Raw genomic sequence first — 53,701 nt, forward strand, 5'->3', positions numbered from 1 at the left:
CTGAGGAGAACACACATGAAAGCCATTCAGGGAAAGGCTGGCTGGATCCTGCTGCTGGCCGCTGCCATCGCGTTTCCGCTACTCGTGCCGAACAGTTACTTCCTGTCGGTGATGACGCTGGCGTTCATCACTGCCATCGCTACGCTCGGACTCAATCTTCTGACCGGCTATACCGGCCAGCTCAACCTCGCGCACGGCGGCTTCATGGCCATTGGCGCCTATACGCTCGGCATCCTGACGGTCGATCACCAGATGCCCTTCTGGCTGGCCTTCGTGCTCGCGCCCATGATCTGCATGGTGCTGGGTTACGTGGTGGGCGTGGTCTCGTTGCGGCTCAAGGGACACTACTTCTCGATCTTCACGCTCTGCGTGGGCTACATCATCTATCTCCTCATCGAGAAATGGGAAAGCCTGACGCACGGCGCCGTGGGCCTGATCGGCATTCCGGTGCCGGCCGCAGTGGGTCCGCTCGTATTCGATAACGTGCAGAGCCAGTACTACCTCGTGCTGTTCTTCCTGGCCGTCGGCACGTTCGTCATGCATCGCATCGTCAGTTCCCTGCTGGGCCGCAGCTTCCTGGCCGTGCGCAACAGCGATGCGCTGGCCGAAGCGCTCGGCATCAACCTGATGCGCACCAAGGTACTGTCGTTCGTGCTGTCGGTGGGCTATGCCGGCCTGGCCGGTGCGCTCTACGCAGGGCAAGTGCGATTTCTCGGGCCCGATATCGCGCGTACCGACTACACGTTCGACATGGTGATGTCGATGCTGGTGGGCGGCACCGGCACGCTGCTCGGCCCGCTGCTTGGCGCGGTGCTCGTACCGTGGGTCACGCAGACGCTGCAGTTCCTGCAGGACTACCGCATGCTGGTGTTCGGCCCGGTGCTGATCCTGCTGATCATCTTCGTGCCCGACGGTATCGTGGGCACCTTCCTCAAACGCCAGGCGCGCCGCGCCGCCGCGCAACGCCGTGGCCAGATGGCGGCTTCGCGCCCCGCGCAGCCCGCGCCCGTCGCCACCACCCGTCCGGGAGCCGAGAATGCTTGAAGTCCGCAACCTGACCCGGAAGTTCGGCGGCCTCACTGCCGTCAACGATGTCTCCATCACGTTCGAGGCTGGCCATATCAACGCGATCATCGGCCCCAACGGTGCCGGCAAGACCACGTTCTTCAACCTGATTGCGGGCACGCATGCGCCGACATCGGGCCAGATCCTGTTCAAGGGCCAGGACGTGGCCGGCCTGCGCGCCGACCAGATCGCCCGGCTCGGCGTGGCGCGTACGTTCCAGGCCACGGCGCTGTTCGACCGCGCCACGGTGCTCGACAACCTGATCGTCGGTCATCGCCTGCGCACCACGTCGAACCTGGCCGATGTGCTGTTCAATACGCGACGTCTGCGCGAGGAAGAAAGGCTGTGCCGCGAAAAGGCCGAGGAAGCGCTGGACTTCGTGGGCCTCTCGCATCTCGCCCATGAGGTAGCTGCCGATATCACGCAGGAGGCACGCAAACGCGTGGCCTTTGCGCTGGCACTCGCGACCGATCCGGAACTGCTGTTGCTCGACGAACCCGCTGGCGGCGTGAACCCCGAGGAAACCGTGGGCCTGGCCGAACTGATCCGCAAGATGGTGCGCCATGGCAAGACCGTCTGCCTGATCGAACACAAGATGGACATGATCATGCGGCTGGCAGACAAGATCATGGTGCTCAACTACGGCGAGAAGATTGCCGAAGGCACACCCGCGCAAGTGCAGCAGGACCCGCGCGTCATCGAAGCCTATCTGGGAGCCGATCATGTTGCAGCTTGAACGCGTCTCGCTGTCCTATGGCAGCTTCCGCGCCCTCGACAATATTTCGCTGCATGCCAAGGCCGGCGAACTGGTGGTGCTGCTCGGCGCCAACGGTGCGGGCAAGAGTTCGATCTTCCTCGCGATGAGCGGCATCCATCGCACCAGCGGCGGCAGCATGCGCTTTGACGGACGCGAACTGAGCGGCATGAAACCGTCCCAGATCGTGCAGGCGGGACTCGTGCACTGCCCCGAAGGCCGCAAGCTGTTTCCGGCCATGACCGTGGAGAAGAACCTGACGCTGGGCGCCTACGTGCACCGCCGCGACAAGGCTGCCATCCGGAGCACGCTCGAAGAGGTCTACGAGATGTTCCCGATCCTGCAGCAGAAGAAGGACGACCCGGCCGGCTCGCTCTCCGGTGGGCAGCAGCAGATGGTGGCACTGGGCCGCGCACTGATGGGCCGCCCGCGCGCACTGCTGCTCGACGAACCGTCGCTGGGTCTGGCACCGCTGGTGGTCAAGCAGATGTTCGAGGTGATCCAGCGCATCAACCGCGCGGGCACCACGGTACTGCTGGCCGAACAGAACGCCTACGCTGCACTCGGCATCGCGCACCGCGCATACGTGATCGAAAACGGCCGCATCGTGATGGAAGGTGATCGCGATGCGCTGTTGAAGGATGAGGGGGTGAGGAAGGCGTATATCGGGGGGTAGTTGTTTTCCCTCCGCTTGTGTGACTCCCCTCTCCCGCCAAGCGGGAGAGGGGTTGGGGGAGAGGGCCGGAAGTTCTGCTTGCCGACATTGGCAGTTTGAACTGCTTACCCTCTCCCCCGCCCCTCTCCCGCGTGCGGGAGAGGGGAGAAAGCCATCAGCAAAATACAAAACATCGACAGGAGACAGCACATGCAAACCAAACCACTGGGTCGTTTCTTCGCATTGGCCGCGTGCGCCGCGGCAGCATTCATCGCTTCCTCGCCCGCGCTGGCGCAGGAAGTGGTCAAGATCGGCTACACCGGCCCGCTGTCCGGCGGCGCCGCGCTGTACGGCAAGAATGTGCTGTCGGGCATCCAGATGGCCGTTGACGAGATCAACGCTGGTGGGCTGCAGGTGAACGGCAAGAAGGTGAAGCTCGAAGTCGTGGCGCTCGATGACAAGTACGCGCCGGCGGAGGCCGCCATCAATGCGCGCCGTCTGGTGCAGCAGCACAAGACGCCAGCGGTGTTCGTGCCGCACTCGGGCGGCATCTTCGCGCTGCAGGCGTTCAACGAGCAGGAGAAATTCCTGGTCATGGCCTATTCGAGCGTGCCGCGCATCACCGACGCCGGCAACAAGCTCACGATCCGTATCCCGCCGGCCTACACGGGCTACATCGAGCCGTTCGTCAAGGCGCAGATGAAGCGCTATGGCAAGAACGTGGCGCTGGTGCCGGCCGACCACGACTACGCCAAGGCCTGGGTCCAGGCATTCGTGCCGGCGTGGGAAGGTGCGGGCGGCAAGGTCGTGGGCAATAACCCGATGTCGTACACCAAGGCCACCGATTTCTACACCGGCGTGTCGCGCGCCATCGCCGACAAACCCGATGTGATGTTCGTCGGCGGCCCGTCGGAGCCGACCGCGCTCGTCGTGAAGCAGGCGCGTGAGCTGGGCTTCAAGGGTGGCTTCATCATCATGGATCAGGCCAAGATGGACGAGATGTCGCGCGTGACCAATGGTCTGGCGCTGCTCGAAGGATCGATCGGTGTGATGCCGCTGGTCAACGATGCCCGTCCGATGGCGCAAGCCTACAACGCACGCTACAAGAAGCTGCACGATGGCCGCGATGCCACCACGGAGATGTCGCTGAACTACACGATGACATGGGCGCTGGCCAATGCAATGAAGCTCGCTGGCACCACGACCGATTCGGCTGCCATCCGCGCCAAGATGCCCGACGCGATGAAGGCGCTGCCGAAGGAAGTGAATCCGAACGAAGTGGAGGGTATCGACGCCAAGGGCGGTTCGGTAGCCGACACCGTGGTGGGCTGGGTGCAGAAGGGCAAGATCGAGCCGGTGCGCCTGTCTGAACTGGCGAAGTGATTTGCCAGTGATGCACGGCTGAAGAAGAGAGAGGCGGAGGGGGAGATGTACCCTGCTGGCGGGTTAGCCAGTGCAGTAGCAATCGCAACATCAGCAGTGAAAAAATCGTAGTGGAGAGAAACGAAGGGCGTCCGGTACTGATACCGGACGCCCTTTGCCTTTTGTGCCTGCCGATCCGATGCCTGCGGATATCAGCGGCCGTCGTTGTTGCGAGCCTGCTGGTCTCGCCCGCGCTCATGCTGGGCGCGCTGTTGTTGTTGCTGTTGCTGCTGCTGGAACTGGCGTTGCCGGTCCTGCTGCTGGCGCTGCTGTTCCTGGAACTGCCGCTGTTGCTCCTGCGCCTGCCGCTGCTGCTGTTGTTGCTGGTGTTGTTGCTGTTGCTGCTGCTCCTGGAAGCGCCGCTGCTGCTCTTGCGCCTGGCGTTGCTGCTGTTCCATCTGCTGACGCTGAAGCGCATGCTGCCGCTGCTGCTCGAACTGCTGGCGCTGCTGCTCCTGGAACTGCCGCGCCTGCTCCAGTTGCTGGCGTTGCTGTTGTTGCTGCTGCCGCTGCATATCCTGCTGCTGGCGCTCCTGCTGCTGGCGCTGTTGATCGAACTGCTGCTGCCGCTGTTGCGCCTGCCGCTGCATGTCCTGCTGCTGGCGCTCCTGTTGCTGCCGCTGTTGATCGAACTGCTGGCGGTTCATCGCGTCGCGGCGCTGGTCGTCTAGCTGGCGACGCTGCTCCTGCTCCATCCGCTGCTGATCGAACTGCATCCGGCGCTGCTGCTCGTAGCCCTGCCGCTGCTGGTTCTGCAACTCGCGTTGCTGATCGTCGCGCTGACGTTGCATCGCCTGTTGCTGTTGCTGCCGGAAATCCGCCGCCTGGCGCTGTTGATCCTGCAACTGACGCTGCTGTTCGAACTGCTGCCGCTGCATGGCCTGCTGCTGGCGTTGGCCGTCGTCGGGCCGCTGGCCGGAGAAGCGTCGATCCGGCGCGGCCTGGCTCATCCTGACATCGGGCTGCCATCCCTGCACCGGCTGCGGCCCGCGCCGCTGCGACCCCGCGTCCTGTCGCCTGCCATCCGGCACCGGCCCGCGCCACGCCGGACCCGCGCCCGCCGTGCCACCTTCCCGCGCAAAACGGCGCGCCAGTTCGTCTGGTCCCACACGGCCGGGAGGATGCGCGGCAATCGCCTGTCGCTCGAAACCGTCACGGGCCATCGGCGGCAATCCGTGCGGCCGCGCGCCACCGATCAGGCTGTTCTTGACCGGCGCCATCGGCGGCGCGCCCCTTCCCTCGCCTACCGGCAAGTGGCGCCACTCGTCGCGATAGCTTCCGCGCGGCACGGGACGTCCTTCCACAAAATTGCGCGACGGCATGCCGGAGATCGCACCCGGTACTTCGCGATTCGCCCAGCGCCCGCGATCACGATCGCCGCCGCGTATCCATCCGTTGTTCACCGCGTGATAGTTGATGCGGTTGACGTAGCCCGGACTCGCACGATAGACCGGACGATAAGCATCGCGCGGCCCCAGCGGATACCACGCCACGCCAGGCCCGGTGCCGATACGGATGGTGGTGCCAGCGCCGCCGATAAAGCCGACCACTGCCGGCGCGTAGCAAGGCTGCCCGCCGCGTGGACCCGGCACCCAGCCCCAGCGGTTGCCGAAGTGCGCCCAGCGGCCATAGTGCGCAGGCGCAAAGCCCCACGGCGCATCGTCGATCCACGTCCAACCCCACGGCGCCACCCAGGCCCAGCGCCCGACGCTGTAGGGGGCCCACCCTGCCGGCATCGCGCGGGGGAACCACACCGCGCCGTAGCCCGCGTCCTGCTGCCAGTCGCCATAGTCATCGAGCGCCGTGTAGCCCGTCATGCCGGGCGGCACATAGCGCGCCGAGACCGATGCATCCTCGCGCGCATCGCGCATGGCCGTCCACTGGTCGAAACTGTCGGGCGCCGGATAGCTGCCCGCGCCCGCATCGGCCAGATCGGTGCCCGCAAAGCGCATGCGCTGGCCACGCTCCAGTTCGATCGAGCGGGTATCGCCGTAGAGCACCGCGCTGCCGTGACGCATGGTCACGAGCGTGGTGGTGCCATCGGGCGAGACGTCGATGCGATAGTCGCCCGGCTCGCGCGGCACGAATGCCAGGTTGGGGGTGTCGATTTCCACCTGCTGGTCCTGCGGCAGCGCCCGCACGCGCAGTTGCAGCGTGCCTTGCGTCAGCTTGACCTGCGTGGTGCGGTCGTCCAGGTTGAGGATCGCCACTGCCGTGCCGCCACCCAGCCGTACCGCCGTGGTGCCGGCGTGCAGTTCGGCCCGGCCACCCGGGTCTACCCAGAGGCGGTCGCCGGTGGTGATCGGCCGGTTCGGCCCCAGCGCGGCCCACTCGTCGGCGCCCGCGGGCGCAAAGCTGAGTCCGCCAGCCATGTCGGTGACCGTGGCGATGCGCGAGGGTGGATCGGCTGCCATGGCCGAAGGGTCGCCCAGCACGTTGGCATCGGACGGGGCCTGCTGCATGTAGCCGGGCGGCACGCCCGGGTTGTAGTCCTGGGCGTGGGCCTGGCCCTGGGCGAGGATCGCAACCAGGGCGAACGGAGCAAGCGCGAAACGATGACGGGATGACATGGTGGTTACCTGGTACGGAACGGCATGGCGCCGCACTACATGGAGGCACCCTATATCGGATAACGTCACCCACACCCGATAGCTGTACCGCAACTTGTAAGCACATATTTCCCGCCCGCCTTGCCCGGGCTTGCGGGACAAAGGCGGATACAAGTCTTGCAGATCAGGGGGAAATTACGCGGGGCGAATGCCGAAACTGGCCGATGGGGCCGGAAGGCCCAGGCGGCGCATGCGGGACTTGCTGTCCCTCGGTGCACCACCTCATGACACCACCTCAGCGGGGCTGGTTGCGCAGGAAATCGGTCAGTCGGTCGGCCGGCATGGGGCGGCCATAGAGATAACCCTGAGCCTCGATGCAGCCGTTGGCCAGCAGGAAATCGCGCTGCTCGGGCGTCTCCACGCCCTCGGCCACCACACCGATCTTCAGGCTCTGGCCCACGTTGATCACAGACCGCGTGATGGCGGCATCGACATTGTCGTGGGTGACATTGCGGATGAAGGACTGGTCGATCTTGAGCCGGTCCACCGGGAACGTCTTCAGGAAACTCAGCGACGCGTAGCCGGTGCCGAAGTCGTCGCAGGTCAGCGTCACGCCATCGCGGCGCAGCGCCTGGAGCTGGTCCGATACCTCATCGCCCTGCTGCAGCGCGATGGTTTCGGTAATCTCGATCTCCAGCCGGTCCGCCGGCAGTTCCAGTGCCCGGAGCACATGCCGCACTTCGGTCAGCAACCGGCTTTCGGCCAGTTGCGCCGCAAACAGGTTGATGGCCACGCGCGGTGCATCGGGAAAGGTCAGCGACCAGGCCCGCGCCTGTGCGCAGGCCGTATGCAGCAACCACATGCCCACGTCGGCAGCCACGCTGCTAGCCGCCAGCGCGTCGATGAACGCCGCCGGCGTCAGCAGGCCCAGGGTGGGATGGCGCCAGCGCATCAGCGCCTCGGCGCCCACCACGCGGCCATCGCGCAGGTCCACTTGTGGCTGATACAGCAATTCAAACTGGCGTTGGGCATATGCCTCGCGCAGGGCCTGCACCAGCGAGAGCCGCGTGGTCACGTCCGTGCGCATCTGCGGCTTGAAGAAGCGGATGGTCCGGCCGCCGTCGTGCTTGGCACGTGCCAGGGCCAGGCTGGCCGCCGCCATGACATCCGATGTGGTTTCGCCGCCGGCCGGCATCACGCAGGCGCCCAGGCTGGCCAGGACATGGTGGCGGTTGCCGTCGCGCTCGAAGGGCGCTGACAGCATCGACAAGATGGCGGCGCTGACGTGGCGCACCAGCGTCGGATCGGAAATGGAAGTGAGCAGCACGCCGAATTCGTCGCCGCCGACGCGGCCAACCACGGCGTCGCGCGGCGAGGCATCGCGCAGGCGGCGGGCCACGTGTTGCAGGATGGCATCGCCTTCCTGGTGGCCGTGCATGTCGTTGAAGGCGCGGAAATCGTCGATGCCCACCAGCAACAGGGCGAAACGGGGCTTCGTCTCGCCTTGCAGACGTGTCTCGATCCGATTCAAGAATGCCTGGCGAGCAACCACGCCGGTCAGCGGATCCAGATCCGCCGGCGGCAAGGCACCAGTCGCCTGCGTCTCCGACTTGGCCACCATCCCTGCCCTATCTGTTGTGATGAACATGTTTCCCGCTCAAGCTATTTGGCAAGTGTGACGAAAACCCCGAAAAAAGCAAGCGATTCAAATTGCCGCCGCGCACCGGTGCAACGGGCCGGGTGGCCGGCGATCCGGCGCCGTTGAAATGCTCCGGACGTTACAGTACCCTACGCCGCAAACGCCCACCACCCGATCGCGGGATACCCCCGCCCAAGGTGCGACGGCGGCCGGCCCGGTAGCGCAAACCTGCCGGACATGGCCGGCCGCCCAACAAGAGATACCGTCGACCGTGAACCACTGGACCCTCCGCACGCGCATCCTGGCAAGCTTCACCTTCATCCTGCTGGTCATGGCGCTCATGGGCGTCGTGGCCTACAACCGGCTCTCGGCCATCGAGCACGAAGCCACGGTCATGCGCACCGACGCCCTGCCGGGGCTGGCCTACAGCACGGGCATGCGCGGCATCTGGGGCGAGTTCTACGTGCTGGCCTGGCAGGCCGTCACCGATGCCGACACCAACCATCGCGCCGGGGTGCTGGCGCAGAACCAGGACGCCACGCGCCGCTTCAACGACCTGGAAGCCCGCTACGAGGCATCCATCGCGCGCGAGGAAGATCGCGTGCGTTTCGCCGCGTTCAAGGCACTTCGCGCCAAATATGACCAGGCGGCGCAGGCGTACCTGGACCCCACGCGCTGGAAGGACACGGCCACCGCCGAGGCCGCGCTGCGCGGCAACGTCCACGATATCTGGCTGGACGGGCGCAAGATTCTGCAGGAACTGGTCAACGATAACAACGCAGTCAACGACCGCGCCGCGGCCGGCATCGACCACGCGGTCAACGCGGCCAAGATCGGCATCGAGGTAGCCCTGGCGATTGCGCTGCTGGCCGCCGTGATCTGCGGCTACCTGCTGCTGCGGGCGATCAACGAGCCGATGCGGTCGATCGTGGCGCTGCTGACCACCATGCGCGGTGGCGACCTGCGCCAGCGCATGGCGCTGAATCGCCGCGACGAGTTCCAGGCCGTCGAGGAAGGCTTCAACCAGATGGCCGGCGAGCTGACTTCGCTGGTCGGTCAGGCGCAACGCTCGGCCATCCAGGTGACTACCTCGGTCAACGAAATTGCCGCCACGGCACGCCAGCAGCAGGCCACGGCCACCGAAACGGCAGCCACCACCACACAGATTGGCGCCACCTCGCGCGAGATCTCGGCCACCGCGCGCGATCTGGTCCGCACCATGAGCGAGGTGTCGCACGCCGCCGAGCAGACGGCCGGGCTGGCCGGCACGGGCCAGGTTGGCCTGTCGCGCATGGAAACGACCATGCATCACGTGATGGAGGCGGCCGGATCGGTCAACACTCGCCTGGCCACCCTCAACGAGAAGGCCGGCAATATCAATACCGTGGTCACCACCATCGCCCGCGTGGCGGATCAGACCAACCTGCTCTCGCTCAACGCGGCCATCGAGGCCGAGAAGGCCGGCGAGTATGGCCGTGGCTTCTCCGTGGTGGCCACCGAGATCCGCCGGCTGGCGGACCAGACCGCCGTGGCCACCTACGATATCGAGCAGATCGTGCGCGAGATCCAGTCGGCCGTGGCCGCCGGCGTGATGGGCATGGACAAGTTCTCGGAGGAAGTGCGGCGCGGCATGTCCGAAGTCACCCAGGTAGGAGACCAGCTCTCGCAGATCATCGGCCAGGTGCAGACGCTGGCGCCGCGCGTGCAGATGGTCAACGAGGGCATGCAGGCCCAGGCAGGCGGCGCCGAGCAGATCAACCAGGCGCTGATGCAGCTTTCCGAAGCCGCACAGCAGACTGTGGAATCGCTGCGACAGTCGAGCCAGGCCATCGACGAACTGACGCTGGTTTCAAACGAGTTGCGCAGCGGCGTGTCTCGGTTCAAGGTCTGATGCCCGCCGGCAGCCCCCATGGCGCTTTTCCTGCTCTTCCGTATCGGTTCCGACTACTACGCGCTGGATAGCGTCGAGGTAGCGGAAGTGCTGCCGCTCGGCGCCACCAAGCAGATACCCGGTGCGCCCGCATGGGTCAGCGGCATCATGGTGCGCCATGGCCGCCCCGTGCCGGTCATCGACCTGACCGCGCTCGCCACCGACCAACCGGCTACGGCACGGACCAGCACACGCACCGTACTGGTGCATTACCGCCGTCCTTCCCACACCGAACTCGATGGTGCGGAGCACCTGCTTGGCCTGCGGCTGGAATACGCCACCGACACGCTGCGCTGCGACCCCAACTCCTTCGTCGACAGCGGCATCGATGCGGGCAGCGCACGATATCTGGGGCCGGTCCGCCATGATGCGCGAGGGCTGATCCAGCGGGTGCACGTGGCGACGCTGCTGCCCGATGACGTCCATGCGCTGCTGTTCCCCAGCGTCGCGCCGACATGAAGGACCCCGCCCTGTCACCCATCGAAGCCCTGCTCAAGGAGCGGATCGGACTCGACGCGGCGGCGATTGGCCCAACCGTCATCGCGCGTGCCGTCGAGGAACGCCGGCTGGCCGTGGGTGCGCACGATGCAACGGCCTATTGGAATACGCTTCACGCTACGCGCGATGAACTGCAGGCCCTGATCGAAGCCGTGGTGGTACCGGAAACCTGGTTCTTCCGCCATCGCGAGGCGCTCCTGGCGCTGGGCCGGCTGGCGGCGCATCGCGTGCTGGGCGAGGGCGAGCGGCTGCTGCGCGTGCTAAGCGTGCCCTGCTCCACCGGCGAAGAACCTTATTCGATTGCCATGGCCCTGCTCGATGCCGGCCTGACGCCCGACCGCTTCCGCGTGGATGCCGTGGACGTCTCCGCCCGCGCCCTGTCGCGCGCACGCGCCGGACTGTATGGCAGCAACGCGTTCCGGGGCCAGCCGCTCGATTTCCGGGAGCGCCACTTCACGCCAGCCCCCGGCGGATACCAGCTTGCCGAGAAAGTTCGCGCGCAGGTGCGCCTGCTCTCCGGCAACCTCATGGACCCTGCGCTGCTGGCCGGCGAGGCGCCCTACCCTATGGTGTTCTGCCGCAACCTGCTGATCTATTTCGATCCGGCCACGCAGTGCCACGCCGTGCAGACACTGCGCCGGCTGGTGCGGCCCGACGGCATGATCTTCGTCGGCCCCGCCGAGGCCAGCCTGCTGACGCGCGAGGGCATGCGCAGCGCGGGCATCCCGCTGGCGTTTGCGTTCCATGCCGCGCCAGCGCAGCCCGACGCGGCACCTGCGATGTCCGGCCCGATGCCGGGCTTCGCGCCTGCCTCGCCCGCCTTCCCCTCGCCTCGCCGCTCCGCTCCGGCCCTGTCAGCGCCGCGCGTCGTCGCCCGGCCCGAGGCACGCCCTGCCCCGGTCGCCATGGCCGACGATGCCGCGGCCCTGCAAGCCATTTCAGCCCAGGCGGACCGCGGCGAACTCGACGCCGCCACTGTGGCCTGCCACCACTACCTCGACGGCCATGGCGCGTCGGCCAACGGCTGGTGCCTGCTCGGCGTGCTGCACGATGCAGCGGGCCGCGCCGCCGATGCACATGCCGCCTATCGCAAGGCCGTCTATCTCGACCCCGGACATGAGGAAGCGCTCTATCATCTGGCCGCCCTGCTCGACACGGAAGGCGATACCGCCGGTGCGCATCGCCTGCGTCAGCGTGCCCAACGTCATGCCCGCCTGAGCCATGGCTGATTCCATCGTGCAACCTCACACATCGCAAACCGTATCCGCCCTGAGCGGCGCCATCGACGACTGCTGGCGCCGTATCGGCACTGGCGGTGACCGCTCCTGTCCGCTGCTGGCCGAGCATTTCCGTTGCCGCAATTGCCCGGTGTACGCGCGCGCCGCCGTCACCGTGCTCGATTCCCTGGCGCTGGGCAACGCCGGCGATATCGCGGAGCCGCCCACGGAACATGCGCCCCTGGCAGACCGCCGCGACGGGCAGTCGCTGCTGATCTTCCGTATCGGCGACGAATGGCTGGCCTTGCCTGCCGCCGCACTGGGCGAGGTCACCGCGCCGGCCCCTGTACATTCGCTCCCGCATCGGCGGCATGCCGCGCTGCTGGGTGTGGCCGCAGTGCGCGGCACGCTGCTGACCTGCATATCGCTGGCGTTGCTCTTCGGTGACGCGCCGCAGGCGGACGGCAACCCGCCGGCTGCGCGCTTCCTGATTCTCGGACAAGGCCGTAATGCCATTGCGTTGCCCGTGGCCGAAGTGGCCGGGGTGGAAAACGTGCCACGCAGCGCGTTGCTGCCGCTGCCTTCCACACTGGCACGCGCGTCGGCGCGCTACACGCAGGCGATCTTCACGCACGGTCCGCACAGCGTGGGACTGCTCGATGCCGAACTGCTGCGCCACGCGCTGTCGCGGAGCCTGACATGAATCCCGAACAGTTGCGCGATGCTTCGATGCTCGACCTGTTCGCCATGGAGGCGGAGGCGCAGGCCGAAGTGCTCAACGCGGGCCTGCTCGCACTGGAACGCGATCCCACCGCCGCCACACATCTCGAAGCCTGCATGCGCGCAGCCCATTCGCTCAAGGGCGCGGCGCGCATCGTCGGTCTCGACGGCGGCGTGCGCGTGGCCCATGTGATGGAGGATTGCCTGGTGGCGGCGCAGCGCGGCGGCATCGTGCTGACGCCCGCACATATCGATGCCCTGCTGTCCGGCACCGACCTGCTGCAGCGCATCGGCCACCCGCCCGGCGGCAACCTCAACTGGCCCGAACTCGATGGCCGCGCCGAGATCGATGCGTGGATCGCCCATGCGAACGCACTGCTCGATGGCACCGGTAGCGCGCCGGCGCCGGTCGTGGCGCCGCCCACCGTTTCGATCGAGGAAGCCGACGGTACATCGAGTTCGCCTTCGTCACTAACTGAAGCAACCGAACCACCCGACGCCCCCGTTACGCCGCTGCCAGCCAGTCCGCTTGCCGATACCCAGGAACGCATGCTGCGCGTCAGCGCCGAGCGTCTGGACCGTTTGCTGGCCATGGCGGGCGAGGCCATGGTGGAGTCGCACTGGCTGCGCCCGTTCGGCGGCGGCATGCAGCAGATGCGCCGTCAGCAGATGCGCGCGTTGCAGGCCGTGGATCGCGCCCAGACGCTGCTCGACTCCCCCGAAAGCTCGGTACCGCACATGCGTGCGGCGCTGGCGGACCTGCGCCAGCTTCTCGAAGACGGGCAGGAGCAATTGTCGCAGCGCGTGGAGGAACTGGATCAGTACGATCACCGCGCGAGCCGACTGACGCGCCAGCTCTATGACACTGCGCTCTCGTGCCGCATGCGTCCGCTGTCGGACGGCATCACCGGCTACTCGCGGATGGTGCGCGACCTGGGCCGTGCGCTAGGCAAGAGCGTGCATCTGGTGCTGTCCGGGGAACAGACGCAAGTGGACCGCGACATTCTCGAACAACTCGATGCGCCGCTGGCCCATCTGCTGCGCAATGCCGTGGACCACGGCATCGAATCGCCGGAAGCGCGGAGGGATGCAGGCAAGCCCACCGAGGGCCGCATCACGCTTTCGGCACGCCACAGCGCAGGCCGCCTCATCATCGAGATTGCCGACGATGGCGCCGGCGTGGACCTCGAAGCCCTGCGCGCCACGATCATCCGACGCGGCCTGGCGCAGGCGGAAACCGCGGCGCGTCTCTCGCAGCCCGAGTTGCTGGAATTCCTGCTGCTGCCCGGCTTCAGCCTGCGCGAGCAGGTATCCGAAGTCTCGGGACGTGGCGTCGGGCTCGATGCCGTGCAGGACATGGTGCGCGGCGTGCGCGGCAGTCTCAAGCTCTCGCAGCAAACCGGCACCGGGCTGCACTTCATCCTCGAATTGCCGCTCACGCTCTCCGTGGTGCGCGCGCTGCTGGTGGAAGTGGCTGGTGAAGCCTATGCCTTCCCGCTGGGCCACGTGCTGCGCGCCGTAGCCGTGCAGCGCGACGATATCGAACAGACCGAGCAGCATCAGCACTTCCGGCATGACGGGCGACCCGTGGGCCTGGTCAGCGCCGCGCAACTGCTGCAGCGTCCCGAGAAGCGGCAGGATGGCGAGGCCGTGCCCGTGGTGATCATCGGCGAACAAGACCGTGTCTATGGCGTGGCCGTCGATCGCATGCTGGGCGAGCGGATGCTGGTGGTGCAGCCGCTGGCGCAGACTCTAGGCAAGATCAAGGACATCGCCGCAGGCAGCCTGACCGATGACGGCACGCCCGTACTGATCTTCGATGTCGAGGACATGCTGCGCTCGGTGGAGAAGCTGGTGTCCGAAGGCCGCATCGAACGCGTGCGCCAGCGCGGCGCGGATGCAGCGGCCGTGGCACGCAAGCGCGTGCTGGTGATCGACGATTCGCTGACGGTGCGCGAACTCGAACGCAAGCTGTTGGCCAGCCGTGGCTACGATGTTGCCGTGGCCGTGGATGGCATGGATGGCTGGAACGTGCTGCGCGCTGAAGTCTTCGACCTCGTCATCACCGATGTGGATATGCCGCGCATGGATGGTATCGAACTGGTGGGCCGCATCCGTGGCGATACGCGACTATCCCACCTACCCGTGATGATCGTTTCGTACAAGGACCGCGAGCAGGACCGCGAACGCGGCATGCAGGCCGGAGCGGACTACTATCTGGCCAAGGGCAGTTTCCACGACACCGCACTGCTGGACGCCGTGCGAGACCTGATCGGCGAGGCACGTCCATGAAAATCGGCATCGTCAATGATCCGGCACTGGCGGTTGCGGCATTGCGCCGGGCGCTGGCGCTCGACTCCGACCTTGAAGTGGCCTGGGTCGCCCCCAATGGCGAACAGGGCGTGCAGATGGCGGCGGCGCAGACGCCGGACCTGATCCTGATGGACCTGCTGATGCCGGTCATGGATGGCGTGGAAGCCACGCGACGCATCATGGCCGCCACCCCGTGCGCGATCGTTGTGGTCACCATGGACCTGGGCCGCAACGCCAACCAGGTATTCGATGCGATGGGCCACGGCGCCATCGATGCGGTGGACACACCAACGCTGACCGAATCCGATGCGCGACTTGCAGCGGGTCCGCTGTTGCGCAAGATCCGCAATATCGGCCGGCTCATCGGTGGTCGCATACGCGCGACGCAACCGCTCGCCGTGGCCACATCGGCACCCGCTGCGCTCCGGCTCGTATCGATCGGCGCATCGGCCGGTGGTCCGGCCGCGCTGGCCGCACTGCTGGGCGCCCTGCCCGCCAACTTCGGTGCGGCGGTGGTGGCCGTGCAGCACGTGGACGAAGCCTTTGCGCAAGGCATGGCCGAGTGGCTCGATGCGCAATGTCCGCTGCCGGTACGCATCGCGCGCGCGGGCGAAGCGCCGCAGGCCGGCACCGTGCTGCTGGCCGGCACCAACGATCACCTGCGGCTGGTGGCCGGTGCCCGCATGGCCTATACGGCGGAGCCCGGCGACTACCTGTATCGCCCATCTATCGACGTGTTCTTCGAAAGCGTGGTGGAACACTGGCGCGGCGATGCGATAGGCGTGCTGTTGACCGGCATGGGCCGCGACGGCGCGCAGGGACTCAAGGCAATGCGCGAGCGCGGCTTCCTCACCATCGCGCAGGACCAGGCCACGAGCGCCGTGTATGGCATGCCGAAGGCGGCAGCCATGCTCGGCGCCGCCAGCGAGATCCTGCCGCTGCCGCGCATTGCGCCGCGGCTGGTCCGCGCATGCAGCAGCGCAACAGCCGGCCACACCGGCGACCGGTAATGCAAGAACGACTAGAAAGACGCGAACAAGGAATCGACATGACTTCCAGACTCAACCATGGCGCCGACGGCGCAGCCAATGCAAAGACCGAGTACATGGCCATGGTGCTGCTGGTCGATGACCAGGCCATCATTGGCGAGGCCATCCGTCGTGCGCTGGCGGACGAGACCGATATCGATTTCCACTATTGCGCACAACCCGACGAAGCCGTAACCGTTGCCGAACGCACGCAGCCCACCGTGATCCTCCAGGACCTCGTCATGCCAGGCACGGATGGACTCACGCTGGTGCGCCGCTACCGCGAGAACCCGGGCACGCGCGACATCCCCATCATCGTGCTGTCCACCAAGGAAGAGCCGACGATGAAGAGCGCAGCGTTCGCGGCCGGTGCCAACGACTATCTGGTCAAGCTGCCGGACACCATCGAGCTGGTGGCGCGCATCCGCTACCACTCGCGCTCGTACCTGAACCTGCTGCAACGCGACGAAGCCTATCGCGCACTGCGGCAGAGCCAGCAGCAGTTGCTGGAGACGAACCTCGAACTGCAGCGCCTGACGAACTCCGATGGCCTGACTGGCCTGTCCAACCGCCGCTATTTCGACGAATACCTGGGTGCCGAGTGGCGCCGCGCCCAGCGCGAACAAACGCAGCTTGCGCTGTTGATGATCGATGTCGATGCTTTCAAGGCGTACAACGACACCTACGGCCACGTTGCCGGCGACGAGGTACTGCGCCGCGTGGCCACGGTGATTCGCGAGAACTGCGCGCGTCCCGCCGATTTGCCGGCCCGCTTCGGCGGCGAGGAGTTCTCGATGATCCTGCCGGCGACCTCGCCCGGTGGTGCGCGTCTGCTTGCGGAGAAGGTGCGCCGTGCGATTGAAACGCTGCAGATCTCGCACTCGGGTTCACCCACCAGCAGCTTCCTCACGGTCAGCATCGGGGGCGCAGTGATCGTGCCCGATGGCGATGCGAACTTCAATCGCCTCGTCGAAGCGGCCGACGCCGGCCTCTACCAGGCCAAGCGCAATGGCCGCAACCAGGTGGTGATGGTGTAGTTTTTTCCACGTTTGCGCGCAACGCGCAAACGCTGCGAGGCGCGTACCGTGCATGACACAAACCGCCTCGCAAGCCCGCCCTGGCGCCAGATCCCAAGCCACGCCTGCGTTTTCAGTAACTGCTTCTTGTATCCGCTACATGCTGCGGACGTACGCGCGTGTGTCAGGTTTGCAACCATTTTGTGGGACTTCTCCGACAGGGATATCGGCGCGCTGCGTCTGTCTGCGTGATCCGGCGATGCCTATCGTTGCATCAGGCAAGCGCAACCAACGCACGCTCCCCTGATCCCCTACGGCAAGAGGTGAAACCCATGACACAAATGAAGCGAAAAATTATTCTGGGCCTGGCACTGGCAACCACGGCTGTTCTGGCAGCGTGCGGTGGCGGCGACGACGGCATCGACGACCGTATCGGCGTGAGCAAGCCGTCGGTGCGCGTGATCCATGCCGTCACGGCTGGTCCCAATGTCGACGTGCTGCAGAACGGCGCACTGACGTCGATGCAGAACATCCCGTACAAGACCGTCTCCGGCTACAACAATGTCGAGACGGGCAACAACCTCTTCGCTCTGAACCTCACTGGCACTTCCACGCAGCTCGGACAAACCACGGTGGACGCCCGCACCGGCCACAAGTACACCATCGTGGCAGTGCCCGGCCTGACCGCGCCTGAACTCGTGCAGATCGACGATCCGTACGGGAAGGGCCTGCTCGATACGTCGGCACGTGTGCGCGCCTTCAATGCATCGGTCAATGCGCAGAACATCGACGTCTACCTGACCCAACCGGCCGTCGATCTCAACTCGGTCTCGCCGAACATGGGTGGCGTGGCATACAAGAATGCCGTGCCGGCTTCGGCCCAGGACTCGCAGTACGTGGATGGCGGCACCTACCGGCTGCGTATCACCACCGCTGGCACGAAGACGGTGATCTTCGACTCGGGCGCACTGACGATCAACAAGAACGACGACTGGCTGATCACGACGATCCCGGTGGACGGCATCGGTGCCGTAGTGCCGAACCGCATCAAGGTCCTGGTGGCACAGAGCAGCACCAGCAACACGACGGCGCAGGAACTGGTGACGACGCAAACCGCTGCGCAGTAATCACGTAGCCTGCAGTCTGCAGCCCGGATGCCATTGCGGCATCCGGGCCTTTTTACTTGCGCGTGGAGCGTTACTCCGCGCTTGCCTGCACATCGTCCTTCAGCACCGCCAGATGCGTGAGGTACGCATCGAGTTCCGCCCGGCCTTGGTCCGTGATCGTATAGACGCGGCCGTTGCCTTCCACCAGTTCGGCGGTGATCGCGCGCGCCATCATCAGGCTGCGCAGGATCGGGCGCAACGCGCGAATGTTCTTGTCGATGCCGCGCTCGCGCAGGCGTTCCATCAAGTTGAAGACGGTGCTGGGACGCGTCTGCACGATCTTGAGGATGTGGAGCCGGGAAACGATCTTTTCTAGCGATGGTGTTCTCATGGGCGCAGTCGACGCAGCCAATGGTGCGGGAGTCAGTATCATCTTGCGCAGCCCATGACTGCTGCCGCAGTCGGGCATCCTTCAAAAGGTGTTCGAGCCAAAAAAACGGGGTGCGCTAGGGCACCCCGAAAGCTTGCTACAGAGTCACCGGCATGCACGCATGCCGCCGGCGCAGTTCAGGAACGCCACGGAGCGTTATTCTTCCTGGAACGCTTCTTCGCGCTTGGCCTTGATCGACGGCAGGGCCACCACGGCCACCAGCGCAGCGGCTGCAATCAGCAGGCCCAGCGACAGCGGACGGGTGAAGAACACCGAGAACTCGCCACGCGACAGCAGCAGCGTGCGGCGGAAGTTCTCTTCCATCATCGGTCCCAGCACAAAGCCGAGCAGCAGCGGCGCCGGCTCGCACTTCAACTTCAGGAACAGATAGCCGATCACGCCGAAGGCGGCTGCCATGAACACATCGAACGTCTGGTTGTTCACGGAGTACACGCCGATGCAGCAGAACGTCAGGATGGCCGGATACAGGAAGCGATACGGCACGGTCAGCAGCTTCACCCAGATACCGATCATCGGCAGGTTCAGGATGATCAGCATCAGGTTACCGATCCACATCGAGGCGATCAGGCCCCAGAACAGCGACGGGTTGCTGGTCATGACCTGCGGACCCGGCTGGATGTTGTGGATGGTCATCGCGCCCACCATCAGCGCCATCACGGCGTTGGGCGGAATGCCAAGCGTCAGCAGCGGAATGAACGAGGTCTGTGCCGCGGCGTTGTTCGCCGATTCCGGACCTGCCACGCCTTCGATGGCGCCCTTGCCAAACTCGTGAGCGTACTTCGACGTCTTCTTTTCCAGCGAGTACGCTGCAAACGACGCCAGTGCCGCACCGCCACCCGGGAGAATGCCCAGCGCCGAACCCAGCACCGTGCCACGCAGCACGGCCGGGATCATGCGGCGGAAGTCTTCCTTGGTCGGGAACAGGTTCGTCACCTTGTTCGTGAACGTCTCACGGGCTTCCTTCTGCTCCAGGTTCGCGATGATTTCCGCGAAGCCGAACATACCCATGGCCAGTGCCACGAAGTCGATGCCGTCGGTCAGTTCAGGTACGTCGAACGAGAAGCGCGCAGCGCCCGAGTTCACGTCGGTGCCGATCAGGCCCATCAGCAGGCCCAGCACGATCATCGACACCGCCTTCGGCAGCGAACCCGAAGCCAGCACCACCGCACCGATCAGGCCGAGAATCATCAGCGAGAAGTATTCGGCAGGGCCGAACTTGAACGCGAGTTCCGACAGCGGCGTAGCAAATGCAGCCAGGATCAGCGTGGCCACGCAGCCAGCGAAGAACGAGCCCAGACCGGCAGTGGCCAGCGCCACACCGGCACGACCGCGCCGCGCCATCTGATAGCCGTCGATCGTGGTCACCACCGACGACGATTCGCCCGGCAGGTTCACCAGAATGGCGGTGGTGGAACCACCGTACTGCGCGCCGTAGTAGATACCGGCCAGCATGATCAGCGCAGCCACCGGCGGCAGCGAGTACGTCACCGGCAACAGCATCGCGATGGTAGCCAGAGGTCCCAGGCCGGGCAGCACGCCGATCAGCGTACCGAGCACGCAGCCCAGGAACGCATAGGCGAGGTTCTGCAGCGACAATGCCGTGGAAAACCCCAAGGCAAGGTGTTCGAACAATTCCATTTGATGCGACTCCTTAGCCGGTGATGAAGGCAGGCCAGACCGGCATCTGCAGGTTGATGCCGTACACGAAGGCGCCCATGCTGATCAGCACGAGCACCACGCCGTTAAGCAGCGCGCCCTTCCAGCTGAACTCATGGCTTGCCATCGACGACACCAGCACCAGCACGAACACCGACAGCACCATGCCGAGCGGCTTGAGCAGCAGGCCGAACAGTACGACCGAACCCAGGATCCACAGCAGGATCTTCAGATCCCAGCGGGCCAGATGGTCTGCTTCGCCCTTGGACGACAGCGATCCGATTGCCACGACCGCGCCCAGCAGCGCGAGTACGAGACCGAGCAGGAACGGAAAATATCCCGGTCCCATCTTGGCGGCTGTTCCCATCGAATAGCCGCGCGCGACGAAGGAAAAGCCCAGGCCGACCAGAATGAACATCAGGCCGGAGGCAAAGTCCTTTTGGCTACGTATGCGCAAAACGATTCTCCTCAAAAGTATGAAAGGCGTTACCGCATGGCACGCCGGCTCAGACGTGCCACACGCGAACGCGCGATACGGACGCGTTCGACTCGCGACGCTGCGAAAGATAAGAACGTGATCTTTCAGCGGCCTTTCATTTGTCTGGCATTCAGGGTATTCACCGATCCCCGATACGTATGCGGTTTTTCCAAATACATCACAACATGATATATTTGCGCGAGCGATGCACGTGAGGCGCAAGCCAATTGAAAGGCGAGGCAGTAAGGCGGATGAAAGGGAAGATCGCGCGTGGGCGCAGGATGGCCGTCGCGGAGACGTTTGAAGCTTTCGGCTCGCTTACGGCGTGAGGGCCGGCGCCACCGCAGAGGTCATATGTCCGGTCATGTGAACGCACCGAAGGATGTGTGCAAACACCCTTCGATGCGATTGACCGCTGGATTGACGCGTCGAACTAGCGCACCGGATCGGTGGCCGCGTCTTCGCATGGTGTGCCCATGCTGGTGTCGGCCGCCTGCCCCACAGCTTCGGCATGTGGCATCGTCGGCAGGATATGACTGCTTTTCCAGTTGCCGAAGCGGTAGTACGCAAAGGCCAGCACCACCGACACGATCGATCCAAGCGGGAAACTCCACCAGATCGATTCGGCACCGATGTGCGGCCCCAGCAGCCACGCGAACGGCAGCCGGATGACCCACATGGAGATGAAGAGGATCACCAGCGGTGCCATCACCGCGCCCGTGGCACGCACCGTACCGAACACCACGATGGTGAATCCGAACAGGATGAACGACCACAGCACCACGCGGTTCACGTGCTGCGCGATTTCGATGGCCACGCCATCGTCGCCAAGAAAGAGTCCGAGCGAGTGGCGATTGAAAAGATAGATCAGCGCCACCAGTGCGCCCGTCATCGCCACGTTGAACAGCAGCCCCACCTGCGTGATACGCGAGACGCGCGCCCACAGCCCTGCCCCCACGTTCTGCGCCACCATCGACGACACACTGGCGCCCACGGCCAACGCAGGCATCTGCACGTAGGTCCAGAGTTGCGAAGCCACGCCATACGCCGCCGTGGTCTGCGACCCATAGGCATTGACCAGCGACATCATCACGATGGCCGATGACGAAATCACCACCATCTGCAAGCCCATCGGCAGCCCCTTGGCAACCAGCGCGCGCAGGATGGCCGTGTCGGGTATGAGCAAACCAAGCTGCGTGCGATGCAGCAGCAGGAAGTGCTTGCGGCGATAGAGCGTGACGATCATCGCCGCCAGGCTCGTCAACTGGGCAATCAGCGTGGCCAGCGCGGAGCCGGCAATGCCAAGCGCGGGAATCGGACCCACGCCGAAGATCAGGATCGGATTGAGCACCACATCGAGCACGGCCGACATCAACATGAAGTAGAACGGGGTGCGCGAATCCCCGGCGCCGCGCAGCGTCATCATCACGAAGTTGTAGAAGTACATGAACGGCAGCGCGATGAAGATGATGCGCAGATAGCTCACGGCCAGCGGTGCGGCATCCGCAGGCGTCTGCATGGCATCCAGGATGTCGGGCGTGAAGATATAGCCGAGTGCCGCCGCCAGGACCGAGAGCGCCACGAAGAACGTGGTGCCCGTGCCCACCACGCGCCGGGCCTCGTCGATGTCGCGCGCCCCGATCGCCTGCCCGATCAGGATCGTGTTGGCCATGCTGATGCCGAACACCACCCCGAGCAGGAAGAACAGGATGATGTTGGCATTCGACGTGGCGGTGAGCGCCGCCTCGCCAAGAAAGCGCCCGACCCAGATCGAATTGATCGAGGCATTGAGCGACTGCAGGATGTTGCTGCCCAGCACAGGCAGCGAAAACATCAATAGCGTGCGGCCAATCGGGCCGGTGGTCAGTCTGGCGTCGGGTTTCATCGAAGGTGTGGATTTCCGCGCCGCAACAATTGCTGACTCGCGCGAAGGATTTGGACTCGTCAGTCTAATGAATCGCCCTGCGTACCGCCATTGCCGCCGCGCTGACACACACGGGATGCGCCTCGTCCGATTATCGGCCAGCCATGATCTCTGTGCGCGCGTGGCGCCTAAGCGTTAAGCTTGCGGTTTTCTTCGGTGAGCCCGGTGCGGCGCGCCGTTCCATCCCCTCAGGAGCTACGCATGATGTACCAGGATCTGGCCCTCTACATCGATGGTGAATTCGTATCGGGCGGCGGCCGGCGCGAGCAGGACGTCATCAATCCCGCCACGCAGGAAGTGCTGGGCAAACTGCCGCATGCCACCACCGCCGACCTCGACCGGGCACTGGCTGCCGCACAACGCGCTTTCGAAAGCTGGAAGAAGACGTCGCCGCTGGAGCGCTCCGGCATCCTGCGCCGCGTGGCAGAACTGACCCGCACCCGTGCGCGTGAAATCGGCCGTGATATCACGCTGGACCAGGGCAAGCCGCTGGCCGAAGCCATCGGCGAAGTCACCATCTGCGCCGAGCACGCCGAGTGGCATGCCGAGGAATGCCGCCGCATCTATGGCCGCGTGATTCCGCCGCGCAACCCGGCCGTCCGCCAGATCGTGGTGCGCGAGCCCATCGGCGTCTGTGCTGCCTTCACGCCGTGGAATTTCCCGTTCAACCAGGCCATCCGCAAGATCGTTGCCGCCATCGGCGCCGGTTGCACGCTGATCCTGAAGGGCCCGGAAGATTCCCCGAGCGCCGTCGTGGCGCTGGCCCGACTGTTCCACGATGCAGGACTGCCCCCGGGCGTGCTGAACATCGTCTGGGGCGTGCCGGGCGAAATCTCCACATACCTGATCGAATCGCCCATCGTGCGCAAGATCTCGTTCACGGGTTCGGTGCCCGTGGGCAAACAACTGGCCGCACTGGCCGGTGCGCACATGAAGCGCGTGACGATGGAACTGGGGGGCCACTCGCCGGTGATCGTGTTCGACGATGCCGATATCGAACCGGCTGCAGAGATGCTCGCGCGTTTCAAGCTGCGCAATGCCGGCCAGGTCTGCGTGTCGCCAACGCGCTTCTACGTCCAGGAAAAGGCGTACGACAAGTTCCTGGCGCGCTTCACCGAAGTCATCGGCTCGATCAAGGTCGGCAATGGCCTCGACGATGGCACGCAGATGGGACCGCTGGCCCATGAGCGCCGTATCGCATCGATGGAGCAGTTCCTCGACAACGCCAGCCAGCGCGGCGGCAAGGTCGTGGCGGGCGGTTCGCGCATTGGCGACAAGGGCTTCTTCTTTGCCCCGACCGTCGTGACCGAACTGCCCGACGATTCGATGCTGATGACCGAAGAGCCGTTCGGTCCGGTGGCGCCGGTCACGCGGTTCAAGGACACCGAGGAAGTGCTGCGCCGCGCCAACAGCCTGCCGTTCGGCCTGGCCTCGTATGTGTTTACGAACTCGCTGAAGACCGCGCACCAGGTATCGAACGGGCTCGAAGCCGGCATGGTCAACATCAACCACTTCGGCATGGCGCTGTCCGAGACGCCGTTCGGCGGCATCAAGGATTCTGGCATCGGCAGCGAAGGCGGCCAGGAAACCTTCGATGGCTACCTCGTAACCAAGTTCATCACGCAGGTCTAAGCCCGTCGCGCTCCTCTCCCACGCGGCGGGGAGCGCGCCTTACTTGAAGAATTCCCCGCGCAGCAGGAATGTGTAGTCCGCCTCTGCGGCCATGAGCCACAGCAGCACCAGCAGGCAGAGCGGCGGCAGCAGGATGGCCCACATCAGCGCCATGCGCTCCCATGCCATGTGCATGAACACAGAGATGATGAGCCCCGCCTTCAACGCCATGAAGACGAGGATCAGCGTCCAGCGCAATACGCCGCTCACATGGAAGTAGTCCACCATGTATGACAGCGTGGACAACACGAACAGCAGCACCCACACCTTGAGGTAGAGCCCGATCGGATGCTGCTGGCCTTCGTGACTCGCAGACGCATCGTCGCCGTCGTGTGACGTGGCCGGTATTCCTGGATTGCTCGACATGGCTTGACCTCACCAGAGATAGTAGAGCGCGAAGATAAACACCCAGACCAGATCCACGAAGTGCCAGTACAGCCCGGCGATCTCCACGGCCTGGTAGTTGCCGCTGGCGTGGTAGTGGCCGCGCAGCACCTTGCTCGCTATCACCAGCAGATAGATCACGCCGCAGGTCACGTGGAACCCGTGAAAGCCCGTGATCATGAAAAACGTGGAGCCGAACTGCTCGGCACCCATCGGATTGCCCCAGGGCCGCACGCCTTCCTGTATCAGCTTGGTCCATTCGAATGCCTGCATGCAGACGAAGACCTCACCCAGCCACGCCGTCGCCAGCATCAGATACGCGCATTGCAGCGGTTGCCGACGGTACGCATAGTTGACCGCCATCGCCATGGTGCCGCTGCTTGTGATCAGCACGAACGTCATGATCGCGATCAGGATCAGCGGCACGGGCTGCCCGGCGATGTCGAGCGCGAAGACCTCGCTCGGATTGGGCCACGGCACCGTGGTGGTCATGCGCACGGTCATATAGCCGATCAGGAAGCAGCTGAAGACAAAGGTGTCGGACAGCAGGAATATCCACATCATGGCCTTGCCCCACGACACCTTGAACGCGCGCTGGTCCGAGGACCAGTCCGCCACAAGGCCGCGGAGCCCCGCCGGCGCGTGACCGGCGGCGTTGGCGTGGGTAGTGACTTGCGAACTCATCGGCGTACCTCCTTCATCCCCTGCCGCAGATAAAGTCCACAAGCTCGGGCGTCAGCCATCCGAGCGTTGCCAGCAGCACCAGCCATACCGCGAGCAGGAAGTGCCAGTAACGCGCGCAGAGCGCGATGCGCGTCTGCGTGCGCACGCCGCTGCCCCGGTCGGATGCCACCACCGTGTAGCCGATCAATCCACCAAGCATGTGCAAGCCATGCATCGCCGTGAGCAGGTAGAAGAAGCTGCCGGCCGGATGGCTCGCAAAGCCCACCTGTATCGCATGCAGCGCACTCCACGCCCACAACTGCGAACCGACGAATGCCGCCGCACCCAGCGCCCCCAGCCGCAACGCACGGCGCGCATCGGCCATGCGTCCGGCGCGTGCTGCGCGCGATGCCACGGCCATGGCCACGCTCGCACCCATCAGCAATGCCGTGGAAAGCCACACCTGCCAAGGCAACGCAATGCGATGCCAGTCCGGACTATCCATCCGCATCACGTACGCCGCGAGAAACAGCGCAAACAGCGACGTGACCACGGCCATGAACACCCACAAGCCGATACTGCCCGGTGCCGGGTGTCCACGTCCCTGCGTGGCATCGCCACCAGGCCCACTGCCCGGCGATTCACGCGAGACACGGAACACGCCGGGATTGCTTTGCGTAGCGGTGGCATCGGGATTCATGCGACGGCCCCCCGGCTCGAATGCGGTTCGGGTTCGGCACCGCCCGCCTCGGGCGGCGCGTTCTGCGCGATGTAGTCATCCTTGGCACCGGGTACGCTGTACGCATAGGCCCAGCGATACACCACGGGCAGATGCGGTCCCCAGTTGCCATGACCGGGCGGCGTCTCGGCTGTCTGCCATTCGAGCGATGCCGCACGCCACGGATTGGCACCGGCAGGCTCGCCACGCCGCAGGCTCCAGAACAGGTTGAAGACGAACAGCAACTGCGCCGCCGCCACGATGAATGCGGCGACGGAGATATACATGTTCATCGTGTGTGCGGACTCGGGGATGAAGCTGTAGTTGTCCCACGCGTAGTAACGGCGCGGCATGCCGAGCACACCGAGGTAGTGCATCGGAAAGAAAATCGCGTACGTGCCAACGAACGTGACCCAGAAATGGATGCGGCCGAGCGTGTCATTCAGCATGCGTCCGGTGACTTTCGGATACCAGTGATAGAGCCCGCCAAAGACTACGAGAATCGGTGAGACACCCATCACCATGTGAAAGTGCGCCACCACGAAGTAGGTGTTAGACAGCGGAATGTCCACGCTGACATTGCCGAGGAACAGTCCGGTCAATCCGCCGATCACGAACGTGCTGATAAACGCGATGGCGAACAGCATCGGCACCGTGAAATGGATATCGCCCCGCCATAGCGTGATCACCCAGTTGTAGACCTTGATGGCCGTGGGCACGGCAATGATCAGCGTGGTCGTGGCAAAGAAGAAGCCGAAGTACGGATTCATGCCGCTCACGAACATATGGTGCGCCCACACCACCACGGACAACAGGCCAATCGCTAGGATCGCCCAGACCATGGTGCGATACCCGAAGATGCTCTTGCGCGAATGCACGCTGACCAGATCGGAGACGATGCCGAACGCCGGCAGCGCCACGATATAGACTTCCGGATGGCCGAAGAACCAGAACAGGTGCTGGAACAGCAGCGGGCTGCCGCCCTTGTAGTTGAGCTGCTGGCCCATCGACACCACGGCAGGCATGAAGAAGCTCGTACCCAGTGTCTTGTCCAGCAACATCATCACGCCCGACACGAACAGCGCCGGAAACGCCAGCAGCGCAAGGATCGTCGCCATGAAGATGCCCCAAACCGACAGCGGCATGCGCAACAAGGTCATGCCTTCGGTACGCGCCTGCAACACCGTGGTCACATAGTTCAGGCCACCCATCGTGGCTGCGACGATAAAGATCACCAGCGACGCGAGCATCATGATGATGCCCCAGTCATGCCCCGGCGTGCCGGGCAGGATCGACTGCGGCGGATACAGCGTCCAGCCCGCGCCTGTTGGCCCACCCGGTACGAAGAAGCTCGCCAGCAACACGATGACGGACAGGAAGTAGACCCAGAAACTCAGCATGTTGAGGAACGGGAACACCATGTCTCGCGCGCCCACCATCAGCGGGATCAGGTAGTTGCCGAAGCCGCCGAGGAACAACGCCGTGAGCAGGTAGATCACCATGATCATCCCGTGCATCGTCACGTACTGGTAATAGCGGTTGGCGTCGATGAAATCGAACTTGCCCGGAAAGCCGAGCTGCATGCGCATGAGATTCGACAGCAGCACGCCCACCAGCCCCACGAAGATGGCCACCAGCGTGTACTGCACCGCAATCACCTTGTGGTCCTGGCTCCAGATATAGCGCGTCCAGAAACTCTGCGGACCGTGATCATGGTGGGTATCGTGATCGGCGTAGGCCATCGTTTCCCTCCTGCTATTTCCCCGCCTGCGAACCCGCAGCGCCACCCAGAGAGCGGATGTACGCGGACAGCGCCGCAACCTCGGCATCGGTGATGGGCACCTTCGGCATCACGGGGCCGAAGCCCTTCACGATGCGTGCGGCTGGATCGGCAATCTCCGTGTGCAGGAACGCATCGTCCACACTGGCGCTGCTGCCATTCGTGAAGGTCTGCGTGCTGCCGTAAAGCCCTTTCCACGATGGCCCCACACCCGGCGTGCCGTCGACGCTGTGGCACGCCACGCATCCCTTGCTCTGCGCCAGCGCGCGTCCCTGTTCGGCCACGCTGCCCGCTGCGGCGGTGCCCGGCGATGCAGCTACCGGTTGCGCGGCCTTCGCCATCGCCATGGCAAACGTCTGCTGCTTCGCGAGCCACGCGTCGAATGCTGCGCCGTCCTCCACCACCATATGCCCGCGCATGTTGTAGTGCCCCACGCCGCATAGCTGCGCACAGAGGATGTCGTATCGTCCGGCCACCGTGGGCGTGAACCAGAAGGAGGTGACCATGCCCGGCACCATGTTCATCCGTGCACGGATCGGCGGCACATAGAAATCGTGCAGCACATCCTTCGAACGCAGCAGCACCTTGACGGGGCGGTTCAGCGGCAGATGCACTTCGGGACCCACGATGATCACATCGTCCTGCCCGTTCGGATCGTCGGGATTCACGCCCAGCGGATTGGTGCCGTTGACGAACCGCGCATCGCTGGTGCCCAACTGCCCGCCCCTTCCCGGAAAGCGGAACGCCCACTGCCATTGCGATCCCACCACCTCCACAACCATGGCATCGCGTGGTGGTCTCACATAGTCCGCATACACGACCAGGCCCGGTGCCAGCAGCGCCATGATGCCTACCGCTGTCAGACCGATCAGCCACAGTTCGAGCTTGCGGTTCTCCGGCTCATAGTGCGCGCGATGGCCGTCGCGATGGCGGTAGCGCCAGACGATCCATCCGATGAACAGGTTGATGACGACGAAGAAGATTCCCGTGATGACGAGAGTAATGGTCAGCGTGTCGTCCATCTGCTTCCAGTTGGACGCGAGGGGCGTGGCCCACCACGGGCTCAAGAAATGGAAGAGCACCGAGGCGACCACCATTACGACGAGTGCGATGGCAATGGCCATGTCCACCCTCCCCGCTCACGCGCGCGGACCATGCGTGCGTCCGCTGAGGCACGTGCCAAACGGCACGTGAGATAAGACTAGTGCATTGGCTCAGGTCACGGCAAGACAACATGGCCGGCACGCCGTGCGGCGGCGCGCACGCGATGCATTGCAACAAAAATGGCGGAGGGGCATTGCGTGCCCGCCCGCCATTTGCGCCCGACGCGATGTCGAACTGCTATCGCATGTCACTAATGCGAGACATCGCGCGACTCCAGCTTCCAGTAGCAGAAGCCGATGGCCATCCCGAAGATGATGTGGCTCGCCACCGTGTGCCAGCCACGCAACTGCACGAACCACGGGAAGGCGGCCGTCATGACGTAGAAGTTGAACAGGTAGACCACCACGCCGAATACAGCACCCACTAGCAGCGACATCCCCAGGCTGGAATCGAGCTGGAACGGGGCGATGATCATTGCCAGGATCATGCCGAGGACGGCACCCAGCGCGAAGTGGATGATCAACGCCGCAGCGGTGGTGCCAATGCTGAACATCGACGTCTGCAAGACGTCCTGTCCCATCACGATGGCGGCGATGATGCGCGTCATCCCCCACGGGTGGCCGTCGGACATCATCGTGGACCAGAACAATTCCATCAGCAACAGCAACGCGCCAGCCACCACGCCGGATACCGCCGCCGCCGACCAATCCGGCAATCGGCGCACGTAATGGTGCGAATGCATGTGAAGTTCCATAGCGCTTCTCCTTCCACCCGGGCCGCCAATGGCCCCCATGCGTCCAGCATAGGACACCTGCGGAGCCAGTCAGCAACTGCACAGTCTGCACTGCAGCATGGAAGCGCGTGCCAGGTATCGCCGGAGATACTTGCGGTGACGCGGCGATATGTCAGATCTTGATCCAATTCAAACAGCGCGGGAGAACCCTGATGCGCGCGGCCTTGTATTCGCCACACACTGCCTATACTGGAAATACCAAGCAAGACAGGAGACCGCCATGTTTCATCTGCAGGCGCACGATCTTGTATTTCTGATCCCCATGGCACTCGTCGGACTACTGGCGATGGGGGCGATTCCAGTGGCCGCCAAAGCCCTGCGCATCAGTTGCCGCTGTGCGGGCGTCATCATCGGCGTATTGATGGGTGTGCTGGTACTCGAAGCGATACCGCTGCTGATCTAGCACCCTTCGAGAGAGAGAGAAGGGGGGCGTCATGTCCCTGACCATGCTCGCCGCCGCGATGGCGGCGCTGCTGCTGATCACTATTGCGTCAGCGCTGTGGCGCTGCTCGCATCCGTATCGCATGCGATACCGCCGCTGCGAGACGGCGCGCCGACGCACGGAGCCGTGCCGACGCGCACCCAGGCGCCATACGTAACTCAGAACTCGACCATCGAGAAGTCACCCTTGCTGACGTCGCATTCGGGGCAACGCCAGTCTTCGGGAATGTCTTCCCAGCGCGTGCCGGGGGCGATACCGTCCTCGGGCCAGCCCTGTTCCTCGTCGTACACCCATCCGCAGATCAGGCAAACCCAGGTCTTGTAGGCAATCGCTTCCTGTTCCAACACTCGCTCCCAAGTCATAGATAAAAAGGGTGGATTTCAATCCGGGGCGAATGATACGCGGTTTCGACGGCGCGGCGCGGCGCGGCGTTCGAAGCTTTCATTCAAACGCCGCGGCCATTCCGATTACTGGCGGATCGAGAAATCCACGCGATTGGGCGAGCCTTTGTCCTTGATGCCTTCGGCCGTCAGCTTGGGCGCTGTCAGGAAGAGTTTCGCATCGGGCACCTTGCCATCACGCTCCAACGACTGCTTGACGGCCAGCGCGCGCTGCTCCGCTAGCGCACGCAATCCGGCGTCGGTGACCGGCGCATTCTGCAGCAGCAGTTTCTCCATCTCGGCCGGCGGCAACGACTTGTTCAGGCCAATGAAATTGGTCGGCTTCTTGAACGACTCGCGCTTGTACACGACTTCGAGATACTTCGGGTACTCCTGCTTCGATACCGTCACGCGCGCGCTCTGTTCGCCGCCCTCGCCTTCTTCGGCCTGGTTGCCTTCCTGTGCGGTGCGACGCAGTTCGCGCTCCTTGGCCTGGGCCACGCGTTGATCGAGCCAGACACGGCGCGCACCGTCCGCATCGGTAGCGGGATCGATACGTCCGCTGATTTCCAGCCGCAGCGATGGTCGATCGTTAAGCGCCTTGCCAACGGTCTCGATCTTCTTGCGCGCCTCATCGTTGAGCGTCGATGAACCCGGCGCGAACTCGATATAGCCCAGCTCCTCACCACTGCCGCCAAACGCGGAAGCAATCAGCGAGAACGGTGACGTGATCGCCTTGGTCAGCAGATTCACGATCACGCGCATGATCACCCCGCCGATGCTGAACTCGGGGTCGGACAACGATCCCGATACCGGCAGGTTGATGTCGATGACACCATTGCGATCCTTGAGCAGCGACACCGCCAGCAGCACCGGCAGCTTCACCGCGTCAGGGCTGTCGGTCTTCTCACCAAACGTCAGTTGGTCCAGATACAGGTGGTTGCGTGCATCGAGCTTTCCATTCTCGATCTTGTACGCCACATCCACGGTCAGCTTGCCCTTGGTAATGGGGTAGCCCGCATACTTGGCCGCATACGGCGTCAAGCGTGTCAGCTCCACGCCGGCCGCCTTGGCGGCAATGTCGAGATAGAGCTGCTCGCCCAGCGGATTGAGCTTGCCGCTGATCGTGACCGGCGCATCGTCGTCAAGCCGGCCATCGAGCGCGAGATCCGCAGGCGTGGGATCTCCCGTTGACACCTTCGACACCGACCCCTTCATATCGGTCAGGTTCGCCGAGTAGTTCGGCTTGACGAAGAAGTCCGAGAAATTGATGTTGCCCTTGTTGATCGACACCCCACCCAACCGGATCTGCGGCTTCGGCCCCGTCGATGCCTGTGCCGGCGCCGCCTTTGCCGCGCTGGCGGCTGGGGGCGCCGAGGCCGGGTTGGCCTGCGTCAGGCTGGTGGACGGAGCGGCCTCGCCCTTCTCCGCACCACCGGCCATCACGTCCTGCAGGTTCAGCCGCCCGTTGGCATTGAGGATCACGCGCGCGTAGAAATCGGACAGCGCCACATTGTTGATGCCAATCTGCATGGGCCCTTTCGTCTCATCCATGCCGAAGTCGATACCGGTCACGGAGAGCGAGCGCCAGCGCAGGAAATCCTCGCCCGAGATGCGGTCCACGGTGCGCACGTTGCCCGCCTGCGCATTGCCGTTGAAGCGCACCACCATCGGCTTGCCGGCCGGCAGGTGATAAGCGAGCTTGCCCTTGAGCGACATCGTGCCGCTGCGCAGCGCCGCATTGAAACGGTCAGCCATGTAGGGCTGCATCGGCGCGAGGTCGAGGTCGCGCACATCGAGCTGGAGTTGCGCACCGGGGCCAGTCGGCATGACCTGCCCATCGATATTCATCACGCCCTTGCGGCCACTTTCGGCATGCAGCTTCACCGGCAAGGGACTGGGTGACAGCGGCCACGTGACGGCTCCCGTGGTGAGGCCGATATTGCGGAACTGATGGATGACCGGTCTGCCGTTGTTAGCGCCAGCAGGCTCGTAGTCCGCCAGACGCGCTGCGCCGCCATCGACGGCAACCTTGCCGATGCGCACCTTCCACACCGGCGCCTCGGCCTTTCCATTGGCAACCCGTGCGGGCTGGGCGGCCACGCGCTTCTGCGCCGAAACATCCTCCGCAGACTCCTTGGCCCAGATCCGCGCCATCTCCAGCAACTGTCCGCGATGATCGCGTGTGGCGGATATCTGCGGCTGAGTCAATGCCACCTGCCCGGCTTCGAAACTCTGTTTGGCAAGATCGAAATTGATATCGTCCAATACCAGCTTGTCTGCGCGGAGCAGCGGCAGATTGGCGCCTTCCGTATCGGCGGCACGGCTCCCGCGCGCAATACGCGCGGTGCGGACGTTCCGGCCTGAGTTTGCCGGTTTCGCCACCGCAGCCTTGCCATCCGTACCCGCCGAAGCCGGCAGCACAACGGACTCGCGCGTGGCGACGTACACCGGCGACAGTTCCAGCCGAGATTTCTGCAGCGTGAACTGGAACACGGGCTGGGTCCACGCCATCGCGTAGTGCAGTTCGGCATTGATGCCGGTCTCACCAAACTGGCTCTGCAGTTCGCGCGGCCACCATGCCGAGAACCCCTGCGGTCGCAGTCCCGCCGTTTCCAGCGTGCCGGTCAGCGTGCCGGCCTTGAGCGCCAGTTCGCCGGTGTGCTTGAGCGTCTGGCCGTTGGCGATGGTGATATTGGCGTCGAGTTTCGCAGGCTTGTCTCCTGCACTGGCCAGATTGGCCACCTCGACATTGACCGGGCCGATATCGAGCTTGCCCGGCCCTGATGGCGCCAGTTCGTCGACAAACCCAAGTTTCGCTTCCTTGAGCGTGACGCGATCCACGGCATACGACCACGGCACCTCCTCTGCCTTCGGCGGCGCCTGCACGCCTGCGGCGGCGGGTGCGGAGGCGGGTGCGGGTGCGCTTGCCGCCGAGGCAACCTTCGTCTCTGCATTGGCAGTGGTCACAGGCGCGGCATCCGGCAGGAACGCGGTTGCCAGGTTCAGCGACCCATCTGCCCGCCGGGCGGCCTGCAAACCGAGTCCCTCCAGGTCGATGCTCTTGATATGCGCCTTGTGCGCAAGCGGTTCGATGCGGCCGATATCGACAACCAACCGCCCGGCCTTGACCAGCGGCGCGCCGGCATGCGTCTGCACATCGGCCTCGCGCAGCGTGATGGTGCCGGCGACGAACAGGTCCTGCTTGTCCTTGTCCTGCCGGAAGCCGATATTCAGGCGCGTGCCCACCAGCCCGCCCTTGACCTCGGCATCCTTGAGCTTTGGCGCGAACGCCGTGTACTTCGCCACCTCCAGGCCATCGAGGTTGACGTTGAGGTTGGTTTCGCGCGTATCCGCAAATGGCTGCGCCGTCCCGTTCAACGCCAGTGGCGTACCGTTAATCTTCGCGAACAGCGTCGGCAGCGTGTTGATCGTGGTGTCGTGCGGCAGGTTCGACAGAAACGGCAACGTCAGCGTGAAATTCTCCACGCGCTGCACGGTATCGAGCCGCTTGTCCTCATACAGGAAGCTGGTATTGGTGACCGCGATATTGCTGACCGAGAATTTCGCGGGCTTGCTGTCCGCCGGCTTCGGCGGCTGCGCGGCGAATCGATCCTGGATATCGGCAAAACTCATGCGCCCGTTGGCGTCGCGCACCACATGCACCGACAGCCGGTCTACATGCAGCGTATTGACCACAGGCGCCAGATGCCAGATGGAGGCCGCCGAGGTATCGGCCTCGACCTGCCCAAGCGTCAGCATCGGCGTCTTGCCGTCCGGCTCGAAAATGGTCAGGTCATTCAGCGTGGCGGCCAGCTTGAACGGCTGCACATGCGCGCCGCCCAGCGTCACCTTGCGGCCCAGGGCCTCGGTCGCCTGTTTTTCGACCAGGTACTTGATCAGCGGCGGCCCGCCGAAATAGCCGGCCAGCCCGAAAAGCGCCAGCGCCGCCGCCACGCCGCCCACCACGCGCACCGCCACGCGCCTGCGTGGCGTGGCCATGGCCGCGCCTGACGCAGCCTGGATGGAATCCTTGAAAGCCATGTCACCTCAGTTAGTCTGACCCCACGCCGCACTCGTTTCGGACGCTGTGTGCCCCGGATTTCACTTGCTTTTGTATTATGGAGACGGATTATGGCAGCCCAAAGGGCGATTTAGTATCTGGTTGCGGAAAATCGAAGTAATGGGAAATGCCAATCTGGTATCTTTACGCCTTTGCGAAGCGTACCGTCGTGCCCGCCAGCTATCCGCCGGCCCGGTTCGCCAAGTTCGTGCTGTCACCCTTCGGCCGTCTTCCTCCACGTTATCCGTGTTGCGCGCTTCGCATGTGAAGTCAATATCCATGCGAGTCATTTCATGTCCACCTCCAGCAGTACAGCCGGGGCAATGGGTGCGCAAGGCGGCCACGCCGCCCGCCCGCTGACCGGCCAGGACTACAAGACACTAGCGCTGGCCGCACTCGGCGGCGCGCTTGAGTTCTACGATTTCATCATCTTCGTCTTTTTCGCCAAGGTCATCGGCCAGCTGTTCTTCCCCGCATCCGTGCCGGACTGGCTGCGTCTGCTCCAGACCTTCGGCATCTTTGCGGCAGGCTACCTGGCGCGTCCGCTCGGCGGCATCATCATGGCGCACTTCGGCGACCTGCTCGGCCGCAAGAAGATGTTCACGCTGTCGATCCTGCTGATGTCGGTGCCCACGCTGCTGATGGGCCTGCTGCCCACCTACGCCACGATCGGCCTGCTGGCCCCGATGCTGCTGCTCCTGATGCGTGTCCTGCAAGGCGCCGCCGTCGGTGGCGAAGTGCCAGGCGCATGGGTGTTCGTCTCCGAGCACGTGCCCCCGCGCCACATCGGCTATGCCTGCGGCACGCTGACCGCCGGTCTCACGGCAGGCATCCTGTTGGGTTCACTGGTGGCCACGGGCATCAACGCCGTGTTCACGCCCGAGGAAGTCATCTCGCACGGCTGGCGTCTGCCGTTCATCCTGGGCGGCGTGTTCGGCGTGGGCTCGATGTACCTGCGCCGCTGGCTGCATGAGACGCCGGTGTTCGCCGAACTGCAGCAACGCAAGGCGCTTGCCGCCGAAATGCCGCTCAAGGCCGTGATCCGCGATCATCGCGGCGCCGTGCTGATCTCGGTTCTGCTGACGTGGATGCTGTCCGCCGCCATCGTCGTGGTGATTCTGCTGACGCCCACCTATCTGCAAACCCTGTTCGGCTTCGATCCACGCACCGCCCTTGTCGCCAATAGTGCGGCCACGCTGTGCCTGTCGGTGGGCTGTGTGGTGGCTGGCGTGCTGGCCGACCGCATCGGACCGCGCGTGACGCTGGTCGTCGGCGGCGTATTCCTGGCCGCCACGGCCTATGCGCTCTACACCACGGTGGGCACGCGCCCGGACCTGCTGCTGCCGCTCTATGCGCTGGCCGGTTTCTTCGTCGGCACGATCGGCGCGGTGCCGTACGTTCTGGTCCACGCCTTCCCGGCGCAGGTGCGCTTCTCGGGCCTGTCGTTCTCGTACAACGTCTCGTACGCGATCTTCGGCGGGCTGACCCCGGTGGTGGTCTCGCTGATGCTGAAGACCGACAAGCTCGCTCCTGCGCACTATGTCGTGGCCGTCTGCATCATGGGCATCATCACCGCCCTGTTCATCCGCAAGCGCGCAGTCTGATCGCACCGGCGCCGTCCGGAAGCGATGACGAAAAAGGGGAAGGCCACCAGCCTTCCCCTTTTTTTCTTGCTCATTCCTGGCTAAACCATCCGCCGATGCTGCCGGAAGAACTGCCACATTAACCAGCTTGCGTCGGGCCCCAGGGCACTGTGATACGGCACCGCCGCATCGCCACCGCTCCAGGCGTGCCCCAGCCCCGCCACTTCGACGAGCCTGACGAGATCGCGGCCCCAACGTCCGAAGCGCGCCTCACGGCATTCGCCCTCGCCCACGGGTGGCGCATCGTTGGCGCAATCGAGCCGTTGCCCAAGCTGGTCGCTCAGGCCGTTGTAGGCCAGGAACTGCCGCGCCAGCAGCCGCCCATTGAGTGGATTCACCGCATCGTCGTCCAGACCGTGTAACACGATGGCCGGCATTTCCGGACCGCCAAGCGTCACCCCCGCCGCATCCAGCAGCATCGCCGGCGCTGTCTCGGACCCCTCGCGCATCGCCTTGAGGCCCCCGGCCGGTGTATCGGCCGCGCCGATCACCACACCGGAATGCAGGCCCACTGCGGCCACCTTGCCGGGATAGCGCAGCGCCACCACGGCGGCCATGGCCGCGCCGGCCGACAGGCCGGCCAGATAAATCTCGCCGCTACGCACATCGGGACGCGCAGCCAGTTCATCGATCAGCATGGAGACGGCTTGCGCCTCCCGCCCGCCAACTCCGGCACCCAGATCAAACCACTGCCAGCAACGGTGCACCGAACGGCGTAGCGGCTGCTGCGGATAGGCCACGATAAAGCCTTCGCGCTCGGCCAGCGCATTCATCCGCGTGCCTGCGGCAAGGTTTTCGGGGGTCTGTTGGCAGCCGTGCAGCATCACCACCACGGGCAATGCACCCTTGGCGCGGGACGGAATGTAGAGCCGATAGGAAAGCTGCGGCACCAGTTCGCCAGGCAGCGGCGCCAGCGGAAGCCTGAGCTCCTGCCATGCGCCGGGCAGGTCGTGAGGTGCGGGTTGGCCTGGCGCGGGATGTCGCGCCCGGACAGGGGCCGAAAACGGAAAATCGATCCGTTCCAGCCAGGATCCTGATTTTTGCAAGGCCCGGTACTGCGCTCGGCCCAACCGGCGCCATTGCGTATCCCAGGCCGGAGACAGGCTTTTCGCCATGTGAAGACTCCTGCTCGTCTGTGAACGTGGCTCCTCCTTATTGTGCGACGCAGCATAACACAGACAAACGGCGTCATCCTCGCCATTGTCTGCAAGAAGCAACATGAGAAAAGGAAACAATTCCGGCCTTTGTCAGGTGCCGATTACACAGCCCCGGCGCAGCGCCTGACACGAACTACCGCTCCGCTACCGGCGTCCAGCCCTCGGTAGACAGCGAACGGATGCCGCCCGCCCGGCTTGCGGTGGCGCTACCGAAGTCACGCTGATAAAAATTCCGGTCGCTATCGAGCAGAAAGGTGTGTACGCCGGTTTGGCCATAACGGGCGGGCCACGCAAGCAGTCCATACTTGGCCTTGCTTCCCGCAGGTGCCGCGATCACACGGAAACGATAGCCATAGAACGCCTCGTCAGGCGGCGTCTCGGGCACCATCGCCAGCGCGTCCGGTCCCAGCGGACTGTCGGTATCTATCGAGGCCGATGGCCAATATAGACCGTTGGTCTTGCCCGGTGTGCTGACCAGTTGCCGGGCATATGCCCCATTGCCAACCTGCTCGGCATAACGCTGCTGTGCGTCGGCCAGCTGCAACAGCGTGTCCATCGCCACAATTTCGTTGCGCCCGATTCGCCGCACCCGGACTTCGCGCTCACCGGCCTGCAGGTCGAACTGCCAGCCTGCTTGACGCTTGACGATGGGAACGGGGAAGGTCCACCCGCTCGGCCCCACCTCGATACTCGCCGCGCCATCGCCCTGGCTGCGGATCGTATGATGCGCAGCCCATGCGCCAAGGAAGTCATAGACATCCTGCTGATCAAGCTGCGGCGGCAGAAGCCTGGTGTACTGGGCACCGAGCACACGTCGGAGCGCATCCTGGTCGCTGCGTGCCACGCCATCGCCGAGCGCATTCATTGCCGCTTCGGGGGACGGGAACATCTCCTGGGCCATGACCGGTGCGGCAACGCACAGCAAGGCAGCCATCGCCAGCATGCGCAACGGACGCAGCCGCAGCGCACGCCTGGTGTCACTTGTCTGTTCACGCATCATCGTTATCTCCGACCATGACCGAGATGTCCGCCACCACCGCCACCATGAAAGCCGCCCCCGCCGCCGCCCGAGCGTTGCGGCGCGGAACGCTGCGGCATGGCGTGGTGCGGTGACTGGCCGCCCGTGCGCTGGACACTGTTGTTGCCGCGCTGAACCTGCTGGCGCTGCCGATCTCCATTGCCCGCGTCGCGGAATGCGTTGTCGCGATTGGCATTGCGGGAGCGGTTCCGCGCATCCGCCTGATCGGCACGTTGGCGATCCGCACCGGCTGCGCGTGGGTTCTGTCCCGCCTGTCGATTCACGCCCCGCCCGCCGTGCCCTTCGATCGATTGCCCGGTTCGACCCTGGAACGACTGCGCGGCGCGGTCGCGTGCAGCATCGCGCTGATTCTGCACACCGCCGCCACCCTGCCCCGGACGCTGGGCGCCCAACTGGCCGGTCTGGCCCGGCGGCCGATTCTGCTGTCGATTGGCCAGGCCCTGCTGGCGCTGTGCGTCGAACCGGTTCGACACGTTGGGATTGTTGTACGGGACGTTGCCGCGATTGGCCGGGTTATGCTGCCAGTTCACGTTGGCGCGGTTCACGTCCAGCCGCTGGTTCACGTTGATGTTGTTGTAGCGATTGACGTTGATATTGACGTCGTGGTTGTTCCAGTTGAATCCGCCCCAGAGCGAATTGACCGCCGCCACGCCGAGACCGAAGCCGATGCCGGCCACGAGCGAGGTGGCAAACACCGATCCCGGCGGCGGCGGATAGTAAGCAGGCGGATAGGCCGGATAAGGCCACGCGCCATAGACCACCGTGGGGTTGTACGCCGGCACGTAGACCACCTGCGGGTTGGCCGGCTCGATCTGGACGATCGTCGTGCCGCCGCTCTGCTGGGTCACCACCTTCTGCTGTTCGGTGGTCTTGAGCGAGCCCGCCTGCTGCGCCTGCACGCGCAGCCGCTGGACGGAATCCATGACATCGTCGGGCTGGGCAAGGAACGCGTCACCCACCGATTGCACCCACTGCGGCTGGCGCCCCATCATGTCCATCACCGATGGAAACGCCACAAGCGATTGCACGCTGGGATCCCAGCCTTCGCTGGCCACGGCCTTTGTTGCCGCGTCGCCGGACAGGCTCGCATTCGCCTTCGACCACTGCGCGGCGGTTGCCACATCGGCCGGATAGGTAGACGCCATCAGTACTTGCGACAGCAACGCATCAGGATAGAGCGCCACAGGCGCCAGCAGCTGATCGAGATGAGGCTTGTCGAGCTTGGCCTGCGCTAGCGCACTGCCTGTGCCGGCCAGCAGCATCATCCCCAGGCAACAGGACCACCGGGCAAGAAATCGTTGCACGCGAAACATGCTCGCTCCAGGTCAATGACGAATGGACTCACGCAACTGCGCACCGCAACCTTCTACTATCGAACTCGCACCTGCTTGCCAACGCTTGCCTGCCGCCCCGTGCCAGAACCTACTTGCGCGCCTGCGCGCACTCCTGCCGATAGGCTTCCTCCAGCCGCTTGCGGTCGGGTGCGCGCTCCAGCGTGGAGTAGGTGCGTCCGTCGGCCGTGGTCACACTGGACTGTCCTTGTGACCATTGAGGTCCTGCGGGCAACGCGTTGATCTTGTCGAGCAACTGGCGGCAGTGCTCACGCTGTGAGGTCGAGAGCGTAGCGCCGGAATCGCCCACCGTGGAGGTGGCGGGATCGAGCTCAAGCATGCGCGGCGGCGCGGGCGCTACCATTGGCTCAGGCAGCTTGCCTTGCGCCATCACGTCGACAGGGGCACCGGACATACCGACACATCCCACTGCAGCCAGGGCCACCAAAAACTTTCTCACTGAAAACACTCCACAAATGCGTGGCGATGCCTGCATCGCCACGTAACGACAATCCGGCGGCCATGAACGGAGGATGTCTGACACGACAGAGATCGCGTCATGCGCGCATCAATGGTCGGACTTGCCATGACCACGGCGGCCGGTACGGTTGCGCAGCAGCTCGAGCCGCAGTAGCGCATCCGCAAGCATACTCTTGAGCCGGACGTTTTCTTCCTCGAGCTGGCGCATCCGGCGCAGATCCACGGCTTCGACCTGGCGCGCGCCACCATATCGCGCACGCCAGCCATAGAACGAGGCATCGCTGAATCCATAGCGCGCACAAAGCTCGCGTACCGGGACGCCACTCGCGGCCTCGGCCAGGTACATGCGAATCTGCTCTTCCGAATAGCGCCTGTTCACCAATGCCTCCGCTCTGCGGTCAGCTCGCACGCGAGCCGATCAGCCTGCCGGCCTGTCCCGTCATCTGCCCGTAAGGTAGCCCACTGCCTGCGCAAACGGAATTCAGTGTCTTCGCGAACCGAGTTAAGCAATTTGGAAGCTTCGGCTCAGTCAATCAGGCGCCGGTCAACGTCCTCATGCCTTGCCACGCGTGCCATGAGGCGGCACCAAATTTCGTGTTTCCAATTTGGAAATTTGCGAAGGCAAAGCAAGCGATTCAAACTTCAGCGGGGCCCTGACGTATCGCCCTGCGGAACAACGCAAACATGGCTGCGCACCGCTGCAAGGGCCAGCCAGCGCGGTTCGCGCGTTTGTATGCTTGTTCAAACAAAGCATCTGCACAAGGTCGGCAGGATTGCCGTATCGAACACCTTTTCTGGCGATTTGCTAAATGTTGTATTAAGATTTCCTCGCAACAACTAAATTTCAAACACCTGCAAAGACGCCTCCCGGCGTTACCAGACAGGTGTCCGGCGGCACTCACCGGCAACGGTGATGACACAGCGAGCCACCGGGTCCGGGCCTGAGGAAGAGGAGCCACTGCCGTAGCACACCCGCGATCGACACACCTGTCGAAGCGATGCGGTGACCGAGGTTGTACGAGAGTGCAACCGACCGGTTGGCAATGCCCGGGCGTATCCAGGATGTCCCCCGCCCTTTTGCAGTTCGAGCTGTTCTGGTCTTCCGTGCTGTCGTGTCTTTTCTTGCGCAGCATCGGCGTTGTTCTCAGGCAGTTGCAGTGCTTCGTCACAAGAAAAAAAATTGAAGTACCGGATCGGGAGAAGTCAGTATGCGCCACGTCAGCACCAAGTTATTGCATGTGTTCGTCCTGCTCATGGAATACCGCGATCTCAGCGCGGTAGCAGCCTGCACTCAGGGGCGGATTCCCACCGTGGCCTATAGCCTCGCCCGGCTGCGCGAAATCACGGGCGATGCATTGTTCGTCAAGCGTAACGGCACGCTGGAGCCCACGCCTCACGCCATGCGGCTCGAACAGACAGCGCGCCAGATCCTCGCCAAATGGACCCAGCTCGTCCAGGCCAATGACCACACCGCGATTGGCGCTGCCCATGGACGACGACTTTCCATCGGCTTTTCGTCCTCGATTGGCGACCCCGTGATCACCGAAATTCTCACGACGTTATGCGAACGCTTTCCGCATGACAGCTTTGTGACGCGGCCCGTGATCGCCGATGCGTCGCTAGGTGACACGCTCGACGCCGGCGAGCTCGACTGCGCGTTCGTAGTCGATGGTGCGCACGTTCCTGACAGCGTGATCCCGCATAGCATCATGGCCACGCCGCGCCGGCTGGTCAGCGCCAACCGTCATGGCACGAACGACGAGGCCGAAAGCGACTGGATTCTCTTGCAGGAGGATTGCGAGAGCAGCAGCCCGCTGCACGCATTCCTGGCACGCCGGGCCAACACGCCCGGCCATCGTGAGACCGTGGTGCCCTCATGGCATTCGCAGATCACGCTGTTGCACGCCGCGGGCGGCATCTGCCCGATCCTGGATTTCAACGTGCCGCTGGTGACCCGTGATCGCAAGACACGGCTGCTGGCACCGCCGGCCAGCTTCCCCGCCTGGGCCGCGCTGCATTTCTGGACGCCTCAGCACGGCGCAGACCGCACGGCACTGCGCGACATCATGGAGGTAGGTGCCTCGGTACTGCGCGATCCGCTCAAGGCCATCGACGGACGCCGCCACGCCAGCCCACCGGCCCGGCCGCTCGCAGTGGCCTGATACGCCTCCACATCCCCACTGCCAAACGGCCCCGCGATGTCGCCATCGCGGGGCCGTTTCACATTCCTCTGCGATTGCGCACACGAATTCCCCGCACTTTGCGAATCGTCTTACTTCGTTGAGCGCCTCACCGCATTACTCTCATCGTGCATCGCGATAGCGCCGGCTCGCCTCCCCGTTTGATCCGGCCTTGTCGCGAGCACGCAGTAGCTGCGTGTTTGCGCCGCGCGTCAATCCGCGTGCGGCGCCTTTTTCCCCAATGCGAAACCCATGGCAAATGCCATGTGAACAGGACAGGAGCGATGGATGACGTTGAGGATACTGCTCGCCGATGACCACCCCGTCGTCATGGCGTCTGTCAGAGCCAAGGTGCAGGCGGTGGTCGGGTGGGATGTGTGCGGCGAAGTGGTCAGCGCCACAGAGCTATTGCAGCAGGTCGGACTGCTTCGGCCGGATATCGTTGTCACGGACTACCACATGCCGGGTCCGGCCGAGCTCGATGGCGTGCGGCTGATTTCTGCGCTGCGCCGGCGGTATCCCGATACCTCGGTGGTGGTGTTCACGATGATCACCAACCCGCTGGTGCTGCGGACAATCCTCGATGCCCGCGTGCAGGGACTGCTGCTCAAGGACTGCTCGCTGGACGAAATCCACACGGCAATCAATCGTGCGCAGCGAGGTTTCACCTACATCGGCAAGTCGGCATTGCGCGTGCTCGCGCCGGTGGATCTACGCAGCGTATTGCCCTGCGGTCGCGACGGCATCCAGAGGCTGTCTGCGCGCGAGATGGAAGTGCTGCGGCTCTACCTGACCGGACGGACCGTGACCGAGATCGGCGCCACGCTCTGCCGCAGCGTCAAGACCATCAGCCGCCAGAAGAACTGCGCCCTGCAGAAACTGGGCGTGACAAACGACCGCGAACTTTTCGAATGCGCCGCCCTTTACGGCCTGGTGCTTCCCGTCAACTGAATGCCATGCAAGCCGCTCGCTATAATCGCTCCACCCGTCGGCCCGACCACCGACCCAGCCGACACGCCCACAGGCCGGGCCCTCGATCCCTGCCTGCAGGCCAGCCTTCCATCTGCCAGCCTTCAAGCGCCCATGTCATCTCCATCCACCGCGCCCCTCGCCGGCAACCCGCTCGCGGTGCCCGCCCTGCTCGTCGCCGCACCGGCGTCGGGACAGGGCAAGACTACCGTCACTGCCGCGCTCGCACGACTGCATGCGCGCCAGGGACGCCGCGTGCGCATCTTCAAGACCGGCCCCGATTTCCTCGATCCCACCTTGCTGGCGGCCGCCAGTGGCGCGCCGGTACACAGCATCGATCTCTGGATGACGGGCGAAGCCGACGCGCGGGCGCGACTGGCTGAAGCGGCCCGCGATGCAGACCTTATCCTTGTGGAAGGGGTCATGGGACTGCACGACGGTACGCCAAGCAGCGCCGATGTGGCGCGACTGTTCGGCCTGCCCGTTCTGGCTGTGATTCAGGCCGGCGCGATGGCACAGACCTTCGGCGCGATTGCGCACGGACTGGCGAACTATGGCGAATCGTTCTGCGCCATGCAGGTGCTTGCCAACGGCGTCGGTACGGAGCGTCATGCCTTGATGCTGGAGGAAAGCCTCCGCGGAAGAATGAAATGGGCCGGTGCGTTGGCCCGCCATGTCGAAGCCAGTCTGCCGGAGCGGCACCTTGGACTGTTCAGCGCCGACGAACTGCCCGACCTCATGACGCGGCTGGACCATCTGGCCGATGCATTGGCTACGCTGCCGGTGGCCGAGCTGCCACTGGCTGTGCCTTTCCGCCATGCGCCGATGGCGGCAGTGCCACCATTGTTGGCCGGAAAACGTGTTGCCATTGCACGCGACGATGCGTTCCGCTTCATCTATCCCGCCAATGTCGATACGCTGCTCGCGCTCGGTGCCGATCTCGTGTGGTTCTCCCCATTGCATGACGCCGCGCTCCCGCAGTGCGATGCCGTATGGCTGCCCGGCGGCTATCCTGAATTGCATGGCGCCGCGCTCGCCAGCAATTTGTCCATGCTGCAGGCACTGCGCGGTGCGCACGCCTCCGGCCTGCCGATGCTCGCAGAGTGCGGCGGCATGATGGCGCTGTTCGAAACGCTTGTGGATCGGGATGGAGCACCGCACGCGATGGCCGGTCTGCTACCGGGCACGGTGACGATGCAACGCAAGCTGGCAGCGATCGGCCACCAGATGGCCTTGCTGCCGTGGACTGGCCTACCGCCGGAAAGCAACGAAATACGTGGGCACACCTTCCACTACTCGACCACGGAATCGACACTGGCACCCGCGATATCGGCGACATCGCCGCGACCAGGCGGGAAAGGTGAGGCGGTGTACCGGGCAGGAAGCCTGACGGCTTCCTATGTCCACTTCTATTTCCCGTCGAATCCGGCGGCAATCGCCGCGCTGCTGCTCGGGACTTAGCGGAGGGCCAATCGAGGGATCAAACGCACTTCAGGCGGCGTCGCGTTCGGCGGTGGTGGCCACTGCATCGGCGATGCCGGCCTCAAGCTGGCCGAGGCCCTTCGACAGGTTGTGCATCGTCGTCTCGGACACGTTCGCGAGCACTTCCTGCAGGAATTCGGAGCGGCGTGGCATGGCCTGGTCGACAACTTCCCGGCCAGCCGCGGTCAGCGTGACGTTGGTCATCCGGTTGTCGCGCTCGCTCGTCGTACGCTCGATCCAGCCGAGTTCCTGCAGTGCCTTGAGCTGGCGCGTCAACGCGCCCGGGTCCATCCCCACGCGATCGGCAAGTGGCTTTTGCGCGATGGGGCCTTCGTGGCCATACAGCGCAGACAGAATGCGCCAACGCGGCAAGGGATGCCCGATGCGTTGTTCGAACGCCGAGGCGTAGGCCCGGTATGTGCGTCCGAACTGTTGCAATACGGCCAGGCTTTGTCGCTCCAGTTCCAAAGTCGAATCTCCAGTTGGCGGGGAAGTCGTGTACGGGAAATCGTGGACGTCGTCAGTCCGCAGCCATCGCGGGTTCCTGCGCCCGCTCCAGCTTGATCGGCGGCACACGGCGCGTGCGCCAGATACCGATCAGCGCCGCTATGGCCGCCAGCAACAGACCCAGGTGAATCGCATTGACCAGCGACAGCCGCGCCTGCTCCAGCAGCAAGGCTCCATTGTGCCCTGCCTGTTGCAGGTTGGTCAGCAATTCCGTCTGCGCCGCCTTGTCGATCAGGATCTGCGGATCGGTCATTCGCGCCGCGTAGCTGGATGCATCGGCCGAAGCCAGCGCAGTGGTTACGCCTGACATATAGCTGCGCGTGACCAGCGTGCCAACGAGTGCAGTCCCTACCATCCCGCCGACCATACGCAGCGATTGCAGCATCGCCGTGGCAATACCGAGGTTCGCGCGCCCTGCAGCCTGCTGTGCGAAGACGGTCAGGTTCGGCAGGACAAAACCCAGGCCAAGTCCCGCGCACAACATGATTGCCAACAGCACGTTGTGATGCATGCTTCGCGTGGCTTGGGACAATCCGAGCAACGCCAGCGCCAACATGGCGAATCCCGCATACAGCATGCTATTCGGTTGCGGAATGCGGGTAATAATGCGGCCATTCACGATGCTGCCGATGGTAATGCAGACCACCAGTGGTGTGACGAGCAGCCCCGCTTCCTTCGGGGAATAGCCAAAGCCGCCTTGGAACAGCAGCGGCGCGTAAAGCAGCAGCGCAAACATCGCGAATCCGCCCAGCACGCCGAGCACGAACAGCGGCGCCAATCCGGGATTGCGGAACATCTCGAGCGGCAAGATCGGGAATTCACAGCGGCGCGACCACTGCCATAGCGCCACGAATGCGGCAATTGACAAGGCCATCAAGCCAAGCGCCACCACTGCACCGCGCTCGGGCAACCATTCCACGGACAGTTGCAGGCTACCCAGCCCCACCGCGATCAACAGCGCGCCGAGCCAGTCGATGCGCACCGGCCCCGTGTTCGATTGCTGGCGCAAATGCGGCACATAGCGCCACGCGAAGACCAGCCCGATCAACCCGACCGGGACGTTGATGAAGAACGTGGCACGCCAGCCGAACCATTCGGTCAGGATGCCGCCCAGTGATGGACCCATTGCATTGGCCAACCCGAACGCCGTGCTCATCATGATCTGCCACCGCAGCCTGACATGCGGGTCAGGGAACAGATCCGGAATACAGGCGAACGCCGTGCCTACCAGCATCCCGCCGCCGATGCCCTGCAGGGCTCGCGCCGCGACCAGGAACGGCATGCTGGTTGCCATCCCGCACAACACGGAGGCCACGAGAAACACCACGATCGATGCGAGCACGAACGGCTTGCGGCCATGGAAATCACCCAGCCGCCCGAAGATCGGCACCGTGATGACGGATGTCAGGAAGTAGGCGGTGGCGACCCACGCGTAGTATTCGAATCCCTGCAGTTCGGCCACCACTGTGGGCAGCGCCGTACTGATGACGGTCTGGTCCAAAGCCACCAGCATCACCACGAACGCGATGCCCAGCATCGCCAACAGCGATTCCCGGAACGGCAACACTTGCCCCGTATCCTGCACCTTCGGCTCATCGCCCTGCGTCGGACGTGTATCCACAGCCATATCTATTGCCCGATCAATTATTGTGCGATCAATGATTACGGAATTATAGGGCGAGCGCCGTCCATCTGCCGGAGAAAAAAGAGGCAGCCTGAGCTGCCTCTTCGAGGTCTACTTGGTGCCGCGTGGATCTACGACGCGGACTTGCCGGCCTGCGACGTGCTGCCCGTCGTCGTGCCAGCATCTGGTGCGGGAGCACCCGTAACTTCGTTCAGTCCGCCGCCCAGTGCCTTGTACAGGTTGACCTCGCTGGTCAACTGGTTCAGGCGGGCATCGATCAGCGCCTGCTGCGCGGTGAACAGTTGCCGCTGCGCATCAAGCAAGGTCAGGTAGCTGTCCACACCCGTGCGGTAGCGGCCTTCGGCCAGCTGGAAATAATCCCGGCTGGCTTCCACGAGCCGCAGTTGCGCATCGAGCTGATCGGTAAACGTGCCGCGCGCGGCCAATCCATCGGACACTTCACGGAACGCCGACTGCACGGTCTTCTCGTACGTGGCAATGTTGATGTCCTTCTGGATCTTTGCGTAGTCCAGGCTCGCGCGCAGGCTACCGGCCGTGAAAATCGGCACAGTAATCTGCGGCGAGAACAGCCACGTACCTGATCCGGCATCGAACAAGCCGGACAACTGGCGACTACCCGTACCGCCCGAGGCAGTCAGCGCAATGCGCGGGAAGAACGCCGCACGTGCGGCGCCAATATCGGCGTTGGCCGACTTCAGGCGGTGCTCGGCCGACAGGATGTCCGGACGATTCTGCAGCAAATCCGACGGCACACCAGCCGGTACATCGGCCACAAGCTTCTGATCCAGCCCCAGTCCTTCGGGCAGATCCATCGGCATGCTCGCACCGAGCAGCAGCGTCAGCGCATTCGCGTCCTGGGCCACCAGGCGCGTATAGCGTGCCAGCGAAGCACGCGCGTTCTCCACCTGCGTCTGCGACTGGCGCAGGTCCAGCCGCGATGCGATGCCTTCCTCGAAGCTGCGCTTCGTCAGGTTGTACGTACGCTCATAGGTGCCCAATGTCTCGCGCGTTACCTTCAGGTTCGCCTCGTCGGCGCGCATCGTCAGGTAAGCGTTGGCCACGCTGGCCACCAGCGAAATCTGCGTGCTGCGGCGCGCTTCCTCGCTCGCAAAATACTGCTCCAGCGCCGCTTCGCTCAGACTGCGCAGACGGCCGAACAGATCGATCTCCCACGCGGTGGTGCCCAACGACACACCGTACTGGCTGCTGATGACACGCTGGCCCGTCGATGACAGGTCAGCCGGCACGCGCTGCCGCGTGCCCTGTCCCGTGGCACCCACTTCCGGGAACAGGTCAGCACGCTGGATACGGTACTGCGCGCGATAGGCGTCGACATTCAACGCTGCCACGCGCAGGTCACGATTGTTCTCCAGCGCCACCTCGATCAGCCGCTTCAGACGCGGATCGGCAAAGTAGTCGCGCCAACCGAGTTCGACTGCGGGCGGCGTCTGCGCGCCAGCTGCGGCGGCGCCTTTGTACGCGTCGCCCTGCGGATAGGCAGCATCCACCGGTGCCGCCGGCTTCTCATAGGTCGGAATCAGGCTGCAGCCGGCCATCGCCGCTGCCGCGGCCAGATAAATTAGCGTTCTTTTCATGCCTTGGCTCCCGTTTCCAGGGAGGACGATCCGGATTTGCCGCGTCGTTCCTTGAGCGCATTGACGACGACGAAGAACAGCGGGACCCAGAAGATAGCCAGGACGGTGGCCGTGATCATGCCGCCGATCACGCCCGTGCCGATCGCGTGCTGGCTGCCCGAACCTGCACCTTGCGACACGGCCAGCGGGAACACACCCAGCACAAAGGCCAGTGACGTCATGATGATGGGCCGCAAGCGCATGCGGCACGCTTCCACGGCCGCTTCGACCAGGCCCTTCCCTTCGTCATGCAGATCCTTGGCGAACTCCACGATCAGAATCGCGTTCTTCGCCGATAGCCCGATAGTGGTCAGCAGACCCACCTGGAAGAACACGTCGTTCGACAGTCCGCGACCCAGCGTCGCCAGCAATGCGCCAATCACGCCCAGCGGCACCACCAGCATCACCGAGAACGGAATCGCCCAGCTTTCATACAGCGCGGCCAGACACAGGAACACCACGAGCAGCGACAGTGCGTAAAGCGCTGGCGCCTGCGAGCCCGACAACCGTTCTTCATACGACAGACCGGTCCACGAATACGAGATCCCTTGCGGCATCTGCTTCATGATGGCCTCGACCGCCGCCATGGCATCGCCCGAGCTCTTGCCCGCCGCCGGTTCGCCCAGAATTTCCACTGCGGGCACACCGTTGTAACGCTGCAGCTTGGGAGAACCATAGCCCCATTTGCCCGTGGCGAACGCCGAGAACGGCACCATCGCGCCATCCGCATTGCGCACGAACCACTTGTTCAAGTCGTCCGGATTCATCCGCGCATTGGGCTGGCCCTGCAGATACACGCGCTTCACCCGACCCCGATCGATGAAGTCGTTCACGTAGCTGGAACCCCACGCAATCGACACCGTGCTGTTGATGTCTGACAGCGAGACCCCCTGCGCACGCGCACGTTCGTCGTCGATCTCGAGCAAATACTGTGGCTCGTCGTTCAGACCGTTCGGACGTACGCGTTGCAACGCCGGATCCTTGGCGGCGAGGGCCAGGAACTTGTTGCGCGCCTCCATCAGCGCCTCGTGGCCCAGACCCGCCTGATCCTGCATGTAGAAGTCAAAGCCCGTGGCGTTACCGAGTTCCTGCACCGCCGGCGGTGCAAACGCAAAGGCCAGTGCATCGCGGAACGTGCTGAACTTGGCCTGCGCACGCTTGGTCAGGTCGAATACGCTGGTGGCGTCACCCTCCCGCTCCTTGAACGGCTTCAGCAGGATGAACGCCAGACCCGAGCTCTGGCCCCGGCCGGCAAAGTTGAAGCCGTTGACCGTGAACAGTGATTCGACGATCTTGCCTTCGTCGTTCAGCAGGTAGTTACGCATCTGATCGAGCACCGCCTGCGTTCGTTCAGCCGACGAACCCGGCGGCGTCTGCACCTGGGCATAGAGCACGCCCTGGTCTTCTTCCGGCAGGAACGACGTCGGAATCTTCGTGAACAGGAAGCCCATGACCAGCACGATGCCCACGTAGATCAAGAGGAACGGCGCGCGGCGCTTGAGGATGCCCACAACGCTACGTTCGTACTTTTGCGTCGTACGAATAAAGCCGCGATTGAACCAGCCGAAGAATCCCTGCTTGTGCTCGCCGTGGTCGCCCTTCTCGATCGGCTTCAGCATTGTCGCGCACAGTGCCGGTGTCAGTACCAGCGCCACAAGCACGGACAGCGCCATGGCCGAGACGATCGTGATCGAGAACTGTCGATAGATCACGCCCGTGGATCCGCCGAAGAATGCCATCGGCAAGAACACTGCGGACAGCACCAGCGCAATACCCACCAGCGCACCCTGGATCTGGCCCATCGACTTGCGTGCCGCTTCCTTGGGCCCGAGCCCCTCCTCGGACATCACCCGCTCGACGTTCTCCACCACCACGATGGCATCGTCCACCAGCAGGCCAATCGCCAACACCATCCCGAACATCGTCAGGGTGTTAATCGAGTAGCCGAACGCAGCCAACACGCCAAACGTGCCCAGCAGCACCACCGGCACGGCGATCGTCGGGATCAGCGTGGCACGGAAGTTCTGCAGGAACAGATACATCACCAGGAACACCAGCACGATCGCTTCGAGCAGTGTCTTCACCACCTCGTGGATCGAATCCGCAATCACCGGCGTGGTGTCGTACGGGAACACCACCTTGATCCCCGGCGGGAACGACGGCTCCAGCTGGTTCAACGTGTTGCGGATGTTCTTGACGGTATCCAGTGCGTTGGCGCCAGCCGCCAGGCGGATGGCGATACCCGATGCCGGACGCCCGTTGTACTGGGCGTTGATCGAGTAGTCCTGCCCACCCAGGCCCACTTCGGCCACATCCTTCAGGCGAACCTGAGAGCCGTCGGCGTTAACCTTCAGCAAGATGTTGCCGAACTGCTCGGCAGTCTGCAGACGCGTCTTGCCGATCACCGAGGCATTGAGCTGCTGGCCGGACACGGCAGGCAGTCCACCCAGTTGGCCTGAGGCCACCTGTACGTTCTGGGCCTTGATGGCAGTGCTGACGTCGAGCGGGGCCAGCTGGAAGCTGTTCAGCTTGGCCGGATCCAGCCAGATCCGCATCGCGTACTGCGAACCGAAGACCTGGAAGTCACCCACACCCGCGGTACGCGAGATCGGGTCCTGCAGGTTCGAGACAATGTAGTTCGAGAGGTCTTCGCGCGAGGTCTTTGGATCAGTCGAGATCAACCCGACGATGATCAGGAAGTTTCGCACCGACTTCACCACGCGGATACCCTGCTGCTGTACTTCCTGCGGAAGCAGCGGCTGGGCCAGGGCCAGCTTGTTCTGGACCTGTACCTGCGCGATGTCAGGGTTGGTGCCCTGCTCGAACGTGGCCGTGATCGTCATGCTGCCGTCGGAGTTGGACTCCGACGAGATGTAGCGCAGACGGTCCAGGCCGTTCAGTTGCTGCTCGATCACCTGCACCACGGTGTCCTGCACCGTCTGCGCGGAGGCACCCGGGTAGTTCACGGAGATGGCGATCGTGGGCGGCGCGATAGCGGGATATTGCGTGACCGGCAGCGAGCGTATCGACAACACGCCAGCCAGCATGATCACGAGCGCAATCACCCACGCAAAGATCGGCCGCTCGATAAAGAAATTGGACATGGAAAATCCTTATGCGACAGTCCGGATCAGGACTTGGCGGCGGGCGCGGATGCTGCGGGTGCAGATGCGGCGGCTGCAGGAGTCGAAGCGGCAGGCACCGCGCCGGCTTGTGCTGGCGTTGCCTCCGTGGCGTTGACCTTCGCGCCCGGACGGACGAACTGCAGCCCTTCCACGATCACGCGATCCCCTGCCTTCAGCCCCTCGGTAATCAGCCAGCTCGTACCGATCGTACGGGTGGTCTTGAGCACGCGCAGTTCCACTTCATTGTTGCCATTCACCACGAGCGCGGTTGCTTGACCCTTCAGGTCACGCGTCACGCCACGTTGCGGCGCAAGAATCGCGGATTGCCGTACACCTTCGGCCAGACGGGCATGCACGAACATGCCAGGCAGCAGTTCGAAGCGCGGATTCGGGAATACGGCACGTACCGTCACCGAACCGGTGCCCTGATCAACTGCCACTTCCGTGAATTCCAGACGTCCTTGCTCCGGATAGGTGCTGCCGTCTTCCAACTGCAGCGATACCTTCGCGGCATTCGCGCCAGCGTTCTGCAACTGACCATTCGCCAGTTCCTTGCGCAGACGCAGGATGGATGCGGAAGGCTGCGTCACGTCCACATAGATTGGATCCAGCTGCTGAATGGTGGTGAGTGCGTTGGCCTGACCATTGGTTACCAGCGCACCCTCCGTGACCAGCGAACGGCTGATACGGCCCGAGATTGGGGACAGCACCTTGGTATACCGCAGGTTGATGTGAGCCTGATCTACAGCAGCCTTGGCTTGCAGGAACGAGGCTTGCGCTTCCGCTGCTTGCTGCTTGCTGACGGCCTCATCGCCCACGAGCTTGCCATAGCGCTGCGCCAGCAGCCGCGAGGATTCCAATGTGGCCTCGGCGCTTTTCGCCGTAGCCTCGTATGTGGACGGGTCGATCTGATACAACTGCTGACCTTGCTTGACGTCGCTACCTTCGACGAAAAGCCGCTTCTGGATGATGCCGTTGACCTGCGGACGCACTTCGGCAATCCGATATGCCAGGGTCCGGCCAGGCAGCGATGTATCGAGCGTAACGGTCTCGTCCTTCAGCGTGACGACTTTCACTTCAGGCACCTGGGCCGCCGGGGCCTTGTTCTCTTTCCCGCACGCGACCAACATCGTGACGGCAAGAGCCAGCATGCCTGGAATCAAAGCACGCTTGGCGCGCATTGCTTGCATAGCGATTTCCTCGAGGATGAAACGGAAAGTTCTTCTTTGGACCTGGCCAAAGCCAGGAGGCGCCACGGCGCGCGTGGACGCAATTGGCGTGCCTGCACCAGGCACGAGTTCGGATTCGTGATCAGCGGATTGTCGCCATGAGCCCCTGCTTTCGCCAGCGTGCTGGCCTGGAGGAAAAACACACACCGGACACGCCGCGCGCGCGTCCGGCACAGGACTGCCGGCTTGGGCGGCCCTGCTCCCCGTATTCTCAAAAGATACTGCTCAATTCTCGACGGTTGTCATGACCGTTGTTCGCGGCCCGTGTCCCATCTGTCGGAGACATCGCATAGTCGGATGCTAACCATAGACTGTTTCGCAAAGTTCTGCTGACGGCGCGACGACAAAGACGTGCGATTCAGAAGATTCCCACGAATACCCGCAAGTCTGAACGCCAACCTCCTCCGGGTTCGGCCTTCTTCCCTGCGGCACTGCAGCATTTGAGTACCATGCCCTGGGTCAGTTCCATAAGCATGCTTCCAATAGGATGACATCCTACCAGTTCGTAGATGAATCAGGATGACAGAAAATAGGACGTAATGAAGTGAAATACTTCATTCGAGGCAGTTAAGGGGCCGTTGACAGAGGATGCCGCCAGTTGGCATTCCGCACTGCAGTGCGCGAAACAGAGTGTTGCGCGTGCAGGACAGTATCGAGGGATTTGAAGTCTACGGATTTGAAGCTGGTCTGGCTTTGCAGAACTGGATGTAGAACCTGGAACCCAAAGACAAAACCCCTCGCAGCGTTAGCTGTCGAGGGGTTTTGGGGCATAAGAGCCTGGCGATGACCTACTTTCACACGGGTATCCGCACTATCATCGGCGCAAAGTCGTTTCACGGTCCTGTTCGGGATGGGAAGGGG

44 protein-coding genes and 1 rRNA gene (1 of these 45 running past the window's edge) are annotated in these 53,701 nt (G+C 63.9%); 20 read left to right on the forward strand and 25 right to left on the reverse strand.

What is annotated here, in order from left to right; genetic code table 11:
• The 5 genes from FFS21_RS09270 to FFS21_RS09290 form a co-directional block, all read left to right on the forward strand.
• A protein-coding gene (locus FFS21_RS09270) for a branched-chain amino acid ABC transporter permease (protein ID WP_137924528.1) crosses the window boundary here: on the forward strand, positions 1-4 show its final stretch. 860 nt of this gene lie to the left of the window's left edge; the window shows 4 of its 864 coding nt (coding positions 861-864); its start codon lies off the left edge, out of view; it ends in the stop codon at positions 2-4.
• A gap of 11 nt (positions 5-15) precedes the next feature.
• Positions 16-1,044, forward strand: coding sequence for a branched-chain amino acid ABC transporter permease (locus FFS21_RS09275; protein WP_137924529.1), 1,029 nt, complete (start codon positions 16-18; stop codon positions 1,042-1,044).
• Positions 1,037-1,801: an ABC transporter ATP-binding protein gene (locus tag FFS21_RS09280; RefSeq protein ID WP_137924530.1), complete on the forward strand. Its 765-nt coding sequence runs from the start codon at positions 1,037-1,039 to the stop codon at positions 1,799-1,801. Before FFS21_RS09275 ends, FFS21_RS09280 begins: the two co-directional genes overlap by 8 nt.
• Positions 1,788-2,495: an ABC transporter ATP-binding protein gene (locus tag FFS21_RS09285; RefSeq protein WP_137924531.1), complete on the forward strand. Its 708-nt coding sequence runs from the start codon at positions 1,788-1,790 to the stop codon at positions 2,493-2,495. The genes FFS21_RS09280 and FFS21_RS09285 overlap by 14 nt, the downstream gene beginning before the upstream one ends.
• 189 nt (positions 2,496-2,684) lie before the next feature.
• The gene (locus FFS21_RS09290; protein ID WP_137924532.1) at positions 2,685-3,857 is read left to right on the forward strand and encodes an ABC transporter substrate-binding protein; all 1,173 of its coding nucleotides are present in this window, start codon (positions 2,685-2,687) and stop codon (positions 3,855-3,857) included.
• A 191-nt stretch (positions 3,858-4,048) separates the two neighbouring features.
• On the opposite strand, the gene FFS21_RS09295 is transcribed toward FFS21_RS09290, so the two are convergent.
• Both FFS21_RS09295 and FFS21_RS09300 read right to left on the reverse strand, forming a co-directional pair.
• The gene (locus tag FFS21_RS09295) at positions 4,049-6,466 is read right to left on the reverse strand and encodes a DUF6600 domain-containing protein (protein WP_137924533.1); all 2,418 of its coding nucleotides are present in this window, start codon (positions 6,464-6,466) and stop codon (positions 4,049-4,051) included.
• 274 nt (positions 6,467-6,740) lie between these two features.
• Positions 6,741-8,066, reverse strand: a complete 1,326-nt coding sequence (locus FFS21_RS09300) for a putative bifunctional diguanylate cyclase/phosphodiesterase (RefSeq protein WP_137924573.1) — start codon at positions 8,064-8,066, stop codon at positions 6,741-6,743.
• Positions 8,067-8,355: 289 nt separating this feature from the next.
• On the opposite strand from FFS21_RS09300, the gene FFS21_RS09305 reads away from it, so the two are divergent.
• From FFS21_RS09305 to FFS21_RS09340, 8 genes are all read left to right on the forward strand, one after another.
• Positions 8,356-9,975 carry a methyl-accepting chemotaxis protein gene (locus tag FFS21_RS09305; protein ID WP_212745226.1) on the forward strand — a complete coding sequence of 540 codons (1,620 nt, stop codon included), beginning with the start codon at positions 8,356-8,358 and terminating at the stop codon, positions 9,973-9,975.
• 18 nt (positions 9,976-9,993) lie between these two features.
• Positions 9,994-10,473: a chemotaxis protein CheW gene (locus tag FFS21_RS09310; protein ID WP_137924535.1), complete on the forward strand. Its 480-nt coding sequence runs from the start codon at positions 9,994-9,996 to the stop codon at positions 10,471-10,473.
• Positions 10,470-11,741 carry a CheR family methyltransferase gene (locus tag FFS21_RS09315; RefSeq protein ID WP_137924536.1) on the forward strand — a complete coding sequence of 424 codons (1,272 nt, stop codon included), beginning with the start codon at positions 10,470-10,472 and terminating at the stop codon, positions 11,739-11,741. The genes FFS21_RS09310 and FFS21_RS09315 overlap by 4 nt, the downstream gene beginning before the upstream one ends.
• Positions 11,734-12,432 carry a chemotaxis protein CheW gene (locus FFS21_RS09320; RefSeq protein WP_137924537.1) on the forward strand — a complete coding sequence of 233 codons (699 nt, stop codon included), beginning with the start codon at positions 11,734-11,736 and terminating at the stop codon, positions 12,430-12,432. Before FFS21_RS09315 ends, FFS21_RS09320 begins: the two co-directional genes overlap by 8 nt.
• Complete coding sequence (locus FFS21_RS09325; protein WP_137924538.1) at positions 12,429-14,741, forward strand: hybrid sensor histidine kinase/response regulator; 2,313 nt, start codon at positions 12,429-12,431, stop codon at positions 14,739-14,741. The genes FFS21_RS09320 and FFS21_RS09325 overlap by 4 nt, the downstream gene beginning before the upstream one ends.
• On the forward strand, positions 14,738-15,772 hold the full coding sequence (locus FFS21_RS09330) for a chemotaxis response regulator protein-glutamate methylesterase (RefSeq protein WP_137924539.1): 1,035 nt from the start codon (positions 14,738-14,740) through the stop codon (positions 15,770-15,772). The genes FFS21_RS09325 and FFS21_RS09330 overlap by 4 nt, the downstream gene beginning before the upstream one ends.
• Before the next feature lie 38 nt (positions 15,773-15,810).
• A complete protein-coding gene (locus FFS21_RS09335; protein ID WP_137924540.1) occupies positions 15,811-16,827 on the forward strand; it encodes a response regulator in 1,017 nt (338 codons plus the stop codon).
• A gap of 311 nt (positions 16,828-17,138) precedes the next feature.
• Positions 17,139-17,933, forward strand: coding sequence for a DUF4397 domain-containing protein (locus FFS21_RS09340; protein ID WP_137924541.1), 795 nt, complete (start codon positions 17,139-17,141; stop codon positions 17,931-17,933).
• 70 nt (positions 17,934-18,003) lie between these two features.
• Here the strand turns inward: FFS21_RS09340 and FFS21_RS09345 are convergent, their stop codons facing one another.
• The 4 genes from FFS21_RS09345 to FFS21_RS09360 all read right to left on the reverse strand — a co-directional run bounded on the left by FFS21_RS09345 (position 18,004) and on the right by FFS21_RS09360 (position 22,382).
• Positions 18,004-18,303 (reverse strand): PadR family transcriptional regulator, encoded by a 300-nt coding sequence (locus FFS21_RS09345; RefSeq protein WP_137924542.1) that lies wholly within the window; start codon positions 18,301-18,303, stop codon positions 18,004-18,006.
• A gap of 195 nt (positions 18,304-18,498) precedes the next feature.
• On the reverse strand, positions 18,499-20,001 hold the full coding sequence (locus FFS21_RS09350; RefSeq protein WP_137924543.1) for a tripartite tricarboxylate transporter permease: 1,503 nt from the start codon (positions 19,999-20,001) through the stop codon (positions 18,499-18,501).
• A 13-nt stretch (positions 20,002-20,014) separates the two neighbouring features.
• A complete protein-coding gene (locus FFS21_RS09355; protein ID WP_137924544.1) occupies positions 20,015-20,476 on the reverse strand; it encodes a tripartite tricarboxylate transporter TctB family protein in 462 nt (153 codons plus the stop codon).
• A gap of 454 nt (positions 20,477-20,930) precedes the next feature.
• Complete coding sequence (locus FFS21_RS09360; RefSeq protein ID WP_137924545.1) at positions 20,931-22,382, reverse strand: MATE family efflux transporter; 1,452 nt, start codon at positions 22,380-22,382, stop codon at positions 20,931-20,933.
• A 243-nt stretch (positions 22,383-22,625) separates the two neighbouring features.
• Here FFS21_RS09360 and FFS21_RS09365 point away from each other — a divergent pair, with 243 nt between their 5' ends.
• Complete coding sequence (locus FFS21_RS09365; RefSeq protein WP_137924574.1) at positions 22,626-24,053, forward strand: NAD-dependent succinate-semialdehyde dehydrogenase; 1,428 nt, start codon at positions 22,626-22,628, stop codon at positions 24,051-24,053.
• Positions 24,054-24,092: 39 nt separating this feature from the next.
• Here FFS21_RS09365 and FFS21_RS09370 read toward each other — a convergent pair whose 3' ends face one another.
• From FFS21_RS09370 to FFS21_RS09395, 6 genes are all read right to left on the reverse strand, one after another.
• Positions 24,093-24,458, reverse strand: coding sequence for a cytochrome C oxidase subunit IV family protein (locus FFS21_RS09370; protein WP_137924546.1), 366 nt, complete (start codon positions 24,456-24,458; stop codon positions 24,093-24,095).
• A gap of 9 nt (positions 24,459-24,467) precedes the next feature.
• A complete protein-coding gene (locus FFS21_RS09375) occupies positions 24,468-25,160 on the reverse strand; it encodes a heme-copper oxidase subunit III family protein (protein ID WP_137924547.1) in 693 nt (230 codons plus the stop codon).
• Positions 25,161-25,173: 13 nt separating this feature from the next.
• Positions 25,174-25,839 (reverse strand): cytochrome c oxidase subunit 3, encoded by a 666-nt coding sequence (locus tag FFS21_RS09380; protein WP_137924548.1) that lies wholly within the window; start codon positions 25,837-25,839, stop codon positions 25,174-25,176.
• Entirely contained in the window at positions 25,836-27,599 is a 1,764-nt protein-coding gene (gene ctaD, locus FFS21_RS09385; RefSeq protein WP_137924549.1) for a cytochrome c oxidase subunit I, read from the reverse strand. Before ctaD ends, FFS21_RS09380 begins: the two co-directional genes overlap by 4 nt.
• Before the next feature lie 13 nt (positions 27,600-27,612).
• Positions 27,613-28,761 carry a cytochrome c oxidase subunit II gene (locus tag FFS21_RS09390; RefSeq protein ID WP_137924550.1) on the reverse strand — a complete coding sequence of 383 codons (1,149 nt, stop codon included), beginning with the start codon at positions 28,759-28,761 and terminating at the stop codon, positions 27,613-27,615.
• 230 nt (positions 28,762-28,991) lie between these two features.
• Positions 28,992-29,495: a hypothetical protein gene (locus FFS21_RS09395; protein ID WP_137924551.1), complete on the reverse strand. Its 504-nt coding sequence runs from the start codon at positions 29,493-29,495 to the stop codon at positions 28,992-28,994.
• A 259-nt stretch (positions 29,496-29,754) separates the two neighbouring features.
• On the opposite strand from FFS21_RS09395, the gene FFS21_RS09400 reads away from it, so the two are divergent.
• Together FFS21_RS09400 and FFS21_RS31980 are read left to right on the forward strand one after the other, a co-directional pair.
• Positions 29,755-29,937, forward strand: a complete 183-nt coding sequence (locus FFS21_RS09400) for a hypothetical protein (RefSeq protein WP_137924552.1) — start codon at positions 29,755-29,757, stop codon at positions 29,935-29,937.
• 31 nt (positions 29,938-29,968) lie between these two features.
• Positions 29,969-30,133 carry a hypothetical protein gene (locus FFS21_RS31980; RefSeq protein WP_171020357.1) on the forward strand — a complete coding sequence of 55 codons (165 nt, stop codon included), beginning with the start codon at positions 29,969-29,971 and terminating at the stop codon, positions 30,131-30,133.
• Position 30,134: 1 nt separating this feature from the next.
• On the opposite strand, the gene FFS21_RS09405 is transcribed toward FFS21_RS31980, so the two are convergent.
• Complete coding sequence (locus FFS21_RS09405; protein WP_137924553.1) at positions 30,135-30,320, reverse strand: rubredoxin; 186 nt, start codon at positions 30,318-30,320, stop codon at positions 30,135-30,137.
• Between the two features lie 123 nt (positions 30,321-30,443).
• Positions 30,444-34,400 (reverse strand): DUF748 domain-containing protein, encoded by a 3,957-nt coding sequence (locus FFS21_RS09410; protein WP_137924554.1) that lies wholly within the window; start codon positions 34,398-34,400, stop codon positions 30,444-30,446.
• Positions 34,401-34,712: 312 nt separating this feature from the next.
• Here FFS21_RS09410 and FFS21_RS09415 point away from each other — a divergent pair, with 312 nt between their 5' ends.
• Positions 34,713-36,023, forward strand: coding sequence for an MFS transporter (locus tag FFS21_RS09415; RefSeq protein ID WP_137924555.1), 1,311 nt, complete (start codon positions 34,713-34,715; stop codon positions 36,021-36,023).
• A gap of 80 nt (positions 36,024-36,103) precedes the next feature.
• Here the strand turns inward: FFS21_RS09415 and FFS21_RS09420 are convergent, their stop codons facing one another.
• The 5 genes from FFS21_RS09420 to FFS21_RS09440 all read right to left on the reverse strand — a co-directional run bounded on the left by FFS21_RS09420 (position 36,104) and on the right by FFS21_RS09440 (position 40,448).
• Complete coding sequence (locus FFS21_RS09420) at positions 36,104-37,177, reverse strand: extracellular catalytic domain type 1 short-chain-length polyhydroxyalkanoate depolymerase (protein ID WP_137924556.1); 1,074 nt, start codon at positions 37,175-37,177, stop codon at positions 36,104-36,106.
• A gap of 175 nt (positions 37,178-37,352) precedes the next feature.
• A complete protein-coding gene (locus FFS21_RS09425; RefSeq protein WP_237380592.1) occupies positions 37,353-38,219 on the reverse strand; it encodes a DUF2950 family protein in 867 nt (288 codons plus the stop codon).
• Positions 38,220-38,221: 2 nt separating this feature from the next.
• Positions 38,222-39,571, reverse strand: coding sequence for a DUF3300 domain-containing protein (locus FFS21_RS09430; RefSeq protein WP_137924557.1), 1,350 nt, complete (start codon positions 39,569-39,571; stop codon positions 38,222-38,224).
• A gap of 109 nt (positions 39,572-39,680) precedes the next feature.
• Positions 39,681-40,004, reverse strand: a complete 324-nt coding sequence (locus tag FFS21_RS09435) for a hypothetical protein (protein ID WP_137924576.1) — start codon at positions 40,002-40,004, stop codon at positions 39,681-39,683.
• Positions 40,005-40,157: 153 nt separating this feature from the next.
• Entirely contained in the window at positions 40,158-40,448 is a 291-nt protein-coding gene (locus tag FFS21_RS09440; RefSeq protein WP_137924558.1) for a transposase, read from the reverse strand.
• Between the two features lie 829 nt (positions 40,449-41,277).
• Here FFS21_RS09440 and FFS21_RS09445 point away from each other — a divergent pair.
• The 3 genes from FFS21_RS09445 to FFS21_RS09455 all read left to right on the forward strand — a co-directional run bounded on the left by FFS21_RS09445 (position 41,278) and on the right by FFS21_RS09455 (position 44,679).
• Positions 41,278-42,231: a LysR substrate-binding domain-containing protein gene (locus FFS21_RS09445; RefSeq protein ID WP_137924559.1), complete on the forward strand. Its 954-nt coding sequence runs from the start codon at positions 41,278-41,280 to the stop codon at positions 42,229-42,231.
• A 306-nt stretch (positions 42,232-42,537) separates the two neighbouring features.
• Positions 42,538-43,200, forward strand: a complete 663-nt coding sequence (locus FFS21_RS09450) for a response regulator (protein ID WP_137924560.1) — start codon at positions 42,538-42,540, stop codon at positions 43,198-43,200.
• Between the two features lie 132 nt (positions 43,201-43,332).
• Positions 43,333-44,679 (forward strand): cobyrinic acid a,c-diamide synthase CobB, encoded by a 1,347-nt coding sequence (locus FFS21_RS09455; protein ID WP_137924561.1) that lies wholly within the window; start codon positions 43,333-43,335, stop codon positions 44,677-44,679.
• A gap of 30 nt (positions 44,680-44,709) precedes the next feature.
• On the opposite strand, the gene FFS21_RS09460 is transcribed toward FFS21_RS09455, so the two are convergent.
• From FFS21_RS09460 to rrf, 6 genes are all read right to left on the reverse strand, one after another.
• A complete protein-coding gene (locus tag FFS21_RS09460) occupies positions 44,710-45,168 on the reverse strand; it encodes a MarR family winged helix-turn-helix transcriptional regulator (RefSeq protein WP_137924562.1) in 459 nt (152 codons plus the stop codon).
• 52 nt (positions 45,169-45,220) lie between these two features.
• A complete protein-coding gene (locus tag FFS21_RS09465; protein ID WP_502705159.1) occupies positions 45,221-46,834 on the reverse strand; it encodes an MFS transporter in 1,614 nt (537 codons plus the stop codon).
• A gap of 128 nt (positions 46,835-46,962) precedes the next feature.
• On the reverse strand, positions 46,963-48,447 hold the full coding sequence (locus FFS21_RS09470; protein WP_137924563.1) for an AdeC/AdeK/OprM family multidrug efflux complex outer membrane factor: 1,485 nt from the start codon (positions 48,445-48,447) through the stop codon (positions 46,963-46,965).
• Positions 48,444-51,590 (reverse strand): efflux RND transporter permease subunit, encoded by a 3,147-nt coding sequence (locus FFS21_RS09475; protein ID WP_137924564.1) that lies wholly within the window; start codon positions 51,588-51,590, stop codon positions 48,444-48,446. Before FFS21_RS09475 ends, FFS21_RS09470 begins: the two co-directional genes overlap by 4 nt.
• A gap of 26 nt (positions 51,591-51,616) precedes the next feature.
• On the reverse strand, positions 51,617-52,801 hold the full coding sequence (locus FFS21_RS09480) for an efflux RND transporter periplasmic adaptor subunit (RefSeq protein ID WP_137924565.1): 1,185 nt from the start codon (positions 52,799-52,801) through the stop codon (positions 51,617-51,619).
• 814 nt (positions 52,802-53,615) lie between these two features.
• Positions 53,616-53,701: ribosomal RNA gene (rrf, locus tag FFS21_RS32890) — 5S ribosomal RNA — on the reverse strand; the annotation flags it as partial.

Source organism: Cupriavidus sp. 2SB (genome assembly GCF_005503625.1).
Classification (GTDB): domain Bacteria; phylum Pseudomonadota; class Gammaproteobacteria; order Burkholderiales; family Burkholderiaceae; genus Cupriavidus.

What these genes read in the sequence shown, in the direction of transcription:
- FFS21_RS09275 (WP_137924529.1), top strand. Translation starts at nt 16, where the DNA reads ATGAAAGCCATTCAGGGAAAGGCTGGCTGGATCCTGCTGCTGGCCGCT.
- FFS21_RS09280 (WP_137924530.1), top strand. Translation starts at nt 1,037, where the DNA reads ATGCTTGAAGTCCGCAACCTGACCCGGAAGTTCGGCGGCCTCACTGCC.
- FFS21_RS09285 (WP_137924531.1), top strand. Translation starts at nt 1,788, where the DNA reads ATGTTGCAGCTTGAACGCGTCTCGCTGTCCTATGGCAGCTTCCGCGCC.
- FFS21_RS09290 (WP_137924532.1), top strand. Translation starts at nt 2,685, where the DNA reads ATGCAAACCAAACCACTGGGTCGTTTCTTCGCATTGGCCGCGTGCGCC.
- FFS21_RS09295 (WP_137924533.1), bottom strand. Translation starts at nt 6,466, where the DNA reads ATGTCATCCCGTCATCGTTTCGCGCTTGCTCCGTTCGCCCTGGTTGCG.
- FFS21_RS09300 (WP_137924573.1), bottom strand. Translation starts at nt 8,066, where the DNA reads ATGGTGGCCAAGTCGGAGACGCAGGCGACTGGTGCCTTGCCGCCGGCG.
- FFS21_RS09310 (WP_137924535.1), top strand. Translation starts at nt 9,994, where the DNA reads ATGGCGCTTTTCCTGCTCTTCCGTATCGGTTCCGACTACTACGCGCTG.
- FFS21_RS09315 (WP_137924536.1), top strand. Translation starts at nt 10,470, where the DNA reads ATGAAGGACCCCGCCCTGTCACCCATCGAAGCCCTGCTCAAGGAGCGG.
- FFS21_RS09320 (WP_137924537.1), top strand. Translation starts at nt 11,734, where the DNA reads ATGGCTGATTCCATCGTGCAACCTCACACATCGCAAACCGTATCCGCC.
- FFS21_RS09325 (WP_137924538.1), top strand. Translation starts at nt 12,429, where the DNA reads ATGAATCCCGAACAGTTGCGCGATGCTTCGATGCTCGACCTGTTCGCC.
- FFS21_RS09330 (WP_137924539.1), top strand. Translation starts at nt 14,738, where the DNA reads ATGAAAATCGGCATCGTCAATGATCCGGCACTGGCGGTTGCGGCATTG.
- FFS21_RS09335 (WP_137924540.1), top strand. Translation starts at nt 15,811, where the DNA reads ATGACTTCCAGACTCAACCATGGCGCCGACGGCGCAGCCAATGCAAAG.
- FFS21_RS09340 (WP_137924541.1), top strand. Translation starts at nt 17,139, where the DNA reads ATGACACAAATGAAGCGAAAAATTATTCTGGGCCTGGCACTGGCAACC.
- FFS21_RS09345 (WP_137924542.1), bottom strand. Translation starts at nt 18,303, where the DNA reads ATGAGAACACCATCGCTAGAAAAGATCGTTTCCCGGCTCCACATCCTC.
- FFS21_RS09350 (WP_137924543.1), bottom strand. Translation starts at nt 20,001, where the DNA reads ATGGAATTGTTCGAACACCTTGCCTTGGGGTTTTCCACGGCATTGTCG.
- FFS21_RS09360 (WP_137924545.1), bottom strand. Translation starts at nt 22,382, where the DNA reads ATGAAACCCGACGCCAGACTGACCACCGGCCCGATTGGCCGCACGCTA.
- FFS21_RS09365 (WP_137924574.1), top strand. Translation starts at nt 22,626, where the DNA reads ATGTACCAGGATCTGGCCCTCTACATCGATGGTGAATTCGTATCGGGC.
- FFS21_RS09370 (WP_137924546.1), bottom strand. Translation starts at nt 24,458, where the DNA reads ATGTCGAGCAATCCAGGAATACCGGCCACGTCACACGACGGCGACGAT.
- FFS21_RS09375 (WP_137924547.1), bottom strand. Translation starts at nt 25,160, where the DNA reads ATGAGTTCGCAAGTCACTACCCACGCCAACGCCGCCGGTCACGCGCCG.
- FFS21_RS09380 (WP_137924548.1), bottom strand. Translation starts at nt 25,839, where the DNA reads ATGAATCCCGATGCCACCGCTACGCAAAGCAATCCCGGCGTGTTCCGT.
- ctaD (WP_137924549.1), bottom strand. Translation starts at nt 27,599, where the DNA reads ATGGCCTACGCCGATCACGATACCCACCATGATCACGGTCCGCAGAGT.
- FFS21_RS09390 (WP_137924550.1), bottom strand. Translation starts at nt 28,761, where the DNA reads ATGGCCATTGCCATCGCACTCGTCGTAATGGTGGTCGCCTCGGTGCTC.
- FFS21_RS09395 (WP_137924551.1), bottom strand. Translation starts at nt 29,495, where the DNA reads ATGGAACTTCACATGCATTCGCACCATTACGTGCGCCGATTGCCGGAT.
- FFS21_RS09400 (WP_137924552.1), top strand. Translation starts at nt 29,755, where the DNA reads ATGTTTCATCTGCAGGCGCACGATCTTGTATTTCTGATCCCCATGGCA.
- FFS21_RS31980 (WP_171020357.1), top strand. Translation starts at nt 29,969, where the DNA reads ATGTCCCTGACCATGCTCGCCGCCGCGATGGCGGCGCTGCTGCTGATC.
- FFS21_RS09410 (WP_137924554.1), bottom strand. Translation starts at nt 34,400, where the DNA reads ATGGCTTTCAAGGATTCCATCCAGGCTGCGTCAGGCGCGGCCATGGCC.
- FFS21_RS09415 (WP_137924555.1), top strand. Translation starts at nt 34,713, where the DNA reads ATGTCCACCTCCAGCAGTACAGCCGGGGCAATGGGTGCGCAAGGCGGC.
- FFS21_RS09420 (WP_137924556.1), bottom strand. Translation starts at nt 37,177, where the DNA reads ATGGCGAAAAGCCTGTCTCCGGCCTGGGATACGCAATGGCGCCGGTTG.
- FFS21_RS09425 (WP_237380592.1), bottom strand. Translation starts at nt 38,219, where the DNA reads ATGATGCGTGAACAGACAAGTGACACCAGGCGTGCGCTGCGGCTGCGT.
- FFS21_RS09430 (WP_137924557.1), bottom strand. Translation starts at nt 39,571, where the DNA reads ATGTTTCGCGTGCAACGATTTCTTGCCCGGTGGTCCTGTTGCCTGGGG.
- FFS21_RS09435 (WP_137924576.1), bottom strand. Translation starts at nt 40,004, where the DNA reads ATGTCCGGTGCCCCTGTCGACGTGATGGCGCAAGGCAAGCTGCCTGAG.
- FFS21_RS09445 (WP_137924559.1), top strand. Translation starts at nt 41,278, where the DNA reads ATGCGCCACGTCAGCACCAAGTTATTGCATGTGTTCGTCCTGCTCATG.
- FFS21_RS09450 (WP_137924560.1), top strand. Translation starts at nt 42,538, where the DNA reads ATGACGTTGAGGATACTGCTCGCCGATGACCACCCCGTCGTCATGGCG.
- FFS21_RS09455 (WP_137924561.1), top strand. Translation starts at nt 43,333, where the DNA reads ATGTCATCTCCATCCACCGCGCCCCTCGCCGGCAACCCGCTCGCGGTG.
- FFS21_RS09465 (WP_502705159.1), bottom strand. Translation starts at nt 46,834, where the DNA reads ATGGCTGTGGATACACGTCCGACGCAGGGCGATGAGCCGAAGGTGCAG.
- FFS21_RS09470 (WP_137924563.1), bottom strand. Translation starts at nt 48,447, where the DNA reads ATGAAAAGAACGCTAATTTATCTGGCCGCGGCAGCGGCGATGGCCGGC.
- FFS21_RS09475 (WP_137924564.1), bottom strand. Translation starts at nt 51,590, where the DNA reads ATGTCCAATTTCTTTATCGAGCGGCCGATCTTTGCGTGGGTGATTGCG.
- FFS21_RS09480 (WP_137924565.1), bottom strand. Translation starts at nt 52,801, where the DNA reads ATGCAAGCAATGCGCGCCAAGCGTGCTTTGATTCCAGGCATGCTGGCT.